The sequence below is a fragment of the Lacinutrix sp. MEBiC02595 genome (assembly GCF_053601555.1).
Window position 1 is genome coordinate 1 of sequence record NZ_JBSHNU010000116.1, and the last position, 45790, is coordinate 45790.

Genomic DNA, 45790 nt, shown 5'->3' on the forward strand with positions numbered 1-45790 from the left:
ATATTAAGCAATTAATATATCCTGCCAGGTTTTTAAAACCTTGCAGGTATTATAAAAAAAAACCTAACTGATTTTTGCAGTCAAAGGATCTTCTATGCTACAAAATCAACGTTTTTTTATAAGATTCCTGCCTTCGCAGGAAATCGGGAAATGAAAAGCTCACGAAAGAATTGGTTTTTGAAATATTAAGCAATTAATATATCCTGCCAGGTTTTTAAAACCTTGCAGGTATTATAAAAAAAAACCTAACTGATTTTTGCAGTCAAAGGATCTTCTATGCTACAAAATCAAAGTTTTTTTTATAAGATTCCTGCCTTCGCAGGAAATAGGGAAATGAAAAGCTCACGAAAGAATTGGTTTTTGAAATATTAAGCAATTAATATATCCTGCAAGGTTTTTAAAACCTTGCAGGTATTATAAAAAAAATACCTAACTGATTTTTGCAGTCGAAACAACTCTGATGCTACAAAATCAATATTTTTTTCATAGGAAGTATAAAACAAAAAAAACCAACTATATAGTTGGTTTTTAATGTATTAAAATACTTTATTTAAACTATTAAATAAAATAATGTTTTTGTATTTATTCTGGTTTTCTACCGTGAATTTCTTCAAAAACGGTATCAAAATTATCACGTAAATACGCACGAAGCTTTAGTCGGTAATCGTTCTTTAACCAATCGACAAAGTTGTACGTACTTTTACTAATACATTTGGTGTATCTACCAATTCTGTAATCGATATCGTCGCCAAGCATTTTTGCAAGACCAAGCGCATCATAAACATCTTCTGAATTTTCAATACAAATTTTTGCATGATGAATTATAGAACGTTCTAAAACCACTTTAGAAGATTCTCCATTGGTTACAGAAGCAATATATGTTTTCTTAATATCGAAGTACACATCTTTAGAATTAGAAAATTCTGCACGAAGTTCTTCTGGCATTTCATATCTAAAAGCTTCTTCTAGCTCTTCGTCATTTACAAGACCATCTAAATAGAAATTAGGTGTTCTAAAAATACGTTGCCAGTCTAAATCTGCTCCCCAAGGTCCGAAACGGTGTAAATTATTTCCTAAATCAATAACTTGAAAAGTCGATTTATTCTTTAAAATACGAGATCCCCTACCAATCATTTGGTAGTACAGTGTTAACGACTTTGTAGCTCTATTTAAGATAATAGCTTCCACTGTTGGTTCATCAAAACCAGTAGTTAAGATACTTACAGAAGTTAAAACGGCATCTGGAGTTTCATGAAACCATTTTAAAATAGCTTTACGTTCTTTTTTAGTATTGGTATTATCTAAGTGAGCAACAGGATAACCTGCTCTTCTAAACGTGTCATAAACGTGTAAAGAAGTATTAATACCATTATTAAAGATTAGTGTTTTCTTTCCTTTACATCTTTCTTCATACGATTGAATAAGCTTAGAAAGCATATCGGTATTGGTATATAAATCTTCCGAAGATTTCACGGTATAATCCCCATTTGCACCAACAATTAAGGAAGTTAATCCTACATTATACGAATAGACTTCCGCTTGCGCTAAAAATTCATTTTGAATAAGATGTTCTATAGTTTCTCCAACAATAAGCTCATTATAGTTATCGTTCATTGGGAGCTTAATATTAGAACTTAAAGGCGTTGCTGTAACTCCTAGAATAAAGGACTTTTCAAAAAACTTAAAAAGTTTAGTAAAAGAATTGTAATGCGCTTCATCAATAATTACTAATCCGATATCTGAAATATCTAGTTTTCCTTCTTGTAATCTATTATTTAGCGTTTCTACCATTGCAACAAAGCAACCGTATTGTTCTTGATCTTCTAGATTTGCTTTACTACTTACAATTTTATTTTCTACACCAAAACCAGTAAGCATACTCGAAGTTTGCTTACACAATTCAATTCTGTGTGTCATCACTAAAACTTTCTTCTTGTGATGTTTTAAATATTGCCTAACAATTTCTGAAAAAATAACTGTTTTTCCACCACCAGTTGGTAATTGATATAACAAATGATAGTCTTCCGGAGCATCCTCGAATGCTTTAAAAATTTTGTTAATTGCACCTCTTTGGTAGCTGTAAAGGTCTTTTCCAGCTTTATTTTCTTCTTGTTCTGTTGTTGTAATAACGTTCCCCATAGTTTTTTAAGATGTGCAAAAATAACATCTTTTTGGTGTTTTTAAAGGGTATTTGGAAAGAAAGTTAAAAAATAAATGTTAATTATTCCTTTATAATGATAATAGAGGCTTTAACTCCCTTGGCTAAATTCCATTGATTTCCAGAAATAACATCCCCAAAATCATCTAATATTTGAAACTCTGCGGTATTCGGTGAAACCTGACCGGTATCTAAAGCTAAAAAGTCGATTTTATTAATGCCATCTACTAATTTAAATTTAAAACCACTGTAGTCTGGCGTTAATAGAACAGATGTTTTTACAACATCACCATTTATAAATACGCGAATATGATCGCCATCAAAAGCACCATAATCTCTATACACTATATTGATATTCTTGGACTTTGTTGTATGATCCCCAAAAAACTGTGTGGTTGTATTCCCTCTATATTGTTGTTCCCTTTTTAATTCGGTATAACTGGCATGTTTTTTAATTCGATCTTCATATAATTCCCCAGGATTACCAAATTCTTCTTTATTAAACATAGAAAACTCTTCTTTTGGTAAATCTGTAGGTTGATTTTGTTTAGGAACAGTTAAACCATTTATATTATCTTCCTTCGGAATAATAAAACCTTGGTTATTTATAGGTTTCCCTTCTTCTTTAACTTCTTCCTGTATTTCTCCTTGTTCACTTTCTATAACAGGAATAGTAACGGATTTTTGCTCACTATCTATTTGCGCTTGAAGCGTAAAACTGAATAAACATAAAATAATTAAAAAGAGTAATCGCATAATATATTGGAATAATTCTATTCTCTGATTTCAAAAATCGTTCCTAAGTTTCAAATTTCCTATTTAAATATACTCTTTTTGATTTATTTAACTACTTACTGCGCTTTTTCCCTATGCTTCTACTCTCTTTAACGTAAACAAATCGATTCGTTTATGTTAAAAAATGTTAAATTACTATTATGTATTACCTAGTACTGTAACAATTTGAAATATGTGTCGTCTATTAGGTATAACAATCAAAAAACATATATCATGAGAACTTTAAACAACAATCAATTATCAGGAACATTAAATAACACAAAAAGTCATGCTTGGAACAGTAAAAGACGTTTTAGATAATTATTTCATAAAACCACATCAATCTATCAATCCATCAAAAAACAAATATTATGAGAACTTTAAACAACAACCAATTATCAGGAACATTAAGTAACACGAAAAGCTATGCTTGGAACAGTAAAAGACGTTTCAGATAAGCATTAAGTAAATCATCCTTCAAAAAATCATTAATCAAAAAACCACCAGAGTTATGAGAACATTAGCAAAATTATCTAAAAAAGTAAGTGGTATTGTAGAAGAGCAAAACCTTGTAAATAGACATGTTATTCGTTTTTGTAACTCGAACACTACCCTTTGGAAAGGAACCAGCAGGTTCGCACATTAAAAGAATTAGTCACTCTTTAAAAAGCCAGTTAACAAACTATGTTAACTGGCTTTTTTTTGCTTTGTATGTGATCTTACAAAACAAATAGCTCTTCTCTTTATTTTAAAGAGGAGTTAAAATAATTCATTTTAAGCGTGTATTTTATACTAACTCTCCGATTCCGTAAAAACGGAACCACCTCTCTTTAACAAAAGAGAGGAGCCGGTTCTTAGAAAAAATTCTGTAAACATGTGGCTCTCCTCTTATTTAAAGAGGAGAATGAATTCTAGTTTTCCTTAGAAAATTGGAAGAAAGAGCAGTTAAAGCAATTCATTTTAAGTGTATATTTTATACTAACTCTCCGATTCCGTAAAAACGGAACCACACCAGTAAAGACTTTAATCTTGCTATGTACAAAAATTACGGTATTGTTTTTGTGAATAGCTACATCTATTAATCTTAAATATTTACTAGCATGAGATACTCAAAATCTTCACCAACAGTAAATGCAGGTTCTATGGCAGACATTGCATTTTTATTATTAATCTTCTTTTTAGTAACCACCACAATAGCTTCCGATGAAGGCATAAACAGGAAATTACCCAGAGAATGTCCACCAAATGTGAATTGTTCTGTAGATTTAAACGAACGAAATGTATTGCGAATTGTTCTAAATGGAAAAGATGAAATTCTTATTGAAAATGAATTAGTACCCCTTCAAAAGGTGAAAAATGTAACCAAAGATTTTATTGATAATAATGGAGAAAATACTTGTTTGTATTGCAACGGAAAACAATTAGTTCATGGTTCAGACAAACCTACCGAAGCTGTTATTTCTCTTCAAAATGATAGAAGTACAAGCTATAACCTTTTTGTACAAGTACAAGATGAAATCACAAAAGCATATTATGAATTACGAAGCACCTACAGTAAAAATAAATTCCGCAAAACAGAAGACAAATTAACGCCGAGAGAAATGAAGGAAATTAGAGAAGCTTATCCTTTTAGAATAAGTGAAGCAGAGACGAAATAAGGAGAGAAGAATGGTTTTATCCTTGTTTTAAATTAAGAAAATTGCTTCGCATTTTAAGCCAAACTCTCCGAATTTATTTTCAATAAATCCACCTCTCTTTACCTAAAGCGAGGAGCACATTCTAATTATAATTATATTTGCGAGTTACCAAACACTTTCGTTTAACAGTAGTTGCAATTCAAAAAAAAAAAAGCCTAGATTAAAAATCTAGGCTTTTACATATATTAGTATTACTATTTACTCTGTGATTCCTTCCAAATCCAAGAAAAAACTATACATTAAAGCAGTACGTTTATATCGCTCGAATCTCCCAGAAGCACCTCCATGTCCATTTTCCATATTACAGTCCATAAGCAATAGATTATCATCTGTTTTTAAGGCTCGTAATTTTGCAATCCATTTTGCAGGTTCCCAATATTGTACTTGACTATCCCAATATCCCGTTGTTATTAATATATTAGGATATGCTTTTGCTTCCACATTATCATAAGGCGAATAGGATTTCATATAATCGTAGTATTCTTTAATTTTCGGATTTCCCCATTCGTCAAATTCAAAAGTAGTTAACGGAATAGATTCATCTAGCATTGTAGAAACAATATCAACAAAAGGCACTGCTGCTACTACGCCATTCCATAATTCTGGTTTCATATTCAAAATTGCTCCCATTAATAACCCTCCTGCACTTCCACCCATAGCATATAGATGATCGCTATTGGTATATCCTTCGGTTATTAAAAACTCGCCACAATCTATAAAATCGGTAAAGGTGTTTTTCTTTTTTAATAGTTTCCCGTTTTCATACCACTGGCGTCCCATTTCTTGTCCGCCACGAATATGCGCAATCGCGTACACAAATCCACGATCTAATAAACTTAAACGCGAAGAATTAAAATCAGCATCCATACTAGCGCCGTAAGAACCATATGCATACAGCAATAACGGATTCTTTCCGTTTTTATCTAAGCCTTTTTTATAGACTATAGAAACTGGAATTTGCGTACCATCTTTAGCGGTAGCAAATTTACGCTCAGAAACATAGTTATCGCTTGAAAAATTAGGATCTAGAACTTCTTGTTGTTTTAAAACTACCGAAGTTTTGGTGTCCATATCATATTCAAAATCGGTATCTGGAGTGGTTAACGAAGAGTAATTATATCGCAATATATTGGTATCAAAATCTAAATTAGAAGTTATATACGCTAGATAGGCAGGATCGTTAAAAGGAATGTAATGCTCCTCTCCTTTCCATTTTTTAACGCGAATATTAATTAATCCAGCTTTACGCTCTTCTACAACTAAGTAATTTTTAAAAAGTTCATAACCCTGAAGATAAACATCACTTCTATGCGGAATAACATCGACCCAATTTTCTTTTGTAGTCTTTGAAACTGGTGTTTTTACTAATTTAAAATTTTTAGCATCTAAATTGGTACGAATATAAAAATGGTCTTCAAAATGATCTGCTTGATATTCTAAAACTTTTTCACGAGGCTGAATTACTTTCCAATCCCCATTTGGCGTATTGGCATCTAGGTATTGCATTTCTGTAGATAGCGTTTGCATACTCCCAATAAATATATAGGCTTTAGATTTAGATTTCCAAACAAAACATCTGTAGGTATCCTCTTTTTCTTCAAAAACCAGCTCGTCTTGTGCTTGATCTGTACCTAAAACATGCTTAAAAATTTTATTCGAGCGTAATGTTTCTGGATCTTTTGTGGAATAAAAAATAGTTTTATTATCATTAGCCCAAGTTGCGCCACCACTAGTATTACTTAATTTATCTGCTAAGAGTTTTCCTGTTTTTAAATCTTTAAAATAGATCGTGTATTGACGTCTTGAAATAGTATCAATAGCAAAAGCTATTCGCTCATTATTCGGACTCACAGCTTGAGGGCCAAAACCATAATAAGCAAATCCTTTTGCCATTTCTGGTCCGTGAAGCATAATTTCTTCTGTAGCATTTTCTGCAACTTTCTTTCTGCAATATAAAGCGTAATCTCCTCCTTCTTCATATCGTGTATAATAGGAATACCCATTATCTGTTACTGGAACGGAGGCATCGTCTTTTTTAATCCTACTAACCATTTCATCATAAAGTTTTTCTTGAAACGCATCGGTATGCGCCATAGTTTTAGCTGTATATTCATTTTCTTGATGTAAATAATCTAAAACATCTTGCGTTTGTGCATCTGGAGTTTCTGCATTTTTTTGTGCATCACTTAAACGCATCCAGAAATAGTTATCTGTTCTAGAGTCACCGTGTGTGATTATTTCTTTCGGGATTATTTTAGCGACAGGAGCTTCTGTAGTTTTCTGTCCCATAAGTTCTTCTTTGTTTTTGCAGCCAACAAAAACGAACAAAAAAGCAAATAGATAATAGATAGGTGTTTTCATATTATATAAGGGGGATTAATATTTCAAATAAATTTAGTGAATTAATAATAAAAAAAATGTAATTCATTAAAAATCAAGTATAAACACGTGTTTCTAATAACATTTACTACAGAATCTATTTCCTGTTTATAAAAAGAAAGACATTATTATAACAAAAATAAAAACCAACAGACATACCCTTGACTTTTAGTTTTTAGGGCTTCTTTACTTTTATTATCAAAACCATGCGCTCTAAATCTTTCTAGTTCAGATCGAGAAAAAGGCTCTTCTTTATATTTAGGTGTAGGCGTAAAAAAAGGCAAAAAGAAAAAAACCATCCACTCTTCATGCGTGAGTGCTGCCTTTTTTCTTTTTACCTCGTTTTCTTATTTTTAATCTTTATTACTTTCCAAAATCTAATACGCCAACAACTTCAGCAATTCTCCTTCAAACTTATCACGTGATAAATATTGATCTTCTAACTGATTGATAAACGGAATTGGTGTTTCCATACTAGCCACACGTTTTACTGGAGCATCTAATTCTTCAAAGCAATTTTCCATAATTAAGGCTGAAATATCACTTGCTATTCCACCAAAAAGAGAATCTTCTTGCAAGATAATTGCTTTACCCGTTTTCTTTACGGAAGCATAAATAGCTTCGGTATCTAAAGGTTGCAGTGAGCGTAAATCGATAACATCTGCTTGTATATTGCTATGTTTATCTAGAGTATTTAAAGCCCAATGTACTGCTGCGCCATAAGAGATTACAGTAATGTCATTTCCTTCTCTTAAAAGAGAAGCTTTACCAAGTGGTAATGTAAAATAATCGGTTGGTACTTCTTGACGAATACTTCTATATAAAGCTTTGTGCTCAAAGAATAACACAGGATTAGGGTCGTTAATTGCGGTTGCCAAAAGTCCTTTAGCATCATAAGGAAACGCTGGATAAACTACTTTTAAACCTGGTGTTTTAGTAAACCAAGCTTCATTGGTTTGGCTATGAAAAGGTCCTGCAGCAACTCCTGCTCCACAAGGCATTCTTAGCACAACATCTGCATTTTGATTCCATCTGTAATGGCTTTTTGCTAAATAATTTACCACAGGATTAAATCCGGAAGTAACAAAATCTGCAAACTGCATTTCTACAACACTTTTAATTCCCGCTATAGAAAGTCCCATTGCTGCTTCTACAATTGCAGATTCACAGATTGGTGTGTTGCGCACTCTATCTTTACCAAAGGCTTCTACAAAACCATCTGTAATTTTAAAAGCGCCACCATATTCTGCGATGTCTTGTCCCATGATTACTAAATCATCATGACGTTCCATGCTTTGTTTTAAACCTTCGGAAATAGCATCAATTAAACGTAATTCTTCCGACTTATTACTTGGTGTAATTTCTTGATAATCAAAATCTTGATACACATCCTTTAACTCTTCCTTTTCAGAGGCAACAATCGCTTCTTCTGCGCCTGCTTGGTCTAAAGCTTCATTTATTTCGTGTACGATTTTTTCCTTTATAGCGACCTCAAAAGCTTCGTCTATAATACCTTCATTTTTTAAAAACTCCTGATAATTTTCTAAAGGATCTTTCTTTGCCCAAGCATCTAATAGATCTTGAGGCACGTATTTTGTTCCGCTAGCTTCCTCATGTCCGCGCATTCTAAAGGTCTTAAATTCTAGTAAAATAGGACGAGGATTTTTACGCATGTCTTCCGCTAAAGCGTTCACTTTAGTATATACTTCTAAAATATTATTTCCATCAAGGATATGACTTTCCATACCATAACCTAAAGCGCGATCTGCTAAATCCTTGCAATTATATTGCTCGCTAGTTGGTGTAGATAAACCATAACCGTTATTCTCTATGCAAAATAAAACAGGCAATTGCCAAACAGAAGCTACATTTAAAGCCTCGTGAAAATCTCCTTCACTAGTTCCGCCTTCTCCAGTAAAAACAGCGGTAACTTGATTTTTATTTTGTAATTTACTTGCCAAAGCAATACCATCTGCAACCCCTAATTGCGGACCAAGATGTGAGATCATACCCACAATATTATATTCTTGTGTTCCAAAGTGAAAACTACGGTCTCTTCCTTTTGTAAATCCGCTAGCCTTACCTTGCCATTGTGCAAAAAGCCTGAATAATGGGATTTCCCGCGTTGTAAAAACAGCAAGATTTCTGTGCATGGGCAAAATATACTCTTCTGCTAACATGGCTTTTGTAACCCCAACAGAAATAGCTTCTTGACCAATACCAGAAAACCATTTAGAGATTTTTCCTTGTCTTAATAGAATGAGCATCTTCTCCTCTATCAGCCTAGGCTTGAGCATACTCTTATATAAATCGATTAAGGTTTCCTTTTTTAAACCTTCTTTATTGTAGCTAATTATAGCTTTAGAAAACGTTTCCAATACCTTTATTTTTATATATCAAATGTAAGTAATTTTTAATGTTATGCCACTTTTTAGTTTAATTTTACTCAAGATTTTCGTTACATTTGTAATTCGACTTATAAAATAATGATTATGGATAGAATACCTAGTGTGAACCTGAACGACTTTGTTTCAGGAGATCCAGCAAAAAAGCAAAAATTTGTAGAAGAAATTGGTAAAGCTTATGAAGACATAGGTTTTGTTGCGCTTAAAGGACATTTTTTAGACGATACTTTAGTAGATAATTTATACGGAGAAGTAAAAAATTTCTTTGACCTTCCTGTAGAAACGAAACGTAGTTATGAAGTACCAGGTATTGGTGGACAACGTGGTTATATTTCTTTTGGAAAAGAAAGTGCTAAAGGAAAAAAAGAAGGGGATTTAAAAGAGTTTTGGCATTTTGGACAGTTTGTAGAAAATGATCCAAAACTAGAAGCAGAATATCCTGCAAATGTTTCTGTTAACGAATTACCAGCATTTACCAAAACCGGTAAAGAAACCTATAGAATGTTAGAGAAAACGGCGAAATACGTTTTACGTGCTTTAGCTTTATACTTAAATTTAGAAGAAACCTATTTTGATAAATATATACATAATGGGAATTCTATTTTAAGACCAATTCACTATCCTCCTATTATTAATGAACCTAAAAATGCAGTTCGTGCAGCAGCACATGGTGACATTAATTTAATTACGCTTTTAATGGGAGCGCAAGGAAGAGGTTTACAAGTACAAAAGCATGATGGAGAATGGATAGATGCCATTGCAGAACCAGATGAATTAATGATAAATGTTGGAGACATGCTTTCTCGTCATACCAACAATAAACTAAAATCTACAATACACAGAGTAATAAACCCGCCAAGAGAACTTTGGGGAACTTCTCGCTATTCTATGCCGTTTTTCATGCATCCTATAAGTGATATGAAATTAGATGTATTAGAAAGCTGTATTGATGAAGATAACCCAAAGCAATATGAAGATATTACTGCTGGTGCATTTTTACATGAACGTCTTGTGGACTTAGGACTTATAAAAAAATAAGTAGGCAGTATTCAGTAGGCGGTGTTTACTCTAACACGCGACTGGAGACTGCCTACTAAACACTAAAAAATATGGATTTACAAGACCAACTTAAAAACTTGTTTCCAGATCATGTAGATGAAACTCCGAAAGAAGTAGATGCTAATAAAAATGATATTTGGCTTCAAGACGATCCTATTCTATGTAAATACGAAAAGCGTAAGGGAAAACCCATTACTATTTTAGAGGGATATACTGGAGCAACCGAAGATTTTAAAGCTTTAGCAAAAGAGCTTAAAACCAAACTAAGTGTTGGCGGAAGCTTTAAAGATGACAAAATTATCATTCAAGGAGATTATAGAGATAAAATCATGGCAATGCTTAAAGAAAAAGGTTTTAATGTAAAACGAGTTGGCGGATAAATGACAGAGAACATCTTACATATTACAAATGGTGGTAATCTAACCAGCTATTTAAGAGACCTAAGCTATCCCGGAGATTTTTTAACTTGGCACGAAATGTTATGTGAAGGTCCGGCAAATCGTCTTATTAATTCGGATGCATTTATAAAAGTTAGAAAAGACTTTTTAAAAGCATCTTATGCTATTGAAGTCGATGAAGCTCAATATAAAAAAGAACTACATAAGCTAGACGATACAGATAAATATACTGAAATTGTATTGTGGTTTGAATACGATTTATTTTGCCACATCAATATGTTGGCTGTGCTTAGTCTTTTAAATGAAAAGAAAATAAAAACACCAATTACTTTAGTTTGTAGTGGTAGAATTGCGAATGAAGATAGCCTAAAAGGTTTATGTGAACTTACGCCAGAGCAACTAGACAATCATTTTAAAAATAGAATAAAACTAAAGGAATCAGATAAAGATATCGCGGTTAGTATTTGGCAAATCTATTGTGGTACCGATCATAATTTATTGAAGAAATACATCACTAAAAAGTCCTCTTTTGAATATTTAGGTATTTGCCTGAAAGCGCATTTAGAACGTTTTCCTGATTCTAAAAACGGACTGAGTACTTTAGAACAAAATATTTTAAGCTTAATAGATAAGTACGAAATAAAATCGAAACATCATTTATTAGGATACGCTTTAAACTACCAAGGCTATTATGGGTTTGGCGATATACAATTAATGCGAATAATAGAAAACCTTGCGCTATTTTATATAGAAGAAAAGGACTCTATAAAGTTAAATAGAAAAGGACACGAAGTACTGCTTAATCATCATAATTTTGCTTCCGAAATAAATGATAATATGATTTATGGTAACGTAAACCGATTGGACTTTCAGTTTAACAAAAAAGAAAACAAACTTATAAAAACAATAACACATGGCAATTAAAGAATCGGAACTGATATTAAATCCTGACGGAAGTGTATATCATTTAAATTTAAAACCACAACATATTGCTAATGACATTATTTTTGTTGGAGATCAAGATCGAGTGGCAAAAATCACCGAGCATTTTGATAGTATTGAATTTTCTATTCAAAAAAGAGAGTTTAAAACCCAAACCGGAGTCTATAAAGGAAAACGAATTACTGTAATTTCTACAGGAATTGGTCCAGACAACATCGATATTGTACTTAATGAATTAGATGCTTTAGTAAATATCGATTTACAAACAAGAAAACCAAAAGAAATACTTACGAGTCTAAATATAGTGCGTATTGGTACTTCTGGCTCGCTTCAAAAAGATATTCCAGTAGATTCCTTTGTCATGAGTACGCATGGTTTAGACTTAAATGGCATGCTTCATTTTTACCAATTAAATAATATCACAAATCCAGAAATAGAAGATGCCTTTATTGCATTTACAAATTGGAGTGAAAATAAAGCAAGACCTATCCTTATAAATAACAGTAAAAAGTTAGAAGCCTTACTAGACAGCGATAAAATACATAAAGGAATCACAGCTACAGCTGGAGGATTTTATGGTCCGCAAGGTCGCGTTTTACGTTTACCACTCGCAGATACCGCATTAAATAACAAAATGGATACTTTTAATTTTAAGGGTTTTAGAGTTACCAACCTGGAAATGGAAACCTCTGTTATTTATGGTTTATCTAAGCTGCTTGGTCATCATGCTTTATCTATGAACGCTATTATTGCAAACCGTGCAACTGGCGAATTTAGCGAAGATCCTAAGGCAGTAGTTAACAACCTGATAGAATATACTTTAAACAAAATAGTAGCGTATTAATTTCATTTCTGATTGTAACAGACAGGTTCTTGAAATGAACGCTTTCGCGGAAAAAATATGAAGACAGTAAAAATTGGTGGTGTACCAGAACATTTTAATTTAGCTTGGTACCTTACACTTAAAAATGGCGAATATAAAGACGAAGATATTAATCTTCGTTGGAAAGATTATTTTGGTGGTACCGGACAAATGTGTACAGCGCTTCGGGAAGGCGAAATAGATTTAGCGGTAATACTTACCGAAGGAATTATAAAAGATATCATTGACGGAAACCCAAGTACCATTGTACAAACCTTTGTAGAATCGCCATTAATTTGGGGAATTCACGTTGCAGAGCATTCCAATTATAAAACAGTAGAAGACTTAAAAGGAACTAAAGCTGCCATTAGTAGATATGGTTCTGGGTCGCATTTAATGGCGTACATTAATGCGCAAAAGAATAATTGGGACTTAGATAAAGATCTTGATTTTGAGGTTATTAAAAACTTAGATGGCGCTGTAGAAGGTCTAACCAACGACAAAGCCGATTACTTTATGTGGGAGAAATTTACCACGAAACCTTTAGTAGATGATGGTACCTTTAGACGTATCGCTAACTGCCCTTCGCCCTGGCCTTGTTTTGTTATTGCAGTAAGAACCGAGTTTTTAGAAAACAATAAAGACGATGTAAAAACCATTTTAGATATCATTAATAACACCACCAGTGAATTTAAAGATATTCCTTCTATCGATAAAACGATAGCGAATCGCTACGATCAAAAATTAGAAGATGTTCAAGAATGGTTAAGTTTAACCGAATGGTCGCAAGAAGTGATCGATGAAAAAACAATAGACAACGTACAAGAAAAATTATTTGATTTAGATATCATTCCTGAAAAATGGAAATACAAACAATTAGTTACAAAACTATAAACCGCAAAATTCTACTAAGAGTGCGCATTTCAACCTTAAAAACCTGCTGTTTAACCACTTAATTATTTAAGACTGTTAATTTTTGTTAACTTTAATTAACTAAAATCGTATATTTGCCATCCAAACCTACAAATATTAAATTAGTTTCTTATGCTATCAACAATTACATTTCTTATTATTTCTTTAGTTTTAATCAACTTTATGCTATTAGCATTTAGCTGTAATAAAACAACAAAACGCTTAAAAGCTTTAGATAAAAACAAAGACGTAGTTAGTGTAAGACCTACCAAAACAAAGGTTTCAAGCCAACTTGCTCCAACTGGCAGTTAGTCTTACTAAAATGCTTACTACCAAACCAATACCCTCGATTAGCACTTAATGGAGAAGGATGACCTGAAGTTAAAATAGTATGCTTTTTTTCGTCTATCAACTTCGCTTTCTTTTTAGCAAATCCGCCCCATAGTAAAAACACCACATGCTCTTTTTCTGCACTTATTAACTTAATTACACTATCTGTAAACGTTTCCCAACCTTTTTTTTGATGACTTCCTGCTTGATGTGCTCTAACCGTTAATGTAGCATTTAATAATAAAACACCTTGTTTTCCCCAAGCTTCTAAATTACCAGAATTAGAAACTACATGTCCTACATCACTTTCCAACTCTTTATAAATATTTTTTAAAGAAGGCGGAATCGCAATACCAGCATTCACACTAAAACACAAGCCATTCGCCTGACCCACATCATGATACGGGTCTTGACCTATAATAACCACCTTCAAATCTTCAAAAGTACATAAATTAAAGGCATTAAAAATAGCTTCCTTTTTAGGGAAACACTCGTACTGTTCATATTCATCTTCCACAAATTCCATTAAAGATTTAAAATAAGGAGCATGAAACGTTTCCTTTAAATGTGCTTTCCAACTAGAATCTATATTATATTGCATCTTTTTATCCAAATTTTAAGAAAGTCTAAAATAATACTATCTTTAAACTTGATACCCTTTTTAGCATTTAATTATATATGAAAAAACTAAAATTTCCTTCTGCTCAAACCATTTTATTCATAATAGCTGGTTTAGTTACCTTATTAACTTGGGTTATTCCTGCTGGTAAATACGAAACTTTAGGCTACAATAAAGACGATAATACATTCACTAGAATTAGCATAGATAATTCGGAAACCATTCCTGCAACGCAGGATAATTTAGAAACACTAAATATCAAGATTCCACTAGAGAAATTCACAAATGGCGATATTTACAAACCTATAAACATACCTAATACGTATCAGAAACTAGAATCCAAACCACAAGGTGTTTTAGCATTTATAAAATCACCAGTAAAAGGGATTATAGAGGCTGCAGACATCATTTTCCTTGTTTTAATTATTGGAGGTCTCATTGGTATTATTAATAGTACCGGTGCTTTTGATGCGGGAATAAACTGGCTCGCCAATGCATTTAAAGGGCGAGAGTTTATCCTTATTATTTTAGTTACCACATTGGTCGCAGCTGGAGGAACTACCTTTGGCTTTGCCGAAGAAACCATTGCCTTCTTCCCTATTCTAATTCCCGTGTTTTTAGCAGCAAAATATGATGCTATGGTTGGTATCGCTTGTATCTTTTTAGGAAGTTCTATCGGTACGATGTGTTCTACTATAAATCCGTTTAGTACTATTATAGCAAGTGACGCTGCAGGAATAGCGTGGACCACAGGACTTGGCGGAAGACTATTTATGTTAGTTGCCTGCTTAACCATTGCATTAATATACATTATTCGCTATGGTAAACGTGTGCAAAAAGATCCTACAAAATCTATAATTTACGACCAACAAGAACAAATAGCAGCATTATTTTCACATGGAGACGCAAAAATTATAGCCTTTACAACCCGTTTACGTCTATCCTTAATTGTATTTGCCCTTTGCTTTATCATCATGATTTACGGCGTTGTTGCTCTAGAATGGTGGTTCGTAGAAATGACAGCAACCTTTTTAGTAGGCTCGATTCTTATTGGTTTTATTGCCAAAATTAAAGAAACAGATTTTATAGACACCTTTGTAAAAGGCGCAGGTGATTTATTAGGTGTTGCACTAATTATTGGTATTGCTCGCGGTGTAACCGTTATTATGGCCGACGGATTAATTAGTGATACCCTTTTACATTATGCAAGCTCGATGACGCAAGACATGAACAAAGGAATTTTTGCAAGTGCCATGACTGCAGTCTACGCCGGACTTTCCTTTTTTATTCCAAGTAGTTCTGGGATGGCAGTTTTAACCATGCCAATCATGTCGCCATTAGCAGATAGCGTTGGTATTGGTAGAGAAATTGTAGTAAATGCATATCAATACGGTATGGGACTTTTCTATTTTGTGAATCCTACAGGTTTAATTTTAGCCTCGCTAGCAGTAGTAAAAGTTGGTTTCAACAAATGGTTAAAATTCGTGATGCCTTTATTCATCATACTAATAGTCTTTACTTTAATAGTTATGACCGTTTCTAGCTATTTGTAAATAACGCTTTCGCGGAATCGATTCCGTTAGCATAAAACGAGTTTATTAATATCCTATTTCTTAGTCGCTACAGTGTTTTTTGTACTGTAGTTTCATAGGATTAAAAAGCTTTCACGACTAATCTGCACACTAATTGGAATAACTATGCATAAACTTTTAATTATATTATTACTAGCAATCACTTGCATTTCTTGTAAAAACACAGAGAAACAAAAAGCAGAAAGCATTGTAAAAGCAGAATACACCGAAATAACAAACCACCAATATCATTTATTTGCACCTACTAAAAACACAAAAAAAGTAGTCGTGCTTTTTGGCGGATATCCAGAAACACCAGAAGATATTAAACGGGAATTCAAAATCCTCGATCTCGCAAAAGAAAAGAATATCGCCATTCTTTATATGAACTACAATCAAAAATTGTGGCTAGAAGAAAACGAAAAGCAAACACTTGCTAAACGACTACAAAATATCTTTACTGAAAATAAACTTCCGACAAATGAAACGTATATTGGCGGATTTTCAAGTGGTGGAAACGTTGCTGTATTAATGAGTGCTTTCCTAACCGAAAATAAAAATTTTCAGATAGTACCAAAAGGTGTTTTTATAGTAGACTCCCCAATAGACTTAGTTGCGTTGTATATAAGTTCCGAAAAAAATATAGAAAGAAATTTTTCAGAACCCGCAATACAAGAATCCAAGTGGATCATTACAACCTTAGAAGATAATTTTGGAACGCCTGAAGATAGTCTGCCGCAATATGAAAAGCATGCGATTTATACTTCAAAAACAAACACGATAACCAATTGGAAAGGTTTAAAAAACACGAAGATCCGATTGTATACCGAACCAGACACCCTTTGGTGGCAAGAAAATAGAAAAGCAGATTACGACCAAATGAACGCCTACTACATTCAAAAACTTTCCGAAAGTCTTAAAAATGCAGGATTTCATTATGTAGAATATATACCAACGGAAAACAAAGGGTATCGCTCCAATGGAGAAAGACATCCACATAGTTGGTCTATCATTGACAAAAAGGATTTCATAGCTTGGATCATGGAATAAGAACAACATAAACCGACTTAAAAAAGCGCAAACTCCCATTTGTGCTTTTTGCTTTTAAATTGGTAAAATATTAAGATTATTCCTTCCTTAAAATTGAATAGCTTATACTACTTTTGCGCTTAAAAAAAATGATAGAATTCCTATTCTTAGTGAAATTAGTGGTAGCCATTACATTTGTTATTGGCTTGTCTTATCTTGCTGAGAATGTGAGTCCGAAAGTTGCCGGAATCCTATCTGGATATCCTACGGGTTCTGCGATCACTTTATTTTTCTTCGGATTAGAAGTAAGTCCGGAATACGCTGCAAAAAGTGCCGTATTTAATATGATTGGTTTAACTGCAGCTTTAACCTTTGTATATGTGTATTATAGAGCATCTACCTACTTTAAAAAGCACACCATTCTCCTATCCTCTTTAACTGCAATACTTGCCTATTTTGTAATGGTAGCAGTATTACAACGTTTGGAACTCAATAAATATATAGCCATATTAATACCAATTTCTTTTTCATTTCTATGTATATATCTTTTTAGAGATATTCAAAATATTAGTATTCAAACCAAAGCAAAAATCAATTTTAGAATTTTGTTTGTTCGTGCCTTTTTTGCTGCTTTAATCATTTTATTAATTACCACCGTTCCAAAATTTGTTGGTCCTACTTGGGCAGGACTTTTTTCCGCCTTTCCTACTACTCTATTTCCGTTAATGATAATTATTCACTTTACCTATTCTAAAGAACATGTGCATACCATTATTAAAAATGTTCCCATAGGTATGTTTTCCTTGATTATTTATTCCTTAACCATATCTATTGTATATCCGTTGTATGGCATCTATCTAGGAACCCTGATTTCCTTTGGTGCAGCTACTTTATATTTATTGATGTATACCAAAATAAAAAGTTGGATAGATAATCGTTCTCACTTAAAAGAATCTAGTAGTGCTACTTAAAAAAAAACTATAGTTTTTTTATAAATAGAAAGAACCTAGATCCAAAGAACTTCAAGAAGATTTGCCTAGTAAAAGCAATTTCAGAATAAAAAAAAGGTTAATTAAGTGCTTTTTAAAATTCCAACTTATCAATAAATTCGCCTTTTAGCAAAGTATATTGCGCTTTTTTATTACCTTCTGTATCATAAATTAAAAAGGTACCATTACCATCTTTTAAGGTTCCGTGATCCAACTCGTTTCCTTGTGCATCCAACATCGCAATAACACGCATTAATTTATCTGCTACCCAGAAAAGCTTCATATTTAATTTTCCGTCTTCATAATAGATAGTGTTCATACCGTCTTTAATTCTCCTAGAAGTTGTGATACTTAAAATTTCGTAAACCTGTCCGTTAGGATGATATACTTTCTTTTCAAAAGGTTCTTCGCTACTACCATCGTAAGAGAAAGATTCTGTTATACTTTTATCCGAATTGTAAAATTTCATTTCTCCCACAACCAAACCATTTACATAGGTTTCATCTCTATACAGATAGGCTTCGCCATCTTCCGGATTTACAATTACTCGCATTAAACCATCTTCTTTATCATCTATAAAATTGTTTTCCAACGTAAAAATATTCCCGCCTTCTATTTCTATTCTTTTACTAGGTCCGTTACGCTTTCCATTTTTATAGTTTATTTCTAACGTAGTATTTCCTTTTTTATCATAGTGTTTCCATAAACCTTCTTTCAAGTCGTTTGTATAATTTCCGGTCATAGAAACTTGGTTAGCATTGTGGTAATGCTTCCAGAGTCCAGATTTCTCAAATGCTTTATTATACATGCCTTCTATTTCCACATAATCCTTCCCTTTATGCACCCTAAATTCGGTATACACATAGGTATCATAATTAAACAGTGCATGCTGATTGGTAGCTTGATAATTATTGGTATAACGCCATTCCCCTTTCGGCTTTCCTTCCGCATCATGACTCACATTTTTAATCGTAACATCCTGTTGAGTTCGAACGCCAAGCCAATCTGGCAAGAATATAGCAGTCTGTGCGGAAAGACTTTCGGCTAATAATAAAAACGAAATAATAGTGGTAACGAAAAATACCTTAGACATTTTAATACGTAGTAAATTCATTTTATAAATGTGTTTCTTCCTAAATTAGAAATTACCAAACGTTTCCTATAAAACGCTTATCGGATTACAAAATAATAAAATATTTGTTGTCAACGGACTTTCTTCCTCATAATAATAAAGGAAATTTTTCCTGGATGTAAACCGTTTAAAAATTTATTGTTTCCGACTTCAAAAAACACCATTTTAAAATTCACAATCTAAAGAATAGGTCATGATACATCTTATGAATATCTAGTACAAACCGGTTAGCCTTATACCGCAACCAATTAATAAAACACAAACCAAAGTTTGTGTTTTTTTGTTTATAAGTAAATGCATAATAGTACGAACTCCCGAATTTATAATAGCACGAATTGTTATACTTTTGATGGGCGCTTAGCAGATAAATAAACGCTACATGCTCTATGGAATTACTTATACTTTATACTGGTTTTTTACTTGCAGCCTATGCAGTAATAGGAAATGATGTTATACAAACATTAGGGACTTTTATTTCTTCCAATAACAAAACACATTGGACGGTGCTTTGGGGATTTGCCGGTATTATTTTATCTGCCACTTTAATTTTTGGTTGGTATATGTATGATGGCGACGTCTCTTACCAAAGATTAAATAGCATTACCCTTCCCGAAACCTTAAAATGGTGGCATTTAATAGCACCTCTTGCCTTATTAGTAATTACTCGTTTCGGTATCCCAGTGAGTACCACATTTATGATTCTTAGTGTTTTTTCTAGTCAGCAATTTATTGAGAAAATGATTCTAAAATCGGTGTATGGTTATGGTATTTCTGTGATTACGGCCTTTTTAATTTATCTTTTAATTGCCCAAAAACTAGAATCTAAAGCCTCTTTAGAAAAAGTACATAAAACCAATCAAAAAAGATTTTGGATTGTGGCACAATGGGCTTCCACGGCTTTTTTATGGTCGCAATGGCTTATTCAGGATTTTGCAAACATTTATGTTTTCCTACCACGAAGATTATCCATTTGGGAATTACTTGGTTCATTAGTAGTCATTTTATCTATTATGGCATATATTTTCAAAAACCGCGGTGGTAAAATTCAAGAAATGGTGAATCAGAAAGTAAATACTAGAAATATTCGTTCTGCAACCATCATTGACCTCTTTTATGGTATTATTCTATTTATATACGGAAACTATAATGCGATACCAATGAGCACCACTTGGACTTTTATTGGTATTCTTGCCGGACGAGAAATAGCAATAAACTACCTGCTTAATAAAGGAAAATTAAAAAGTTCGTACCAACTCATTGCTAAAGATTTTGCAAAAGTAAGTCTTGGTCTTGCCATTAGTATTTCTATCGTGTACTTGATTCAATTAATCAAAACCTTCTAAAAAAGGAAATTATATTTTAAAAATAATTTGCAAAACACGTAACAAAAATATAACCGAATATCCGTAAATTTTCCTTTAAATGGAATAGCAGGAATGCTTATACGTTTTAGAAGTTAACCAAAGACACCGAAAACTACAAAGCGCAAATTGGTGTTTGCAATCACAATATAGTTCTGCACATTTAAAACGAAGCTGCCTGTATTACTGTGTGGGAAATCTTTTCGAAATTAATTTTATTTGTCCCAAATGGTGCGCTTGATGTTCCATCACGTGAAACCAAGCCCAATGGGTATCTTTAGTCCACCAATCATCATTTCTCAGCTTAAATTCTTGCAATGTTTTCTTTCGTACTTTTTTATAGATATCTAAGTAATAACGTATTGGTTTTTCTTTTAATATTTCTCTAGAATCATCTAGGTTGATCGCCATTTCTAACATTTTTTTTTCTTCCTCATTATATGCATTAAAAACATCGGCGCCGAAGGAAGTTTCCTGATAAGCTGCCTCTACAGCTGATAGATGCATAATAATTGCACCTACCGAGTTTGCTTTGTCGTCAAAATGAAAATCTGTTTCCATTTGATTGCACCCTTTTGTATAGCTAATAATGTCACTTTTTAAATTTTCTAGCATATAAACCATAACACCTATTTGTGTGTCGTAGCCTTTTTTACTATTTATCTCTTGTGCGCTTAAAGAAGCTGTAGATATGAATAGAATACCGACTAGCATTCTTTTAAAAAATGTTTTCATGTGTTTAATAGTGTATTACTTCGTTCTTAAAAGGAGATCTTTCTCTTTCCCTTTTGCAAACGCATTTTCATATAGTTTGTTGTTTATCTATTCGTATAAAATATATTTCTATACTTTAGAAAAGAACACAACTAGCCACTAGTTTAGTAAAAGATACTTCGTAAGTAAAAGATACAAGCATTTGTTATTTAACGAATTGGTACTAATTAGAAAGAAATTATGTAACAAATTTAAAAATAGACATACCAATTATTAAAACATAAATAAAATGAAAAAAACAACAAAAAGAAAAGCACTACTTCTTATACCTGTTGGAATGTTCGTAATTGCAGCTTCACAGGTGTTTTCTCATTACTTAGAATTACCAGATTTTGCAAAAGGTTCCTTCGTTGGAATAGGAATTGGAGTATTGCTAGTAGCAACAATTTACAGAAATTTTAGAACTGTTAAATAGATCTTTCTGTCTGCTTTCGAAAGCGGACTTTTGATTTCATTTATGGAACTGGAAAAGTATTTTAGAACTTGTCTCTCTTTTATTCTTTCGGATTAGATCTTCCATTTATTAGAAGATAAACTTGAGCCACATAAAAAAAATTACTACGCTCCTAGCATTGCTAATGGTATGCATGACCTTATGGCAAAGCAAAAAACAGGGACCATATTCGGTATCAAGAATTACTATCTGCAAAAAAACCACGTAGAAACACGTATTGTAAACCGTTTTCTAAAATAGTAATTTCACCATAGCTATTTTCATGTGGAATATACTTGAATTCCAGACGCTTCAAAAAACAAGTAAAACAACATATTATATATCCTGTTTGGCATAATTAAAATAAAACCTATGAAAAAAATAATAACTTTTATCCTTTTAATAAGCTTCTTTACTGTTTGCAGTCAAAACCAATCTAGAGATGTTTTATTTCTAAAAAATGGTAGTATTATAAAAGGTTCTATTATAGAAATGAATCCAACAACTAGCATTAAAATTAAAACAGCAGATGGCTCTCTATTTGTTTATAAAATGGAAGAAATTTTAAAAACGGAAAAAGAAGAGATTACTACGAAACAGGAACCAATACAAGAATCATCAGGAGTAAGTCAATTGGACCTTGAAAATGTTTTCAGACCTTACTTATTAAAAAACAGATCCGATTTAGAATTTATTGGTATCACTAAAGTGAATGGCATAAAAAGAACGTTTTATGGACAACAGATTTACGAAATTGAATATGAATTATTAATAGAAACTACTACCGATATTTATATAAGTTTAGGAAATTCAAGTAATGACGTTGTAAACAGTGGTGACTTTTTACTCGACTTTTCTTATGCCGTAGAATCGACTCCAGGAACCAGGTTACTTGAAAAAGGAAAAAGAGTATTATTTACAGGAGCCGTTGGTTTTGAAGAAACAGATAATGGATGGAGAAACGGAGATTTTATTCCCGAAAATTACAAAATTGTTGCCTCCGATTATTTAACACCAGAAATTCGAAAAAGGCAAGCGGAAGAAAAAGCGATAGCTATTGCTTTATTAAAAAAAGAATTGGATTGGCAGCAACCAGATGCCGCACCTGTTTCTTTTGTTTCTAAGCACCTAAAAACCGATAATGTCCCATTATTTGGTAAAACGTATTCCAAGTATACTTTGAAGAAATCTTCCGACTACTCTGGTAGAAATGAGGTTCTAAACGAAATACAGCAAATGTTCTATTCCGCTATAGCTAATACCTACAGACATACAGAGATAGAAGCTGAAGTATATAATAGTTCGCAAAATAAAGAAATTGCAGAATTTAGTATTCAAAATGCAGTATTTGAATTTATCGAAACAGGATATCAATGTAAAATTTATTTGAAAGCTAGCATAAATGGCACCTATACAGAACCTAAAGATTTACCTTTCCGTTACAGCCTAACTATTCCAGGAGTAAGTAAATCGTATGCTAAAAAGATGAGTAAAAGGGAAGCTTTTGCTTCGGCTTTAACCGATTTAAAGTCAAACGTTTCGTCTTTCGTTTTAAAGTATAAACCAATACGTTTAGAGTTACAAAAAATAGTGACCAACAAACGAGGTAAAGCAGATCAAGTAATATTCAAAAAACCAGAATTGTTTATTGCTACCCAAAGAATAAAGTTTGAAGTACTAAACGCTAATCATTTATCTATAGCACCTGGCACATCCATGTCTTTTACCAATAGCATTGGAGAATGTTTATTTAAAGGAGAAATTATTGGAGATACAATTATTTGTGAAATAAGAGGAAGTAAAAACAAGAAAGAATTCATTAAGTACCTCGAGAATACCGATGCATTAATTGGTATATCCAAATACTAACTTCAAAGCTTCCGTTCCAAAGAAAAACTAGAAATAAACTGAAACTTAATTAATCCAAAAACAAAAAACATGTCATTTAAACTTAAAAACATCTTTTTATTATTCCTCTTTTTATATAGTACATCCGTTCTTTCGCAAAGGGCAAGCTCAGAAAAAGCCTCTTCTGTTTATTTTGCAATACCTTCTTACAACATTGACAAAACCAATCCCAATACATTCAAATATTCTTTTGCTATAGGGAAAACGAGTTTTAAGAAACCTAAGTCCTTTGAAACCGACGAAGTTTGTGTGTCTGCAGGAAGTAATAATGTGTTAAAAGACGCTAAAAAAATAAAAGTATATCAATATAGTGTTGAAGCAGAAATAAAAGATGCTTTTCTTATCATTGAAACACCCAAAGGCGAAATAATTTCCGCCGAAAAATTCCGCGGTTATAAAAACACAAACAGCTTAATGAATGAAACTGTCGAACTATTCTATGGCGACGGCAAATGCTATTGGTCCACTAAAGTTTTGGAAATGGCATGGAAAGAAGAGCAAGACGATTGGAAAAAAGAAAAACAGAAAAATATTAAGGCATTTATTTTTGAAAAGGCACAAAAAAGTGCAAATTCCAAGTTTAATTTTGGTTATCAATCTTATTCGCTTCCTGTGTATACCGGTAAAGGAGGCAAAGGAAATGATTATAGTTCCTTAGATAACGCACAAAAGCAAGCACTTGCTGTGTACAACCAAATAGCTAGCGAAGGCACAATTACCGAAAAGGCCATCGACCAACTTATGGTTCCTGTTACTACTTGGTTACAAACTATGGACGAAGTTAATTTAGACGACAAAAAGGCAAAGATTAACGCAAAAGTAGCACGCGGTTTATATATCAATTTAGCTTCCGCATACTTTCATATGAACGATTTAGATAACGCCTTAAAATACATAGAACTTCATGGGGAAACGTATAAAAACGCTACTATTAAAGTTACAGATTCAGACATAAATAATCTTTCTAGACTTATCTCTGAACAACAAAAAGGAATAGCGGAAAACCCAAATTTATCAAATGATTTTGAGGCTTTGAATCTAAAGTATAAAGCTTTAGGCACAGCCAATATCCAGATAAAAGATGTAGGAGAAGATATGGCTAGTGAACTAGCAGCTCGCGAACATTTGTATGCTAAAGACAATAAAAAGCAAGCCGATATTGCTGCCAATGGAGGAAGTATTTACAAAACCAACATTAAACAAGGTCAATATGGATCAACATTAGTCATGATGTCTATCTATGATGGCGATTTAAATACGTTTCCTTTAGAAGTTACACAATTGGATGTAGATGGATTAGTGTTTTCTGGTGGTTATTCTTTTACAAGCATTCCTGTAGAAATAGGTAATATGACCAACCTTAAGGAAATCAATCTTTCGTCAAGTGCGGTTTCTAGTATTCCTGAGGAGATTGGTAATCTAACCAATTTGAAAAAATTAAACTTAAGTTGGACTAAGATTAGTACACTTCCCGAATCCATTAAAAATTTGAAAAACCTGAAAGTATTGAATATTAAGAAAACTAGAATTTCTCCTGCCGAATTAGAAAAGATTCAATCCTGGTTACCAAAAGGATGCAAGGTAAAAGCCTAAAATAGTCGCTTTCGCGGAAAACATTTAGGAGGATTTTTCTTAGAACTATTCTGAAAAAGATTAAATACATAAATTCTTAAAGTACAAACTTCGGTTTGTGCTTTTTTTTGTTTTTTATAAAGGCATAGCAATACCGTTTACCAAATTCGAATATCATGTACGGTTATACTTTAACTAGTGAAAATTTAAAATACAAGTAGTTATACGTATTGCAAACCATTATTTTAAATGGTAATTTAGCTTTCAACACTTTACAATACTTTAGTAAAAAAAACTTTTGTGTGTAATGCCAGAAAAATCCGAACTAACAAGAAAAAAAAAGACGAAAACAATTTAGTTTTCGTCTTCAGGTTTAATAAATTCGGACTGATATTTTTCTAAAAACTTTTTCTGTCTTGCAAGCATTTGTTGCCTTAATTTATCAATGTCCATAAAGTCATTACCAAAATTGCTTCCCAAAAAATCATCATTAAAGAAATGTTTGCTAAAAAGGGAATCTGGAGAAAAAACATCTTCAAATCCTTGATTTTCGAATCCTGAATAGTTTGAGAAAAAACGTGATTTAAAAGATTCTATTAAGCTATCTTTACCTGACAATGAGAGATTATCGAACCTATCATTGGAAGACCAAGAATAAATGCTATCGTACCTAATTAAATTTCCGTTTTCATCCAATTCTTTATCAACTTTCCAAGCTCCTTTAGGCTCTTCAACTATATAAGTCTTATTTTCTTCTTTTTCAACTTTTTTGGTTTCATTTTCTTGTCCTTTACAACTAACGCTTAACAAGCCAACCAGCAACAATAAAACATACTTTTTCATCACTATAGTTTTAAGTTAAACTTAATTTTGGGTTTGTTATAAATGTTTTTAACAAACCACCAGTTTCTATCATTTTAATCAATCTATTTTGGTGGAACACTTCTGATTTTCGTTCCCCATTTTTATACCAAATACATTCCAAATAACTGTCATTATCAACCAAACCGAATATGGAATCCTTTTTTGGAACATATTTAATTACTTGCATTTTCGGAGAGGTAAGTTTTCCTTTAACTTTTACCCATTCCCCAGATTTAAACTTTCTTGGCATATCCATAAAATTTTAAAGAATTAAACTTATTATTAAGAGGATGCTGAAAAAATCAGCATCCCTCTTAATATTTTACTCTAAAATTTAGTGAAACAATTATGAAATCTTGATGCTTCTGGCAGGCTTTTGTTTAGCCTCTTCTTTTTTTGGTAAAAGAATATTTAAAATACCATTATCATAATTTGCATTAATCTGTTCATCGTTTACACTTTCTGGTAAATTAAAGGTTCTTTTGAACGAGGAGTAACCATACTCTCTACGCGTATAATTTTCTTCCTTATGTTCACTTTCTTCCTTTGTTTCCGTAGAAATAGATAATACTTGATTATCAAGGTCAATTTGGAAATCTGATTTCTTTAGACCTGGAACTGCCATTTCAACCATAAAAGCATCAGCCGTTTCTTTAATATTTACTTTAGGCAAAGTAATTCCAGTATTAAAATTTGAAGTGAATACTGATGGTAGGTCCCTATTAAAGATGTCATCTAACCAATTGGACAAAGTTGGGAAGTTTTGATTTGAATTGCTGCTCGCTAAACTTCCATTTTTAGGAACAGTTACTAAATTGCTCATAATTAAAAAATTTAAATTAAACATTATTTCAAATTTGAAATCTTTACGACTTCAATAACCTTTAAACAAATTAAATACCAAAATCGATTTACTAGGTTTTATCGAAATTATTACTCATTATTCTGTGTAAATTTGTCATAATTATGAAATATTGTCACATTTACTTCCGATAAAATGACATATTTACATTTAGGATTTATGCTAAAATTAAAAATCAATTATGGAATATAAAAATTACCGAATAAAAGCTTGGAATAAGCACTACACACTGCAGCGTATATATTTTATTGCTAGGTTCTCCTCTATTCCATCACACCTAAATATACTTTAAAGCACAAACCTAGATTTGTGCTTTTTTATTTTTAATACAAGTACAATCCATACCGTTTCCTGAAATGACAACAGCATTATATAGTACAACAAACCGAACTAAAGAACTGTTTATTAGCTAAATACACGCACAACTACGTATTGCAAATCACTATTTTAAATAGTAAATTGGGTGTAACAACTTTAGCCCAATACGCGCTTATTTACAGGATATAAGTTTAGTTCTTATATAAGGAGTTGGCAATAATTAAAACCAACCAATAAAAGGAATAGTATGGAACAATCCAATCACAAAGTTATTCGCGAATATGAATTGGATACTTGGACGAGATGCGCACCAAGTTATAATGAAACTTGGGCAACTTTAACCAATGAAACACTTTCATTATTAATAAACAAAACAAATATTCATTCTAATCTTTCCATACTAGATATTGGTTAGGTGCTGGAAATTCAACCAATAAAATTAGGGAAACAGGAGCGCATGTAATAGGAATTTATTTTTCTCAAAAAATGATAGACCAAGCCAATGCCATCTATAAAGATATTACCTTTAAACAAGCGGATGCTGAAAATATTCCACTAGAAGATAACACCATGGATGTGGTAATAGCAAATTTTGTAGTGCATCATTTTGCGGAACCCAATAAAGTTTTTAAAGAAATACACAGAATTTTAAAACCAAATGGAAGATTTGCTTTTGCAGTTTGGGGTGCTAATGAAGAACAAAGTTCTTTAGGCGCTTTTTTTCAAGCGTTTGCAAACCATCATGAAATGTCTGCATTACCTCACGGACCACTATTTGGAGTTACCGATTTTGACACTTATAATAAACTCATAACAACAGCGGATTTAAAAAATGTCGAATTAGAAAAACGAAATACAAATTGGAATATGGATTCTCTAACCCCATTAATTAATGGCTGTTGGGATTGGGGGAATTTAGCTTTATTCCCAGAAGATAAACAAAAAGATATTAAAAACGACTTCATTAAAAATTGTGAAACCTTTAAAAAAGGAAATAGTTATTCCTTTCCACATTCTGCAATAATAGGATATGGTGAAAAATAAAAAACGTTTTCTAATAGGGATATAATGACTTACTAGCCAGCACCTAATAAACTTGAACAATATTTAAAAGCACAAACCTTCGTTTGTGCTTTATTTTTATAAAAAAGACGCCAAATACGGTTTCCTATAAGGTAATAACAAAGCCTTGGTACATCTTCCAATCACAAACTATTGTTTGTTACTTTACAAATACACGTAGAAATACGTATTGCAAAAAGGGATTTTAAATGGTAACTTAGTTTCGTCAATTACATGATTATAAGCACTTTATTAATAGAAAATGGTAACCTTAGTTGTTATATAATAAGTTATGCTTCATTATCAGAAACCGACTTCAAGCACAAATTATGCAAGAAGTACTGTTTGATTTAAAAATAGATTTAAGAAAGAATAAACGACAGATTCTATATTACTCTAGATTACTCTAGCTAAATTATAGGACGAATATTAATTAACTAAAAGTAATTTCAACTATTATGACACTACGATTTTACAAATTAAATATAATAATAGCCTGCCTTTTTTTAAGTTCCTGTGCTAATAATAAAAAAGAATTTGGCACCATGATTATTCATGGAGGAACCATTTATACAGTAGACTCCACACAGACAACAGTGGAGGCCGTGGTAACAAAAAAGGATAAAATTCTCTTTGCTGGAAGTTTTGAGGAAGCCAAAAGCTATCAAAATGAACAAACGGAACTTATCAATTTAGAAGGGAAGACGATGACGCCTGGCTTAATTGAAGGTCATGGTCATTTTATGGGCTTAGGCTATAATGAATTAGAGCTTGACCTTATGCATACAACCAGCTATCAAGATATTGTAGACGCCGTTGCAGAGAAAGTGAAAACGTCTAAACCAGGCGAATGGATTCTTGGTGGAGGTTGGCACCAAAGCAAATGGGACAGTATGCCAGCAAACATAGTTAAAGGATTTCAGACGCATCATTTACTCAGCGAAATATCACCAGATAACCCCGTTTTTTTAAGTCATGCAAGTGGTCACGCAGGCTTCGCAAATGCTAAGGCTATGGAAATTGCAGGTTTAAATGGCTTACGTAAAGAGGGAATCCAATCTTATAATATGGAAGGAGGAGAAGTCATTGTAGATGAATTTGGTATGCCAACAGGTATTTTCAATGAACGTGCGCTATCTTTGATTTACAAGTATATCCCAGAAGAGACACCAGAAAAAAACATGCAAGCTTTTAATCTAGCTATGGAAGCGTGTCATAAAAATGGTATAACTAGTTTTCATGACGCAGGTATTTCAAAAAATACCATAGCGCTCTACGATGATATGCAATCGGCTGGAAAAATGAATGTTAGAATGTATGCTATGTTAAGAGGTGGTGAAGAATTACTTGAGGAATGGCTAGAAAAAGGTCCAAGGATAGATCCAGACCATCGGTTAACTATACGTTCTATAAAATTAAGTTGTGATGGTGCTTTAGGTTCCAGAGGTGCTTGGCTTTTAGAACCTTACACAGATCGTAAAGGGCACTATGGCCATGAAACGCTTCCAATGGATATAGTAAAAGAAGTAGCAATAAAAGGACTGCAACACAATTTTCAAGTCTGTTCACATGCCATTGGAGATCGTGCTAATAGAGAAATTCTGGATCAATATGAATTAGCTTTAAAGGAATTAAATATGTTAGATACCGATCATAGATTCCGTATTGAACATGCGCAACATCTACATCCAGATGACATTCCTCGTTTTGCAGAACTGCATGTAATTCCTGCAATGCAGGCAATACACTTGTCTTCAGATAGACTTTGGGCTATTGACCGATTAGGTGAAAAACGAATCAAAGATGGTGCCTACATGTGGCAAGATTTATTGCAGAGTGGCGTTCCTATTGTTAACGGAACGGACGTACCTGTAGAACCTCTTAATCCTATTGCTAGTTTCTATGCTAGTGTAAGTCGTAAAACACTTAAAGGAACTCCGGAAGGCGGTTATGAGCCAGAACAAAAAATGACACGAATGCAGGCTTTAAAATCATATACTTTAGATGCTGCTTATGGCGCCTTCGAAGAAAACATTAAAGGTTCTATTCGTAGTGGTAAGCTTGCCGATTTTACCATTTACAATCAAGATTTGATGACCGTGGTAGAAAATCAGATTTTAAATACGGAAATCGTCATGACCATTTTTAATGGTAATGTAGTGTACAATAAATTAGCAAATTAACGAAAGACCAACAACGTACACCGTTAATTTTCAAGCGAATACCAACTTACAAACATTCCTACGGAATATTCTATCTGTCATTTATTTGCTAAATTAGGTGCTTAACAACACCACTAATTATATACAAATCGGTTAACGACAATTATAAAAAAATGAATAGTTTCCTGGAAATAAAATTTAGAATTCCCCTGTTTGTATTTGCAGCGCTACTATTTCAAATGGTTGGCTGTAAGCAGGCATCTGAAAATGCAATGAAAGCTAATTTTCATCATGTACATCTAAATGTCAGAGATAGAGATTCAACCATAGCATATTATGAAAAATACTTTGGCGCAACTCGAGTAAAATACCGAGACCAATCGGACGCGCTATTTACGGAGAAATCCTTTTTATTCATGCATCTTGTGGATAACAAGCCATCAACACATTTAGGTTCTAGTTTATGGCATATTGGTTGGTCTGGTGTAGATGGGCAATCCGAATTTGATTGGAGAGTGAAAGAAGGAATAGCTATTCATACACCTATTACCCCACTTTACGATAATTTTTGGATGTACTTTCTTGGCCCAGAACAGGAAGTTATAGAGGTTTATACCGGAAATAAAAACCACCGATTTGAACACATACACTTACTAGCCACTAATGTGGATAAAACTATGGATTGGTTTAAATCTAATTTGGGGTTGCTTCCTGTATATGAAAAGGCAAAACAATGGGAGAACAACAAGCTTCGGTGGAAATGGAATTTACTAACCGTCGATAATATTAATATCATAGTATTTGGCAAACCAGTGGAGGAAGAATCATGGTGGCCTAAAGAAAAAATGAAACCAACAGATGGTAGTGCAATCGATCATATTAGTTTTTCATTCGAAAATATTGGACCAGTAATGGATAAAATGAGATCTGCTGGGTTAGACATTGTACAGGATATAAAAATAGATCCTATGTATGGTATGAAAAGTTTTTTCGTTAGAGGTCTTGATGGTCTGCTAGTAGAAATAGTAGAGGAAAAGCCAATCCCTGAAGGCATATGGCGCTAATAACACAAACAACGTTTCCTGTAGGATAATTACAAAACCTTAGATATGATTAAGTTCTTTAGACACATAAGACAGCGACTACTTTCTGAAAACAAATTCAGTAAATATCTAATGTATGCAGTTGGAGAAATTATACTGGTTGTTATCGGTATTTTAATTGCGCTACAATTAAACAATGCCAAAGAAATTAGTAAACTTGATGAAACAAGGCACAATTACTATAGTCAGATTTTAGTGGATCTGGATAAAGAAATAGAAAACATTACGAATCGAATTTCCTTTTTAGAAAGTAACACTGTCTCTTTTGAAGCATACAACAAATATATGGAGACTTTAGATTTAGAGCCTAATCAAATTATGCAGGAATTACTTAAAATTAATAGAGTATCGAGATACGCATCATTCAACACAAATACTATTCAAACATTAGAATCGACAGGAGATATAAAATTAATGCCAGAAATTATTCGAAATCATCTACTGGATGTAAAGCGCTCTCAAGAAAGCTTCAGTAAAGTGTCTAATGGCAATAATGAAGTATACTTAAATGCGCTAATGAAACCGCTTCAATTAGGTCTTCTTAGATTAAACACGAAAAAACCTATGTATAAAGGTTCAAGAATCCATGATAATATAGAAGAAATTATTTTGACACTTGAAGGTGCATTAGGTTTAAAATATTATACTGAAATTAACAATACTAAAGCCCTTAGCGATATGCTGATTAATATAAAAGAATTAAAAGTAAGGATTAATCTGGAACTTAAAAACAAATAACGAAAGCACAACAACGGGTAAAAGGAATCACCACTCCTAACCCACCACAACAAACCACACTTTAAAGCACAAACCTAGATTTGTGCTTTTTTGTTTTTAATACATACACAATCATACGGTTTCCCGTAATGACAATATCATTTCTTACTATACTTTGACATTGCAAACGACTTGTTACGTACTTTATAAATATACGTAGAACGACATATTGCAAGGCATTCTTTTAAATAGTAGTTCGGCTATATTAACAATAGAACTAGAAAGTCTTGTAATACTCAATATTTAGAGGCTATAAGTACGTTTACTTATTATATAAAAAGTTAGGCATAATTCCCCAATCAGAATCCGAAATAAATTACTTTGGATTAAAACAACAGACTGAAAAGGGAAACACTTAATACTATTTCTGCAACTCAAAGTTAATTCGAATTAATACCATTTATCACTTACAACTTTAATTTCTTCTTTTGCATCCGCTATCATTTGTTCCGTTTTGACTGCATACTGTATCATACCAAACTTATTGATAGCTTCCGCAGGAATCCCAAGAAAATCAAAAGCTGTTATTAAAAAAGGAGTTGCAAAATTAACACTTTTATAAGGTTCCATTCCAAAATCACTTCCACTTGTCATTAATATCAAAGCTTTTGTATTTTTACAGAATCCTTGAATACCAGTTTCTGTATATCCAAAAGTTTTTCCAGCCTGTATAACAGCATCAAACCAAGCTTTAACTGTTGCAGGAATTGAAAAATTGTACATCGGACTTGCCAAAACAACAAAATCTGTATCCAATAATTGTTGCATCATTTTATCATTTTTGGCTAAAACTTTCTGTTGTTCATCCGTAAGTGTTACACCTCCAAAATTTCTATTTACATAAAGATTCAAATTTTCTTTTAATAATAAATCTGGAGCTTCTTCTGCTAAATCCACAAATGTTATTTCTGTTTTTTCTTGATTGTTTTCTATAAAGAAATCAAGCATTTTTTTTGTATTGGAATTATCTCTTGGAGTATAACTTAAAATTAATGTTTTTTTCATTTTAATATTCTTTTATTATTACCAACAAATTTATGCTAAATTTGCTATATAAAGTATACTACTATACTAAAGTATATCGGTATACTTTAGTATATCTAATTATTAAGATGCATTTAAAAATGGCCAAAAAAAAGAGTGAAACGAATATATATACACCAACAGAATGCAAAAAATTTATTCTTCCTGTTCGAGATGTTATAGACATAATTGGAGGAAAATGGAGATTGCCAATTATTATAGCGCTATCTTTTAAAATTCATAGGTTTAAAGAATTAGAACGCCAAATTGAAGGAATAACCCCAAGAATGTTATCCAAGGAATTAAAGGAGTTAGAAATAAATGGTTTAATAAACAGAGAGGTATTTGACACTATGCCTGTCACTGTTGCATATAGCCTTACGGATTACGGAAAATCATTAGATAAGGTAATTGAAACAATGAGAGATTGGGGATTAACCCATAGAAACAAAATAAGAAATGAGTAAAAACGATGCCTAACAAGGTATAAAATGAATCGCTCGGTTCTCCTCTAGCCCACCATACCAAAACACACATTAAAAGCACAAACCTAGATTTGTGCTTTTTTGTTTTTAATACATGGTAGCCACTTGACTTCCAGTAATTAGAATCTCATTTGTTGTTATACTTTGGACCAATGAACACAACTTGTTACTTACTTTGTAATTATACGTAGGACTACGTATTGCAAGGCACTGTTTTAAATAGTAGTTTGGCCAGATCAATTTTAGAACTAAAAAGTCTTGCATTACCTTATATTTAGAGGCTATAAGCAAGTTTACTTATTATATAAATAGTTAACGCGCATGAAAACAGCATGAAAAAAAGAATATACCTATTAGCAATTATCCTTTTTAGTTGCAACAACAAGGTTGCAAAGACTGAAAACAAGTCGACAAATGCACCTTCGATGGAGAAAAAGAACGCACCAACCCCAATGCAACCAACGCCAATGCAACCAAACATTATTGGAGAAAAAACTATTAGTGCAAAAAAATTTGAGTTTAAGAGTCCAAATAGAGCTACGGAAGATACGCTGATTTTAAAAACGAATTATAAAGATTTTATGATAAGTCCATTCGGACTATTTAAAGTAAATAGTAACAATGCGATACAACTAAAAACCGATTTCATAGTTGACACCGCATATCTACACGAAACAAAGGAATACTATTATGTTTTTTTTACCGATACAGAAGGCGATGCAGCAACAAGTTGGATTGAAAAAATCAAAAAAAAACCTTTAAAATCTGAATATATAACGCAAATTTACGGCTTCAATTTGGCAGTACCGATAATTTACAAAGAGGATGTTTATGTTTCTGCAATGGGCTTTGTTGGGAAAATAAACTTACAAACAGGTACTTATAAATGGAAACATAACAATTTATATGATAATGAAAGGTATTCCTTTAACATTTTCGATACTGTTTTGGTAAATGAACTGGATGTTGAATTCATATCTAAAAACGACCAAAGCAAGCGAATAGATAAAGTGATTGTAGACAATAAAACAGGAAAAATCAGAAAAATTGTTAAATAAAAACGACACGCCAATCATGGCTATAATTAAGACGGGTTTTGGTGTGTAATCGAAAGTTAACTACTTTTAATTCCCTTACTAACCATAGCCGAGACCTTGCTTATAATAGGAAGCGAAACTTCTAACAAAGAATGGAAACAAAAAAAATATTTATAGTACTTGGAATAATAGTACTTATTGCTATTGGTTACTTTTATCTCTATGCAAAAGGATTAGGTGCCATGTATGCTGTTGGTAGCAAACCTGATGAAAGTCCTTTTTTTATAACTACGCAACCAATAATGGTTAAAAATATACGCGTACCAAAAGACACTAAAATCACTTATAAAAAACAATACTTTTGGGAGAAAAAGGAACAAACAGAACTTCTTAAAGAGAAAAATATTCTTAAGATTTCTTTTAATGAAGTAATATATTGGGGAGAAGTACCAATTACTTCCATAGAAAAATTTTTTAATCCAAAAATGATAGGTTTTAATGTTAATGCTGATTTTACTAAATTAAATAAAAATAAAGAAACTCCATTTTCTAATCTATGGCAAAGTTGTAATAGTGCTTTAGCAATACAAGTGAAAGACATAAATGATTGGTCTTTTAACAAAGAAAACATTTCAGATATTCAAGGTTGTGGTAGAATGAACAGATACTTTAGTGAAGACATAAAACAACAAAACTTTTTAAATGATTTGAATACCGAAATGAGGGAAATAAAAGATTAAAAAATACGATTAGGCAACACTGTGTATGCTTTATTACTAGATGCTTATGAAAATCCTTATTTTTAATAATTTAAACCTTAATGAGAAATCTAAAATGAGAAATCCAATATTAATAACATTTGCATTCTTTACTATTTCATTCTGTTACTCACAAGAATGGAAATTAATAGATACGGATTCCAAAGGTCAGGAAACCTATATTAGACAACACACAGAAAATACTGCTTGGTTTAAAACAATTCCATTTCAAGTACCAAGGGATTTCTCTAAATATGGAATGGATAAAAAAGAAGAAGGATATGTTATCCGACTATATAAAATTGATTGTAAATCAAAAAAAATGGGGACACTTGCATATTATTTTTACAATATGGACGGCGAAACGACATACAGTTATGAATATGAAGATTACGAAGTGAAAATGTCTTATGCGGTACCAGATAGTACTGGAGAATTTTTAGTTAATAAATTTTGTGAATTGAATTAATTTGAAATAAACAAAAAAAAATAGATTGTTTTTTACGAAAATGAAAAAATAACGAAAGCACATCAACGGGTGAAAAGAATTACCACTCCTAACCTACTATACCATTACACACTTTAAAGCACAAACCTCAATTTGTGCTTTTTTATTTTAAAGAAATGCATAACCATACGGTTTCCCGTAATGAGAATATAATTTGTTGTGATACCTTTGAGTGGTCAACTACTGTTAGTTCCTTTTTAAATATACGTAGAACTACGTATTGTAAGTCACTATTTTAAATAGTAGTTTGGCCTTACTTATTTAACTGCTTTTATCACTTTGTGTTTATTGGATATAAGCAGATTTAGTTATTATATAACGAGTTGTAAAACATTATGAGAAAAATCCGTAAAAAACATAAAAATTAATGTCAAATTGGAAACCATATACAGTCGAAGATATTCTCGAAAAGATTGATAACGAAGAATTTGTTCTACCTGTTGTTCAACGAAATTTAGTCTGGAAAGAAGAAAAAATCGAACTGCTTTTTGACACTTTGCTAAAAGGAGATTCCTTTGGTGGCATAATGACAATTAAAGATTTCAAAAACAGAAAACCCTTATTTGCTTTTAGACCTTTCATAAAGAAATTTTATAATTCACAAAAGGTAGAATCAAAAAACCTAGAAACACTTCCACAAAATTTATCCTATGTAGTTGATGGACAACAAAGATTATCAGCTTTTAATATTGGGATTTTAGGCGAATACAACAATAGAAAATTGTATTTCGATTTATTGAGCGAGGTAAGAAAAGATAACTTCAATTTCTCTTTTGCAAAAGACACAAGTGAACTAAAAAAGGAACTTGACAATTTCGATGGCACTAGTAAAAATTCCACTTTATGGATTTCAGTAACAGATTTATTCAAACAAATCAAAGAAGCTGGAAAAAAGTACAAATATGTAGCAGAAGACGAGATATTCAATATTCGTGATTTTACCAAAATTGAAAAAGAGAGAATACTTGATTGTCTAGAATCATTTACGGACGAAATATTCTCAAGTGAAAATATTGGTATTTGCGAGGTTAGAATTAACCTCAAAGATGATATTACTAAAAACAGACAACGTGTAGTTGAGTTATTTAGAAGATTAAATCAAGGCGGAACAAAATTAGATGGACTTGAATTAATGGCATCTAAACTAAAAGGATTTAATTCCGCAAATGAAAAATTCCTTTTTGACATTAGAGATTTTGACGATATTGGGTTTGGTCAAGATGAAGTAATTAAACTTTTATTCATCTTACAAGACAATCACAAAAAAAATATTGCAGACATATCAGAAACAGATTCAAATTTCATAACAGAAAACGAGATAAGAATAAAAAACTCGCTCATAGGAACTAGAGGTTTTCTAAAAAACTCAAACCTTTATGAATTTTACAACAAAAATAAACCTTCAATAATTCCTTTATATTTTATTGCTTATCATCTTTATCATTTAGACGTAAATGATGATAAGTTAAACACATATTTTGACACATTTGACACTTCCAATCAAGATTTTAAACTAATTGAAAATTGGTTGAAATTATCAATGTTAAATAAAGTCTTTAGAAGAAGAGGTGCAGGTTGGACGGCTTACTCGACAGGTATTCGGAAAATATTAGAAGTTTGTAGCAAAAACAAAAATCAATTATTTCCAAAAGATGCATTATATGAAATGTATTATAATCACGGACTAGATTTCTCAGATGAAATAAAAGAGGAATGGTTACACAGTTATGATTTTGATTTTCTTATGTATCTAATTTACGACAGACCAAAAACATTTAGAATTAACGACATAGACCATATTCATCCGAAATCAATTCTAGAATCGAACGAAGTTGAATGGAATAAAATCAACAACGTTGCGAATTTTCAATTACTCGATATGGGAACTAATAGAGGAGAAAAAAACGGAAAGGAGTTTGAAGAATGGACAAGAAACTATGTTAAAAACATAACTGATTACACAAAAATACATTTAATTCCAGAAAATAAAATATTGTGGAAATCAAATAATTTTGAGCGATTTTTGGAAAAAAGACAGAACTTGATGGTCGAAAAATTAAACATTTTACTAAAATAACGTTTTACAACAACGTATATAAAACATAGCTATTACAAGATTTCCGAGAGGTTTGTGTGTATTTGCAAAGTTCGCCAAATTTTTTAATTTGGTTTTTTAAGAAAATAAGATAAAAAGAAATTTAAAAAATTCGGCTCGTGCATAATCCGAAAGGTTAGCGTCTATATTATACGCCACTAATCATATACAAATAGGTTGTAAGTAATACGTAAATCGAGCTAAAATTGAACATTTGAACTAAAAAAGCCAACGCACAAACAGCACATTTATTTTTTTGCCAACGCTAAAAAAAATAAAAGAGCTGTTTTTTTTGCCAACGATCAACCAAGTGAGGAAAACCATAATCTGAATTAAAAAAAAGTGCGTATTTTGAAACTCTGAAAATCAACCAAAAAATTATGGAGATAACCGAAAAGCTACTGATTGAATTACAAAACCGACTAAAAGTTGGTAGCCGAAGAGGAGTACATTTAAATGCAATTCCAGCTCGTTCAAGGTACAAGTTTGACCTAACACGATTATCTCACATTGACGAAAACCTTCCCACAAATTTTATTAATGCATTATTAACCGAATTACCTTTAAAATTTAAAATTAGTTGGAAAGATAATGTTCCCGATTTGAATTCGCTTTTTGAAGATGACCAAACGCAATTAGTAAAAATTACAAAGTCTTTTGAAAATCTTATCAATCAAACAGATGCAATCGAATCAGAAAAAGGGATAAATACATTCGGTTTTGGTTTTCCAATACTTGTAAGACGTGACCAATCAGATAACAAATTAACAGTTGCACCTATTTTAATTTGGTCATTAAGAATAAGAAGAACAAAAGAATTTAATACTTGGGAAATACTGCGAACAGAAGACGACCCAATTTATATAAACGAGGTTCTAATAAATCATTTACAAAATGATTCCAAAATTGAGATTAACCAAATTTCAACAGATTTTTTAGATGATGGCTTAATTGATAAAAGTGAGCTTTTAGATATTTGTGTAAATATCATAGAATCAATAAACAGTTCAATTCCAGATGACCTTCGTGAAACATTTGAGAAAAAACTGAATCAAATAAAATCTATTCCAGAAAAAAAGCATTACGAAAAGCTACCATTAACATCTAATAATTCATTTATAGACTTTGGCGGACTTTTTTCAATTTTTGAGGTTCAGAAGCAAAATATTATTCACGATTATTCGAATTTACTAGAATTAAAAGGTGCTACAATTGACCTTGAGGATATGGAAGAACATACGTTCCAACCAATATCATCAGTCGAAACTGACCCATCACAACAAGGGATTTTACATTCTTTAAAAGCTTCTCGAAACATTTTAATTCAAGGACCACCAGGAACAGGAAAAAGTCAATCGCTTACAGCTATTTTAGTAAATGCACTAGAAAATCAAAAAAAGACAATTGTTGTCTGTGAAAAACGCACAGCTTTAGAAGTGTTGCACAATGCCATAAATGAAAAGGGTCTTAATTATCAATGTGTGCTTTTAAAAGATATTGTTAAAGACAGAAGAGTCGCAGTTGATTCTGTAAGAGATAGAGTTGATAATTCCTCATATCGCAGATATAGATATACTCATTCCAAAGAAACTTTAGACAACATAATTGAAAAGTCAAGAAACTTAATTGATTCAATAAATAAGAAACACAAAAAATTAGGAGCCAATTTAGTCGGTAATAAAAATTGGACTCATATTGTCGGCTCACTATTATCAGAATTAAAGGACAATTCAGAAGAATACAATCTTGATTTAGTAAAAGGTACATTTAGTTATGAATCATCTGAACTAAATCAGTTATTAGAATTAATTAGGAAAGGACAAAATTTATATGACGAGTTTAAACCTCATTTAAACCTTTCTTTTATCAATTCTGCAAAATTAGTTGGAGACAATCCATTTATTATAGAACAACAAATTAAAGAAGATTTTTCAATCTATAAGAAAGAGTTGAAAATAATTTTAGATGACATTTCAAGCTATGAGGTAGAATATTATAAAATTAGAAATGAACAATTTAAATTGCAAAAAACTTCAATAAGTGATGTTGAAAATTCTATCCTAAATATCCTAACGAAACACAAAACAAACAACGACTTTTTTGATGAAGAAAAAACAAATGGATTTTTATTTAAAACTATTTCTATCTTCTCAAAAGAAAAGAAAACTACACTTACTGACCAACAAACAATAAATACACTTTTTGAAGATTATTCATTAAAAACTAATAATAGCAAAGACTTTGAAAGTATTAATTTTTCTAAAGCAATTAAAGAAAATCAAGATGTTCTCAAAAATTACAAGTTAATTACGGAGAGAATAGACAAAGAGTTTCAGTCAAAAATAGAAAATGAGTACAAATTCTTAAACTTACTTAAATCAGCTGAAAAGGAATTTGACACAGAACTACTACAAACAATAAAAACAAATTTCAGTAATTTAAAAACAAAAATAGAAAACCAAAATTGGACTAACAAAGAAGTGAATGGAGATTCTCACAACGTGTTAAGTTCTCAAATTGAGACTTTATTAAATTCAAAAGAACAATTTTTCGCAAATGAAGATGACCTTTTTTCAATTGAGTTTAAGTGGTTTCAATTCTACAATTCATTATCAGCAGATAATAAACTAATCATTGACCAATTAAAGGAAAAAACAAATTGGAGAAAAACATTTTTAATATTCTATCTTAATTCTATGCTTGTAAATTCTGCGAATACAGATTTACCAACAAATGATAACGACCATATTGAATTAGGAAAATCTTTGTCTGAACTTGAAAAAGAACAAATTAAATATATTAGAGAATATTGGTTCTCAAAACAAATAGATGCAACTAGAGATTTTGACAATAAGAATCCAAATTTAGCTGTAGAAAATCTATACAACAAACGAGCAGGTAAAAGACATAAACGCTTATCCTTACGAGAAATAATAAAGTTGGATATGGATTTATTTACAACTTTTTTTCCAATAATTCTAACAACACCAGACGTAGCAAGTAATCTGTTTAAAGGCAAAAATCAATATTTTGATATTGTTATGTTTGATGAAGCAAGTCAATTAAAATTAGAAGATAATTTACCAGCACTTTTAAAAGGGAAACAAATTATCATTGCAGGAGATGAACACCAAATGCCACCTTCAAATTATTTCAGCAAAGTATTTGACGGTTTGATTGATGATGAAGATGAATTTGAAGACGAAATAGATAAAATTAAAAACGATATAAGCAATTCACTTTCAGATTGTGAATCACTTCTTGATTTTGCATCCGAATTAGGTTTTGAGAAAAAACATTTAGACTTTCATTATCGCTCAAGACACCCTTACCTAATTGATTATTCAAATTATGCCTTTTATAATCAAAGGTTAAAACCACTTCCAAACAGTTTTGATTACATTCCAATAAATTATGTTCCCGTAAATGGCACATATTCTGACACTTCCAATGACGCAGAAGCTGAAACAATTCTGTCGATTATTGATAACAATATTTCAAGACTTCCAAACGGAGAATATCCAACAGTTGGAGTAGCAACTTTCAACATCAATCAAAGAAACCTAATTTTAGGTAAAATTAATGAAAGAAGAAAATTTGAAAAATATAGAGATTTTAATGACAAAATAGTTGAACTCGAAGAAAACGGATTTTTTGTAAAAAATTTAGAGAACATTCAAGGAGATGAAAGAGATGTCATAATCCTCTCAACTACTTATGGTATTAACAAGGATGGTAAATTTGCTCAAAGATTTGGTTCAATAAATCATCAAAAAGGATACAAACTTTTAAATGTTATTGTAACAAGAGCGAAATACAAAGTATATGTATGTTCTTCCATTCCAGAAGATGTATTTTTAAATTATAAAGAGCATTTAATCAATGAAGGTTCAAACAACCGAAGAGGAGCTTTATATGCCTATTTAGCATACTCAAAAGCTGTTAGTGAACAAGACAACGAAGCAAGAATTTCTGTCTTAAATACACTAGCAGAAAATTCTACAAAAAGCACTACAATCGACAACTTAAATGAAGACCTTGAATCACCATTTGAGGAGGAAGTTTATGAAGCTCTAACCGAACATTTTGACGAAAAAAATATAATTCCTCAACTTCAGTTCGCAGGATTTAGAATTGATATGGTTTACGACACAAAACATATTGGACTTCCAAAAATAGCAATAGAATGCGATGGAGCTTCTTATCATTCTAGTCAAGAAGCATATTTACACGATAGTCACAGACAAAAGATTCTTGAAGGACACGGTTTTGTATTTCATAGAATATGGAGCACAAATTGGTGGCGAAACCCACAAAAGGAAACAAAAAAACTAGTTGCATTTATAAGAAGTATCGAAAACAGTAGTCCATCAATTTTTGAAGATAAATCAAAAACAGGATTAGCGTTTACAGATAATATCACAATAATCGAAAATGAACTTTCTAAAGTTACTCAACATCTTAAAATGGATTTAAAAGAAACCATAGAAGCTGTTACTAAAAAAGAAGAAATTCAGACAACATTATTTAAAGAAACTATTACGGTCAATAGTAAAGTGAAAGTAAAGTATTTGAATATTAACAAAGATTTGAAAGTTCATATAGTTGACCAAATTGCATCTAAAGTTCAAAAATCAAATGGAGTTCAAAAAATAAATATAAAGACACCATTAGGAGTTGCTTTAAATGGAAAATCTGTAGGAGATACTGTGAAAATTGGAGGATTAGATAAGTACGTTAGAATATTAGAAATTATAAATTAAGCCAACGCAAAAAAAGCCATACACATCCGCAATTCGATACAGCCAACGTTACGCCAAAAATTGCAAAAGAGTATGTCTTGCCAACACTCACATTTGAACTAAATAAAAAACATAGGAAAACCAAGCTGATTGAAAAAAGCACTACTTACAACACGTCATATAATCAATTCCTAACTTCTCACCTACTTCAAAAACCCCAACATCTTCTCATTCACCACTTCCGCTTGATCGATAGATAAGAAATGTCCTGCGCTATTAATAACTTCCCCTTTTCCTTGTGGTAGCATTTTTGCAATTTCTATGGTTCTTCTTTCATTAATCATATCATCATCCCCAATTAAAACCAACACCGGCATTTGTAATGATTTTAACACGTCATTAGAAAACGGTTGCATACTAGACATAAATTGATTTTCCGAGTCTTTTTCGGTAGCGATATAATATTGCTCTAAATAGGCATCGCTAATATTAGCAACATTACTAGACATACTTTCTAAACTTTGTGCGATGCGTTTTTCTTTAGAAGAAAGCAATGCAGCAACATTTTTAAGTAAATTCATACTTGGTTTAATCCAAGTAAAGGTTTGCGCCGGACTCAATAAAATCATGCTTTTAACACGCTTCTGGTTATCTAAAGCAAGATTTACCGCTAGCCAACCACCACGAGAAGCGCCAATAAGATGAAAGCGATCTAACTCTAAAACAAACAATATTTCTTGGTACCAATCGATCACTGCATCTACATTTTCCATATCGGTATATACCTGCGACTTTCCTGCTTCCAAAAGAAAATCGATAGCAAACACACGATGGCTACTGCTAAGTGCTTTTATATTTGGGTACCACATTGTAGAACTCGCATTCATCCCATGCAATAAAACCACTGGTTCCCCACTTTCTGGCCCGCTAACGATTACATGCGCCACACCATGCGTGGTAGGAATGTATAATTCTTCAAAAGCAACATCCCATAACTTTAGGGTTTCGTCATAGGCTTTAAAATAGGCTTTGTCCGAAGCACTTGCATTGGTAATATATGCTGGTGTTTTTTTATAGGTATCGTATTTGCTACTACAACCAATAAATAAAACAGAAATAATAAGCACGAATAATATTCTCATAAATTGGAGTTCTAAATCGTTGCAAATTTAATACTAAAAAGCGTGAACATGTTGTCAATTTTGTAAATTTGTTATTCTGAAAAATTAATCAATAAGGTTTTTTCGTTTTCACGGAATAGAACATACAGCAAATGGTAAGAGAGCAAGTTTTAGAAGCAATTATCGCAGGATATCGAAATACGATTCAGCAACGTTATCAATATGAAAATATTAAAGCAAATTACCAACTTCCAGAATCTATTGATGCCGAAACCGTAGACCAGCTTTGAGATTACTTAAGGATTTAAAGTTTAATAAACTTTTTGGTTGTTTGACGCATACCATCTGAAAGTCTAATCAAGTAAACTCCACTTGGTAATCCTTGTACATCTATTTTATTAGTGCACTTCGTTGCGATCATTTTTTTTCCTAATAAATTGTAAATAGAAATAGTTAATAGCTTTTCATTCCCTTCTATGTTTAGGTAACTATCTGTTGGATTTGGATACACAGATAATGCAAATTCAAAGGAATGGTCTGTTACATGTAAGTTAGAACATTCTGTTTCGTTATTCACGAATGTAGAACTAGCATCTATATCTGTCCAATTTGCAGTGCTCCATACAGCAGAATCCACTAAAATACAGGTTAAATCAGTATTGTTAGTTGTGATAAAATCAGTCAAAGCTGTATTGTTTCCGTTTCTCACATCTAAACTTGTTAATTGATTATTGAAACACCGCAAACGATGTAAGGTAGTATTATTACTCACATCTAAACTGGTAATTTGATTACTGAAACACAACAAATCAGTCAAAGCTGTATTATTGCTCACATCTAAAATTTGTAATTGATTATTGAAACAATGCAATTTAGTCAAAGCAGTATTATTACTCACATCTAAACTGTGTAAATGATTATTGAAACAAATCAAATCAGTCAAAGCTGTATTATTGCTCACATCTAAACTGCGTAATTCATTATTCTCACAATCCAAATAATTCAAAGCAGTATTACTCACATCTAAACTAGATAATTGATTACTTATACAAAACAAAGTGGTCAAAGCTGTATTATTGCTCAAATCTAAACTTGTTAACTGATTATTACTACAAAATAAACGCTCCAAAGCTGTGTTATTGCTCAAATCTAAACTTGTCAATTGATTCCACTGACAATCCAAATAAGTCAAAGCAGTAAAATCTTCTATACCTGTTAAATCTGCAATACTCCACTCCCACACAGTTAGATGTGTTACGCTACTAATATTAACAGTTGGTACTACACCATCAATCGTTGAATTAGTATCAATACCTAAATTTATTAAAGCTTGTTCAAAATTAGCATCTGGTATTTGAGTTGTTTGCGAATACCCAAATATGGAGATAAGAAAAATAAAGAAAGGAATTTTTTTCATAATATAAGAAGTAAATTATTGGTTAAATTTAACCTAAACCATTAGTAATTAATATGATATAAGTCATGTGATAATTATTACCTACAAAATGCAACCTCTATTTCTAGGTTTTTACCTATTTACAAATACACCTAACGATCTAATCCTTTTAA

38 protein-coding genes and 1 pseudogene are annotated in these 45790 nt (G+C 31.9%); 26 read left to right on the forward strand and 13 right to left on the reverse strand.

All coding sequences use genetic code 11. The annotated features are described in order from the left end of the window. Nucleotides 1-582: 582 nt before the first annotated feature. Both ACVCZW_RS00580 and ACVCZW_RS00585 read right to left on the reverse strand, forming a co-directional pair. Nucleotides 583-2139, reverse strand: a complete 1557-nt coding sequence (locus ACVCZW_RS00580) for a DEAD/DEAH box helicase (RefSeq protein ID WP_452230030.1) — start codon at nucleotides 2137-2139, stop codon at nucleotides 583-585. 82 nt (nucleotides 2140-2221) lie between these two features. Next, the gene (locus ACVCZW_RS00585) at nucleotides 2222-2914 is read right to left on the reverse strand and encodes a hypothetical protein (RefSeq protein ID WP_452230031.1); all 693 of its coding nucleotides are present in this window, start codon (nucleotides 2912-2914) and stop codon (nucleotides 2222-2224) included. Between the two features lie 529 nt (nucleotides 2915-3443). Here ACVCZW_RS00585 and ACVCZW_RS00590 point away from each other — a divergent pair. Together ACVCZW_RS00590 and ACVCZW_RS00595 are read left to right on the forward strand one after the other, a co-directional pair. Next, on the forward strand, nucleotides 3444-3578 hold the full coding sequence (locus tag ACVCZW_RS00590) for a hypothetical protein (protein WP_452231373.1): 135 nt from the start codon (nucleotides 3444-3446) through the stop codon (nucleotides 3576-3578). A gap of 454 nt (nucleotides 3579-4032) precedes the next feature. Further along, the gene (locus ACVCZW_RS00595; RefSeq protein WP_452230032.1) at nucleotides 4033-4590 is read left to right on the forward strand and encodes an ExbD/TolR family protein; all 558 of its coding nucleotides are present in this window, start codon (nucleotides 4033-4035) and stop codon (nucleotides 4588-4590) included. 237 nt (nucleotides 4591-4827) lie between these two features. Here ACVCZW_RS00595 and ACVCZW_RS00600 read toward each other — a convergent pair whose 3' ends face one another. Together ACVCZW_RS00600 and ACVCZW_RS00605 are read right to left on the reverse strand one after the other, a co-directional pair. Next, nucleotides 4828-6990: a S9 family peptidase gene (locus ACVCZW_RS00600; RefSeq protein ID WP_452230033.1), complete on the reverse strand. Its 2163-nt coding sequence runs from the start codon at nucleotides 6988-6990 to the stop codon at nucleotides 4828-4830. Nucleotides 6991-7385: 395 nt separating this feature from the next. Further along, a complete protein-coding gene (locus ACVCZW_RS00605) occupies nucleotides 7386-9305 on the reverse strand; it encodes an alpha-ketoacid dehydrogenase subunit alpha/beta (RefSeq protein WP_452231400.1) in 1920 nt (639 codons plus the stop codon). A gap of 195 nt (nucleotides 9306-9500) precedes the next feature. Here ACVCZW_RS00605 and ACVCZW_RS00610 point away from each other — a divergent pair, with 195 nt between their 5' ends. The 5 genes from ACVCZW_RS00610 to ACVCZW_RS00630 all read left to right on the forward strand — a co-directional run bounded on the left by ACVCZW_RS00610 (nucleotide 9501) and on the right by ACVCZW_RS00630 (nucleotide 13568). Continuing rightward, nucleotides 9501-10451, forward strand: a complete 951-nt coding sequence (locus ACVCZW_RS00610; protein WP_452230034.1) for an isopenicillin N synthase family dioxygenase — start codon at nucleotides 9501-9503, stop codon at nucleotides 10449-10451. Between the two features lie 71 nt (nucleotides 10452-10522). After that, nucleotides 10523-10852, forward strand: a complete 330-nt coding sequence (locus tag ACVCZW_RS00615; protein WP_452231374.1) for a translation initiation factor — start codon at nucleotides 10523-10525, stop codon at nucleotides 10850-10852. Next, nucleotides 10853-11794, forward strand: a complete 942-nt coding sequence (locus tag ACVCZW_RS00620; RefSeq protein WP_452231375.1) for a DUF1835 domain-containing protein — start codon at nucleotides 10853-10855, stop codon at nucleotides 11792-11794. Continuing rightward, nucleotides 11784-12656 (forward strand): nucleoside phosphorylase, encoded by an 873-nt coding sequence (locus ACVCZW_RS00625; RefSeq protein WP_452231376.1) that lies wholly within the window; start codon nucleotides 11784-11786, stop codon nucleotides 12654-12656. The genes ACVCZW_RS00620 and ACVCZW_RS00625 overlap by 11 nt, the downstream gene beginning before the upstream one ends. A 57-nt stretch (nucleotides 12657-12713) precedes the next feature. Further along, entirely contained in the window at nucleotides 12714-13568 is an 855-nt protein-coding gene (locus tag ACVCZW_RS00630; RefSeq protein ID WP_452231377.1) for a substrate-binding domain-containing protein, read from the forward strand. 283 nt (nucleotides 13569-13851) lie between these two features. On the opposite strand, the gene ACVCZW_RS00635 is transcribed toward ACVCZW_RS00630, so the two are convergent. Next, on the reverse strand, nucleotides 13852-14517 hold the full coding sequence (locus ACVCZW_RS00635) for a uracil-DNA glycosylase (protein ID WP_452231378.1): 666 nt from the start codon (nucleotides 14515-14517) through the stop codon (nucleotides 13852-13854). A gap of 77 nt (nucleotides 14518-14594) precedes the next feature. On the opposite strand from ACVCZW_RS00635, the gene ACVCZW_RS00640 reads away from it, so the two are divergent. From ACVCZW_RS00640 to ACVCZW_RS00650, 3 genes are all read left to right on the forward strand, one after another. Further along, nucleotides 14595-16088 (forward strand): YfcC family protein, encoded by a 1494-nt coding sequence (locus ACVCZW_RS00640; RefSeq protein ID WP_452231379.1) that lies wholly within the window; start codon nucleotides 14595-14597, stop codon nucleotides 16086-16088. A 144-nt stretch (nucleotides 16089-16232) separates the two neighbouring features. Next, complete coding sequence (locus tag ACVCZW_RS00645) at nucleotides 16233-17156, forward strand: hypothetical protein (RefSeq protein ID WP_452231380.1); 924 nt, start codon at nucleotides 16233-16235, stop codon at nucleotides 17154-17156. A gap of 128 nt (nucleotides 17157-17284) precedes the next feature. Further along, complete coding sequence (locus ACVCZW_RS00650) at nucleotides 17285-18106, forward strand: hypothetical protein (protein ID WP_452231381.1); 822 nt, start codon at nucleotides 17285-17287, stop codon at nucleotides 18104-18106. A 112-nt stretch (nucleotides 18107-18218) separates the two neighbouring features. Here the strand turns inward: ACVCZW_RS00650 and ACVCZW_RS00655 are convergent, their stop codons facing one another. Then, nucleotides 18219-19238: a hypothetical protein gene (locus ACVCZW_RS00655; protein ID WP_452231382.1), complete on the reverse strand. Its 1020-nt coding sequence runs from the start codon at nucleotides 19236-19238 to the stop codon at nucleotides 18219-18221. A gap of 404 nt (nucleotides 19239-19642) precedes the next feature. Here ACVCZW_RS00655 and ACVCZW_RS00660 point away from each other — a divergent pair, with 404 nt between their 5' ends. Further along, complete coding sequence (locus ACVCZW_RS00660; RefSeq protein WP_452231383.1) at nucleotides 19643-20599, forward strand: hypothetical protein; 957 nt, start codon at nucleotides 19643-19645, stop codon at nucleotides 20597-20599. A gap of 201 nt (nucleotides 20600-20800) precedes the next feature. Here the strand turns inward: ACVCZW_RS00660 and ACVCZW_RS00665 are convergent, their stop codons facing one another. Next, on the reverse strand, nucleotides 20801-21352 hold the full coding sequence (locus ACVCZW_RS00665) for a mycothiol transferase (RefSeq protein WP_452231384.1): 552 nt from the start codon (nucleotides 21350-21352) through the stop codon (nucleotides 20801-20803). Nucleotides 21353-21620: 268 nt separating this feature from the next. On the opposite strand from ACVCZW_RS00665, the gene ACVCZW_RS00670 reads away from it, so the two are divergent. From ACVCZW_RS00670 to ACVCZW_RS00680, 3 genes are all read left to right on the forward strand, one after another. After that, nucleotides 21621-21806 carry a hypothetical protein gene (locus tag ACVCZW_RS00670; protein WP_452231385.1) on the forward strand — a complete coding sequence of 62 codons (186 nt, stop codon included), beginning with the start codon at nucleotides 21621-21623 and terminating at the stop codon, nucleotides 21804-21806. A 390-nt stretch (nucleotides 21807-22196) separates the two neighbouring features. Beyond that, complete coding sequence (locus ACVCZW_RS00675; protein ID WP_452231386.1) at nucleotides 22197-23693, forward strand: hypothetical protein; 1497 nt, start codon at nucleotides 22197-22199, stop codon at nucleotides 23691-23693. Between the two features lie 69 nt (nucleotides 23694-23762). Then, complete coding sequence (locus tag ACVCZW_RS00680) at nucleotides 23763-25325, forward strand: leucine-rich repeat domain-containing protein (protein ID WP_452231387.1); 1563 nt, start codon at nucleotides 23763-23765, stop codon at nucleotides 25323-25325. Nucleotides 25326-25658: 333 nt separating this feature from the next. On the opposite strand, the gene ACVCZW_RS00685 is transcribed toward ACVCZW_RS00680, so the two are convergent. The 3 genes from ACVCZW_RS00685 to ACVCZW_RS00695 all read right to left on the reverse strand — a co-directional run bounded on the left by ACVCZW_RS00685 (nucleotide 25659) and on the right by ACVCZW_RS00695 (nucleotide 26991). Beyond that, entirely contained in the window at nucleotides 25659-26147 is a 489-nt protein-coding gene (locus ACVCZW_RS00685; RefSeq protein WP_452231388.1) for a hypothetical protein, read from the reverse strand. A 10-nt stretch (nucleotides 26148-26157) separates the two neighbouring features. Then, a complete protein-coding gene (locus ACVCZW_RS00690) occupies nucleotides 26158-26418 on the reverse strand; it encodes a hypothetical protein (protein WP_452230050.1) in 261 nt (86 codons plus the stop codon). A gap of 96 nt (nucleotides 26419-26514) precedes the next feature. Then, nucleotides 26515-26991, reverse strand: coding sequence for an Hsp20/alpha crystallin family protein (locus ACVCZW_RS00695; protein ID WP_452230051.1), 477 nt, complete (start codon nucleotides 26989-26991; stop codon nucleotides 26515-26517). A gap of 604 nt (nucleotides 26992-27595) precedes the next feature. Here ACVCZW_RS00695 and ACVCZW_RS00700 point away from each other — a divergent pair. The 5 genes and pseudogenes from ACVCZW_RS00700 to ACVCZW_RS00720 all read left to right on the forward strand — a co-directional run bounded on the left by ACVCZW_RS00700 (nucleotide 27596) and on the right by ACVCZW_RS00720 (nucleotide 32413). Continuing rightward, nucleotides 27596-27763, forward strand: a complete 168-nt coding sequence (locus ACVCZW_RS00700) for a hypothetical protein (protein WP_452230052.1) — start codon at nucleotides 27596-27598, stop codon at nucleotides 27761-27763. 11 nt (nucleotides 27764-27774) lie between these two features. Continuing rightward, nucleotides 27775-28392 (forward strand): annotated as a pseudogene (locus ACVCZW_RS00705) (class I SAM-dependent methyltransferase); the annotation flags it as partial. Nucleotides 28393-28955: 563 nt separating this feature from the next. Next, nucleotides 28956-30593 (forward strand): amidohydrolase, encoded by a 1638-nt coding sequence (locus ACVCZW_RS00710; RefSeq protein ID WP_452231389.1) that lies wholly within the window; start codon nucleotides 28956-28958, stop codon nucleotides 30591-30593. A 152-nt stretch (nucleotides 30594-30745) separates the two neighbouring features. Beyond that, a complete protein-coding gene (locus ACVCZW_RS00715; RefSeq protein WP_452231390.1) occupies nucleotides 30746-31636 on the forward strand; it encodes a VOC family protein in 891 nt (296 codons plus the stop codon). A gap of 45 nt (nucleotides 31637-31681) precedes the next feature. Continuing rightward, nucleotides 31682-32413: a hypothetical protein gene (locus ACVCZW_RS00720; RefSeq protein ID WP_452231391.1), complete on the forward strand. Its 732-nt coding sequence runs from the start codon at nucleotides 31682-31684 to the stop codon at nucleotides 32411-32413. 429 nt (nucleotides 32414-32842) lie between these two features. Here the strand turns inward: ACVCZW_RS00720 and ACVCZW_RS00725 are convergent, their stop codons facing one another. Then, nucleotides 32843-33457, reverse strand: a complete 615-nt coding sequence (locus tag ACVCZW_RS00725; protein WP_452230056.1) for an FMN-dependent NADH-azoreductase — start codon at nucleotides 33455-33457, stop codon at nucleotides 32843-32845. A 32-nt stretch (nucleotides 33458-33489) separates the two neighbouring features. Between ACVCZW_RS00725 and ACVCZW_RS00730 the strand changes: the two genes are divergently transcribed. From ACVCZW_RS00730 to ACVCZW_RS00755, 6 genes are all read left to right on the forward strand, one after another. Next, nucleotides 33490-33942: a winged helix-turn-helix transcriptional regulator gene (locus ACVCZW_RS00730; RefSeq protein WP_452231392.1), complete on the forward strand. Its 453-nt coding sequence runs from the start codon at nucleotides 33490-33492 to the stop codon at nucleotides 33940-33942. A 350-nt stretch (nucleotides 33943-34292) separates the two neighbouring features. Next, the gene (locus tag ACVCZW_RS00735) at nucleotides 34293-35018 is read left to right on the forward strand and encodes a hypothetical protein (RefSeq protein ID WP_452231393.1); all 726 of its coding nucleotides are present in this window, start codon (nucleotides 34293-34295) and stop codon (nucleotides 35016-35018) included. A gap of 131 nt (nucleotides 35019-35149) precedes the next feature. Next, nucleotides 35150-35737, forward strand: a complete 588-nt coding sequence (locus ACVCZW_RS00740; protein ID WP_452231394.1) for a hypothetical protein — start codon at nucleotides 35150-35152, stop codon at nucleotides 35735-35737. 46 nt (nucleotides 35738-35783) lie between these two features. Next, nucleotides 35784-36224 (forward strand): surface-adhesin E family protein, encoded by a 441-nt coding sequence (locus tag ACVCZW_RS00745; RefSeq protein ID WP_452231395.1) that lies wholly within the window; start codon nucleotides 35784-35786, stop codon nucleotides 36222-36224. Between the two features lie 406 nt (nucleotides 36225-36630). Then, entirely contained in the window at nucleotides 36631-38340 is a 1710-nt protein-coding gene (locus tag ACVCZW_RS00750; RefSeq protein WP_452231396.1) for a GmrSD restriction endonuclease domain-containing protein, read from the forward strand. Nucleotides 38341-38738: 398 nt separating this feature from the next. Beyond that, complete coding sequence (locus ACVCZW_RS00755; protein ID WP_452231397.1) at nucleotides 38739-43121, forward strand: AAA domain-containing protein; 4383 nt, start codon at nucleotides 38739-38741, stop codon at nucleotides 43119-43121. Between the two features lie 182 nt (nucleotides 43122-43303). Here the strand turns inward: ACVCZW_RS00755 and ACVCZW_RS00760 are convergent, their stop codons facing one another. Then, entirely contained in the window at nucleotides 43304-44242 is a 939-nt protein-coding gene (locus ACVCZW_RS00760; protein WP_452231398.1) for an alpha/beta fold hydrolase, read from the reverse strand. A 131-nt stretch (nucleotides 44243-44373) separates the two neighbouring features. Between ACVCZW_RS00760 and ACVCZW_RS00765 the strand changes: the two genes are divergently transcribed. After that, nucleotides 44374-44511, forward strand: a complete 138-nt coding sequence (locus tag ACVCZW_RS00765) for a hypothetical protein (protein ID WP_452231399.1) — start codon at nucleotides 44374-44376, stop codon at nucleotides 44509-44511. A gap of 14 nt (nucleotides 44512-44525) precedes the next feature. Here the strand turns inward: ACVCZW_RS00765 and ACVCZW_RS00770 are convergent, their stop codons facing one another. Further along, on the reverse strand, nucleotides 44526-45638 hold the full coding sequence (locus tag ACVCZW_RS00770; protein WP_452230076.1) for a T9SS type A sorting domain-containing protein: 1113 nt from the start codon (nucleotides 45636-45638) through the stop codon (nucleotides 44526-44528). Nucleotides 45639-45790 lie beyond the last annotated feature (152 nt).

Bases quoted from the DNA above. Each gene is read 5' to 3' on its own strand.
- ACVCZW_RS00730 (WP_452231392.1), top strand. From the start codon at position 33,490: ATGCTAAATTTGCTATATAAAGTATACTACTATACTAAAGTATATCGG.
- ACVCZW_RS00750 (WP_452231396.1), top strand. From the start codon at position 36,631: ATGTCAAATTGGAAACCATATACAGTCGAAGATATTCTCGAAAAGATT.
- ACVCZW_RS00610 (WP_452230034.1), top strand. From the start codon at position 9,501: ATGGATAGAATACCTAGTGTGAACCTGAACGACTTTGTTTCAGGAGAT.
- ACVCZW_RS00660 (WP_452231383.1), top strand. From the start codon at position 19,643: ATGGAATTACTTATACTTTATACTGGTTTTTTACTTGCAGCCTATGCA.
- ACVCZW_RS00735 (WP_452231393.1), top strand. From the start codon at position 34,293: ATGAAAAAAAGAATATACCTATTAGCAATTATCCTTTTTAGTTGCAAC.
- ACVCZW_RS00590 (WP_452231373.1), top strand. From the start codon at position 3,444: ATGAGAACATTAGCAAAATTATCTAAAAAAGTAAGTGGTATTGTAGAA.
- ACVCZW_RS00595 (WP_452230032.1), top strand. From the start codon at position 4,033: ATGAGATACTCAAAATCTTCACCAACAGTAAATGCAGGTTCTATGGCA.
- ACVCZW_RS00640 (WP_452231379.1), top strand. From the start codon at position 14,595: ATGAAAAAACTAAAATTTCCTTCTGCTCAAACCATTTTATTCATAATA.
- ACVCZW_RS00650 (WP_452231381.1), top strand. From the start codon at position 17,285: ATGATAGAATTCCTATTCTTAGTGAAATTAGTGGTAGCCATTACATTT.
- ACVCZW_RS00745 (WP_452231395.1), top strand. From the start codon at position 35,784: ATGAAAATCCTTATTTTTAATAATTTAAACCTTAATGAGAAATCTAAA.
- ACVCZW_RS00680 (WP_452231387.1), top strand. From the start codon at position 23,763: ATGTCATTTAAACTTAAAAACATCTTTTTATTATTCCTCTTTTTATAT.
- ACVCZW_RS00685 (WP_452231388.1), bottom strand. From the start codon at position 26,147: ATGAAAAAGTATGTTTTATTGTTGCTGGTTGGCTTGTTAAGCGTTAGT.
- ACVCZW_RS00620 (WP_452231375.1), top strand. From the start codon at position 10,853: ATGACAGAGAACATCTTACATATTACAAATGGTGGTAATCTAACCAGC.
- ACVCZW_RS00605 (WP_452231400.1), bottom strand. From the start codon at position 9,305: ATGCTCAAGCCTAGGCTGATAGAGGAGAAGATGCTCATTCTATTAAGA.
- ACVCZW_RS00720 (WP_452231391.1), top strand. From the start codon at position 31,682: ATGATTAAGTTCTTTAGACACATAAGACAGCGACTACTTTCTGAAAAC.
- ACVCZW_RS00600 (WP_452230033.1), bottom strand. From the start codon at position 6,990: ATGAAAACACCTATCTATTATCTATTTGCTTTTTTGTTCGTTTTTGTT.
- ACVCZW_RS00715 (WP_452231390.1), top strand. From the start codon at position 30,746: ATGAATAGTTTCCTGGAAATAAAATTTAGAATTCCCCTGTTTGTATTT.
- ACVCZW_RS00770 (WP_452230076.1), bottom strand. From the start codon at position 45,638: ATGAAAAAAATTCCTTTCTTTATTTTTCTTATCTCCATATTTGGGTAT.
- ACVCZW_RS00670 (WP_452231385.1), top strand. From the start codon at position 21,621: ATGAAAAAAACAACAAAAAGAAAAGCACTACTTCTTATACCTGTTGGA.
- ACVCZW_RS00635 (WP_452231378.1), bottom strand. From the start codon at position 14,517: ATGCAATATAATATAGATTCTAGTTGGAAAGCACATTTAAAGGAAACG.
- ACVCZW_RS00665 (WP_452231384.1), bottom strand. From the start codon at position 21,352: ATGAAAACATTTTTTAAAAGAATGCTAGTCGGTATTCTATTCATATCT.
- ACVCZW_RS00585 (WP_452230031.1), bottom strand. From the start codon at position 2,914: ATGCGATTACTCTTTTTAATTATTTTATGTTTATTCAGTTTTACGCTT.
- ACVCZW_RS00675 (WP_452231386.1), top strand. From the start codon at position 22,197: ATGAAAAAAATAATAACTTTTATCCTTTTAATAAGCTTCTTTACTGTT.
- ACVCZW_RS00755 (WP_452231397.1), top strand. From the start codon at position 38,739: ATGGAGATAACCGAAAAGCTACTGATTGAATTACAAAACCGACTAAAA.
- ACVCZW_RS00740 (WP_452231394.1), top strand. From the start codon at position 35,150: ATGGAAACAAAAAAAATATTTATAGTACTTGGAATAATAGTACTTATT.
- ACVCZW_RS00760 (WP_452231398.1), bottom strand. From the start codon at position 44,242: ATGAGAATATTATTCGTGCTTATTATTTCTGTTTTATTTATTGGTTGT.
- ACVCZW_RS00710 (WP_452231389.1), top strand. From the start codon at position 28,956: ATGATTATTCATGGAGGAACCATTTATACAGTAGACTCCACACAGACA.
- ACVCZW_RS00630 (WP_452231377.1), top strand. From the start codon at position 12,714: ATGAAGACAGTAAAAATTGGTGGTGTACCAGAACATTTTAATTTAGCT.
- ACVCZW_RS00625 (WP_452231376.1), top strand. From the start codon at position 11,784: ATGGCAATTAAAGAATCGGAACTGATATTAAATCCTGACGGAAGTGTA.
- ACVCZW_RS00765 (WP_452231399.1), top strand. From the start codon at position 44,374: ATGGTAAGAGAGCAAGTTTTAGAAGCAATTATCGCAGGATATCGAAAT.
- ACVCZW_RS00580 (WP_452230030.1), bottom strand. From the start codon at position 2,139: ATGGGGAACGTTATTACAACAACAGAACAAGAAGAAAATAAAGCTGGA.
- ACVCZW_RS00695 (WP_452230051.1), bottom strand. From the start codon at position 26,991: ATGAGCAATTTAGTAACTGTTCCTAAAAATGGAAGTTTAGCGAGCAGC.
- ACVCZW_RS00700 (WP_452230052.1), top strand. From the start codon at position 27,596: ATGGAACAATCCAATCACAAAGTTATTCGCGAATATGAATTGGATACT.
- ACVCZW_RS00725 (WP_452230056.1), bottom strand. From the start codon at position 33,457: ATGAAAAAAACATTAATTTTAAGTTATACTCCAAGAGATAATTCCAAT.
- ACVCZW_RS00690 (WP_452230050.1), bottom strand. From the start codon at position 26,418: ATGCCAAGAAAGTTTAAATCTGGGGAATGGGTAAAAGTTAAAGGAAAA.
- ACVCZW_RS00655 (WP_452231382.1), bottom strand. From the start codon at position 19,238: ATGAATTTACTACGTATTAAAATGTCTAAGGTATTTTTCGTTACCACT.
- ACVCZW_RS00615 (WP_452231374.1), top strand. From the start codon at position 10,523: ATGGATTTACAAGACCAACTTAAAAACTTGTTTCCAGATCATGTAGAT.
- ACVCZW_RS00645 (WP_452231380.1), top strand. From the start codon at position 16,233: ATGCATAAACTTTTAATTATATTATTACTAGCAATCACTTGCATTTCT.